At 44.0% G+C, this 57,671-nt stretch carries 48 protein-coding genes (2 of these 48 cut by a window edge); 39 read left to right on the top strand and 9 right to left on the bottom strand.

The window, feature by feature from the left end:
- The 9 genes from C5745_RS13505 to rfbA (C5745_RS13465) all read left to right on the top strand — a co-directional run.
- Positions 1 to 165, top strand: partial view of a YfhO family protein gene (locus tag C5745_RS13505; RefSeq protein WP_105717540.1) — the final stretch only. The gene continues 2,301 nt to the left of window position 1, outside the view; only the last 165 of its 2,466 coding nucleotides appear in the window; its start codon lies beyond the left edge, outside the window; its stop codon occupies positions 163 to 165.
- A gap of 42 nt (positions 166 to 207) precedes the next feature.
- Positions 208 to 1,488 (top strand): replication-associated recombination protein A, encoded by a 1,281-nt coding sequence (locus C5745_RS13500; RefSeq protein ID WP_105717539.1) that lies wholly within the window; start codon positions 208 to 210, stop codon positions 1,486 to 1,488.
- Between the two features lie 414 nt (positions 1,489 to 1,902).
- On the top strand, positions 1,903 to 2,451 hold the full coding sequence (locus tag C5745_RS13495; RefSeq protein ID WP_105717538.1) for an exonuclease domain-containing protein: 549 nt from the start codon (positions 1,903 to 1,905) through the stop codon (positions 2,449 to 2,451).
- Between the two features lie 3 nt (positions 2,452 to 2,454).
- A complete protein-coding gene (locus C5745_RS13490) occupies positions 2,455 to 3,447 on the top strand; it encodes a mannose-1-phosphate guanylyltransferase (protein ID WP_105717537.1) in 993 nt (330 codons plus the stop codon).
- A gap of 134 nt (positions 3,448 to 3,581) precedes the next feature.
- The gene (locus tag C5745_RS13485; RefSeq protein WP_105717536.1) at positions 3,582 to 4,361 is read left to right on the top strand and encodes a tyrosine-protein phosphatase; all 780 of its coding nucleotides are present in this window, start codon (positions 3,582 to 3,584) and stop codon (positions 4,359 to 4,361) included.
- Positions 4,362 to 4,732: 371 nt separating this feature from the next.
- Positions 4,733 to 5,785: a dTDP-glucose 4,6-dehydratase gene (gene rfbB / locus C5745_RS13480; RefSeq protein WP_105717535.1), complete on the top strand. Its 1,053-nt coding sequence runs from the start codon at positions 4,733 to 4,735 to the stop codon at positions 5,783 to 5,785.
- A gap of 19 nt (positions 5,786 to 5,804) precedes the next feature.
- Complete coding sequence (gene rfbC / locus C5745_RS13475; protein ID WP_105717534.1) at positions 5,805 to 6,341, top strand: dTDP-4-dehydrorhamnose 3,5-epimerase; 537 nt, start codon at positions 5,805 to 5,807, stop codon at positions 6,339 to 6,341.
- A 23-nt stretch (positions 6,342 to 6,364) separates the two neighbouring features.
- The gene (gene rfbD / locus C5745_RS13470; RefSeq protein ID WP_105717533.1) at positions 6,365 to 7,270 is read left to right on the top strand and encodes a dTDP-4-dehydrorhamnose reductase; all 906 of its coding nucleotides are present in this window, start codon (positions 6,365 to 6,367) and stop codon (positions 7,268 to 7,270) included.
- A gap of 27 nt (positions 7,271 to 7,297) precedes the next feature.
- The gene (rfbA, locus tag C5745_RS13465) at positions 7,298 to 8,158 is read left to right on the top strand and encodes a glucose-1-phosphate thymidylyltransferase RfbA (RefSeq protein WP_105717532.1); all 861 of its coding nucleotides are present in this window, start codon (positions 7,298 to 7,300) and stop codon (positions 8,156 to 8,158) included.
- 60 nt (positions 8,159 to 8,218) lie between these two features.
- On the opposite strand, the gene C5745_RS13460 is transcribed toward rfbA (C5745_RS13465), so the two are convergent.
- From C5745_RS13460 to C5745_RS13450, 3 genes are all read right to left on the bottom strand, one after another.
- The gene (locus tag C5745_RS13460; RefSeq protein ID WP_105717531.1) at positions 8,219 to 9,898 is read right to left on the bottom strand and encodes a RagB/SusD family nutrient uptake outer membrane protein; all 1,680 of its coding nucleotides are present in this window, start codon (positions 9,896 to 9,898) and stop codon (positions 8,219 to 8,221) included.
- Positions 9,899 to 9,907: 9 nt separating this feature from the next.
- Positions 9,908 to 13,255: a TonB-dependent receptor gene (locus C5745_RS13455; RefSeq protein ID WP_105717530.1), complete on the bottom strand. Its 3,348-nt coding sequence runs from the start codon at positions 13,253 to 13,255 to the stop codon at positions 9,908 to 9,910.
- Between the two features lie 66 nt (positions 13,256 to 13,321).
- A complete protein-coding gene (locus tag C5745_RS13450) occupies positions 13,322 to 14,545 on the bottom strand; it encodes a FecR family protein (protein WP_105717529.1) in 1,224 nt (407 codons plus the stop codon).
- A gap of 129 nt (positions 14,546 to 14,674) precedes the next feature.
- On the opposite strand from C5745_RS13450, the gene C5745_RS13445 reads away from it, so the two are divergent.
- Complete coding sequence (locus C5745_RS13445) at positions 14,675 to 15,124, top strand: hypothetical protein (RefSeq protein ID WP_105717528.1); 450 nt, start codon at positions 14,675 to 14,677, stop codon at positions 15,122 to 15,124.
- On the opposite strand, the gene C5745_RS13440 is transcribed toward C5745_RS13445, so the two are convergent.
- Positions 15,117 to 15,692: an RNA polymerase sigma factor gene (locus tag C5745_RS13440; protein ID WP_105717527.1), complete on the bottom strand. Its 576-nt coding sequence runs from the start codon at positions 15,690 to 15,692 to the stop codon at positions 15,117 to 15,119. The genes C5745_RS13445 and C5745_RS13440 overlap by 8 nt on opposite strands.
- 147 nt (positions 15,693 to 15,839) lie before the next feature.
- On the opposite strand from C5745_RS13440, the gene C5745_RS13435 reads away from it, so the two are divergent.
- From C5745_RS13435 to C5745_RS13320, 25 genes are all read left to right on the top strand, one after another.
- On the top strand, positions 15,840 to 17,729 hold the full coding sequence (locus tag C5745_RS13435; protein WP_105717526.1) for an acyltransferase family protein: 1,890 nt from the start codon (positions 15,840 to 15,842) through the stop codon (positions 17,727 to 17,729).
- A gap of 53 nt (positions 17,730 to 17,782) precedes the next feature.
- The gene (locus C5745_RS20260) at positions 17,783 to 17,959 is read left to right on the top strand and encodes a hypothetical protein (protein ID WP_165793095.1); all 177 of its coding nucleotides are present in this window, start codon (positions 17,783 to 17,785) and stop codon (positions 17,957 to 17,959) included.
- A gap of 568 nt (positions 17,960 to 18,527) precedes the next feature.
- The gene (locus tag C5745_RS13430; RefSeq protein ID WP_105717525.1) at positions 18,528 to 19,943 is read left to right on the top strand and encodes an exopolysaccharide biosynthesis polyprenyl glycosylphosphotransferase; all 1,416 of its coding nucleotides are present in this window, start codon (positions 18,528 to 18,530) and stop codon (positions 19,941 to 19,943) included.
- A gap of 53 nt (positions 19,944 to 19,996) precedes the next feature.
- Complete coding sequence (locus C5745_RS13425) at positions 19,997 to 20,734, top strand: hypothetical protein (protein WP_133166354.1); 738 nt, start codon at positions 19,997 to 19,999, stop codon at positions 20,732 to 20,734.
- 24 nt (positions 20,735 to 20,758) lie between these two features.
- A complete protein-coding gene (locus C5745_RS13420; protein ID WP_105717523.1) occupies positions 20,759 to 22,378 on the top strand; it encodes a hypothetical protein in 1,620 nt (539 codons plus the stop codon).
- A 136-nt stretch (positions 22,379 to 22,514) separates the two neighbouring features.
- The gene (locus C5745_RS13415) at positions 22,515 to 23,261 is read left to right on the top strand and encodes a tyrosine-protein phosphatase (protein WP_133166353.1); all 747 of its coding nucleotides are present in this window, start codon (positions 22,515 to 22,517) and stop codon (positions 23,259 to 23,261) included.
- A gap of 54 nt (positions 23,262 to 23,315) precedes the next feature.
- Positions 23,316 to 24,125: a polysaccharide biosynthesis/export family protein gene (locus C5745_RS13410; RefSeq protein ID WP_105717521.1), complete on the top strand. Its 810-nt coding sequence runs from the start codon at positions 23,316 to 23,318 to the stop codon at positions 24,123 to 24,125.
- 42 nt (positions 24,126 to 24,167) lie between these two features.
- Entirely contained in the window at positions 24,168 to 26,534 is a 2,367-nt protein-coding gene (locus C5745_RS13405; RefSeq protein ID WP_105717520.1) for a GumC family protein, read from the top strand.
- A gap of 93 nt (positions 26,535 to 26,627) precedes the next feature.
- Entirely contained in the window at positions 26,628 to 28,097 is a 1,470-nt protein-coding gene (locus tag C5745_RS13400) for a lipopolysaccharide biosynthesis protein (RefSeq protein WP_133166352.1), read from the top strand.
- A gap of 1 nt (position 28,098) precedes the next feature.
- On the top strand, positions 28,099 to 29,505 hold the full coding sequence (locus C5745_RS13395; protein WP_105717518.1) for a Coenzyme F420 hydrogenase/dehydrogenase, beta subunit C-terminal domain: 1,407 nt from the start codon (positions 28,099 to 28,101) through the stop codon (positions 29,503 to 29,505).
- Between the two features lies 1 nt (position 29,506).
- Positions 29,507 to 30,628, top strand: coding sequence for a polysaccharide pyruvyl transferase family protein (locus tag C5745_RS13390; RefSeq protein WP_105717517.1), 1,122 nt, complete (start codon positions 29,507 to 29,509; stop codon positions 30,626 to 30,628).
- A gap of 4 nt (positions 30,629 to 30,632) precedes the next feature.
- Complete coding sequence (locus tag C5745_RS13385) at positions 30,633 to 31,550, top strand: glycosyltransferase family 2 protein (protein ID WP_105717516.1); 918 nt, start codon at positions 30,633 to 30,635, stop codon at positions 31,548 to 31,550.
- Between the two features lie 2 nt (positions 31,551 to 31,552).
- Positions 31,553 to 32,860, top strand: coding sequence for an O-antigen ligase family protein (locus tag C5745_RS13380; protein ID WP_105717515.1), 1,308 nt, complete (start codon positions 31,553 to 31,555; stop codon positions 32,858 to 32,860).
- Complete coding sequence (locus C5745_RS13375; RefSeq protein ID WP_105717514.1) at positions 32,844 to 33,809, top strand: glycosyltransferase family 2 protein; 966 nt, start codon at positions 32,844 to 32,846, stop codon at positions 33,807 to 33,809. The genes C5745_RS13380 and C5745_RS13375 overlap by 17 nt, the downstream gene beginning before the upstream one ends.
- A 264-nt stretch (positions 33,810 to 34,073) precedes the next feature.
- Positions 34,074 to 35,024 carry an ATP-grasp fold amidoligase family protein gene (locus tag C5745_RS13370; protein WP_105717513.1) on the top strand — a complete coding sequence of 317 codons (951 nt, stop codon included), beginning with the start codon at positions 34,074 to 34,076 and terminating at the stop codon, positions 35,022 to 35,024.
- 11 nt (positions 35,025 to 35,035) lie between these two features.
- The gene (locus tag C5745_RS13365; protein WP_207795807.1) at positions 35,036 to 36,343 is read left to right on the top strand and encodes a glycosyltransferase family 4 protein; all 1,308 of its coding nucleotides are present in this window, start codon (positions 35,036 to 35,038) and stop codon (positions 36,341 to 36,343) included.
- 62 nt (positions 36,344 to 36,405) lie between these two features.
- Complete coding sequence (locus C5745_RS13360; protein WP_105717512.1) at positions 36,406 to 37,512, top strand: DUF1972 domain-containing protein; 1,107 nt, start codon at positions 36,406 to 36,408, stop codon at positions 37,510 to 37,512.
- An 8-nt stretch (positions 37,513 to 37,520) separates the two neighbouring features.
- Positions 37,521 to 38,573, top strand: a complete 1,053-nt coding sequence (gene rfbB, locus C5745_RS13355; RefSeq protein WP_105717511.1) for a dTDP-glucose 4,6-dehydratase — start codon at positions 37,521 to 37,523, stop codon at positions 38,571 to 38,573.
- A 9-nt stretch (positions 38,574 to 38,582) separates the two neighbouring features.
- On the top strand, positions 38,583 to 39,131 hold the full coding sequence (gene rfbC, locus C5745_RS13350) for a dTDP-4-dehydrorhamnose 3,5-epimerase (RefSeq protein WP_105717510.1): 549 nt from the start codon (positions 38,583 to 38,585) through the stop codon (positions 39,129 to 39,131).
- 11 nt (positions 39,132 to 39,142) lie between these two features.
- Complete coding sequence (gene rfbD, locus C5745_RS13345; protein WP_105717509.1) at positions 39,143 to 39,997, top strand: dTDP-4-dehydrorhamnose reductase; 855 nt, start codon at positions 39,143 to 39,145, stop codon at positions 39,995 to 39,997.
- Between the two features lie 17 nt (positions 39,998 to 40,014).
- A complete protein-coding gene (gene rfbA, locus C5745_RS13340) occupies positions 40,015 to 40,872 on the top strand; it encodes a glucose-1-phosphate thymidylyltransferase RfbA (RefSeq protein WP_105717508.1) in 858 nt (285 codons plus the stop codon).
- A 20-nt stretch (positions 40,873 to 40,892) separates the two neighbouring features.
- On the top strand, positions 40,893 to 42,446 hold the full coding sequence (locus C5745_RS13335; RefSeq protein WP_105717507.1) for a capsule assembly Wzi family protein: 1,554 nt from the start codon (positions 40,893 to 40,895) through the stop codon (positions 42,444 to 42,446).
- A 50-nt stretch (positions 42,447 to 42,496) separates the two neighbouring features.
- The gene (locus C5745_RS13330; protein ID WP_105717506.1) at positions 42,497 to 43,879 is read left to right on the top strand and encodes a nucleotide sugar dehydrogenase; all 1,383 of its coding nucleotides are present in this window, start codon (positions 42,497 to 42,499) and stop codon (positions 43,877 to 43,879) included.
- A gap of 26 nt (positions 43,880 to 43,905) precedes the next feature.
- Entirely contained in the window at positions 43,906 to 44,934 is a 1,029-nt protein-coding gene (locus C5745_RS13325; protein ID WP_105717505.1) for an NAD-dependent epimerase, read from the top strand.
- Between the two features lie 27 nt (positions 44,935 to 44,961).
- The gene (locus tag C5745_RS13320; RefSeq protein ID WP_105717504.1) at positions 44,962 to 45,444 is read left to right on the top strand and encodes an adenylyltransferase/cytidyltransferase family protein; all 483 of its coding nucleotides are present in this window, start codon (positions 44,962 to 44,964) and stop codon (positions 45,442 to 45,444) included.
- A 39-nt stretch (positions 45,445 to 45,483) separates the two neighbouring features.
- Here the strand turns inward: C5745_RS13320 and C5745_RS13315 are convergent, their stop codons facing one another.
- From C5745_RS13315 to C5745_RS13295, 5 genes are all read right to left on the bottom strand, one after another.
- A complete protein-coding gene (locus C5745_RS13315) occupies positions 45,484 to 46,713 on the bottom strand; it encodes a DUF4374 domain-containing protein (RefSeq protein ID WP_105717503.1) in 1,230 nt (409 codons plus the stop codon).
- Positions 46,714 to 46,741: 28 nt separating this feature from the next.
- The gene (locus tag C5745_RS13310) at positions 46,742 to 48,916 is read right to left on the bottom strand and encodes a TonB-dependent receptor domain-containing protein (RefSeq protein ID WP_105717502.1); all 2,175 of its coding nucleotides are present in this window, start codon (positions 48,914 to 48,916) and stop codon (positions 46,742 to 46,744) included.
- Positions 48,917 to 49,126: 210 nt separating this feature from the next.
- Positions 49,127 to 50,755: a PepSY-associated TM helix domain-containing protein gene (locus tag C5745_RS13305; protein ID WP_105717501.1), complete on the bottom strand. Its 1,629-nt coding sequence runs from the start codon at positions 50,753 to 50,755 to the stop codon at positions 49,127 to 49,129.
- A gap of 2 nt (positions 50,756 to 50,757) precedes the next feature.
- Positions 50,758 to 51,039: a hypothetical protein gene (locus C5745_RS13300; RefSeq protein ID WP_105717500.1), complete on the bottom strand. Its 282-nt coding sequence runs from the start codon at positions 51,037 to 51,039 to the stop codon at positions 50,758 to 50,760.
- A gap of 10 nt (positions 51,040 to 51,049) precedes the next feature.
- Positions 51,050 to 51,382, bottom strand: a complete 333-nt coding sequence (locus tag C5745_RS13295) for a hypothetical protein (RefSeq protein WP_105717499.1) — start codon at positions 51,380 to 51,382, stop codon at positions 51,050 to 51,052.
- A 202-nt stretch (positions 51,383 to 51,584) separates the two neighbouring features.
- Between C5745_RS13295 and C5745_RS13290 the strand changes: the two genes are divergently transcribed.
- The 4 genes in view from C5745_RS13290 to C5745_RS13275 are tightly spaced (at most 46 nt apart) and all read left to right on the top strand, a layout consistent with a single transcriptional unit that may run on beyond the window.
- Positions 51,585 to 52,187 (top strand): RNA polymerase sigma factor, encoded by a 603-nt coding sequence (locus C5745_RS13290; protein ID WP_105717498.1) that lies wholly within the window; start codon positions 51,585 to 51,587, stop codon positions 52,185 to 52,187.
- Between the two features lie 46 nt (positions 52,188 to 52,233).
- Positions 52,234 to 53,337, top strand: a complete 1,104-nt coding sequence (locus C5745_RS13285; protein ID WP_105717497.1) for a FecR family protein — start codon at positions 52,234 to 52,236, stop codon at positions 53,335 to 53,337.
- 17 nt (positions 53,338 to 53,354) lie between these two features.
- Positions 53,355 to 56,456, top strand: coding sequence for a SusC/RagA family TonB-linked outer membrane protein (locus tag C5745_RS13280; RefSeq protein WP_105717496.1), 3,102 nt, complete (start codon positions 53,355 to 53,357; stop codon positions 56,454 to 56,456).
- An 18-nt stretch (positions 56,457 to 56,474) separates the two neighbouring features.
- Positions 56,475 to 57,671, top strand: partial view of a RagB/SusD family nutrient uptake outer membrane protein gene (locus tag C5745_RS13275; RefSeq protein WP_105717495.1) — the 5' portion only. Its footprint extends 372 nt past the window's final position; only the first 1,197 of its 1,569 coding nucleotides appear in the window; the start codon lies at positions 56,475 to 56,477; its stop codon lies off the right edge, out of view.

The following is a 57,671-nucleotide window of genomic DNA, read 5'->3' as shown; positions in this document are numbered from 1 at the left end:
CTCCGTGCATTACAGGTACCTGGAGGAAACCACACGGTCGAGTTTATTTTTGCTCCAAAAACAATGCAGATCAGTAATGTCGTTTCGTTAATTGCATCGATTTTATTGGTTTTAGGTCTTGGTTTCGCCATTTGGAGAGGGAATCGTAGCGGAGCGAGACATTAGTCATCTTTCACTGATTGCTAAAGGAATTAGTATATTTGTCTTATGGCAACATCGATACCCTTAGCAGAGCGAATGCGCCCAAAAGGTCTTGCAGATTATATTGGGCAACATCATATTATAGGAGAAGGCGCTGTTCTTCGTAACGCCGTAGAGCAAAAAAATATACCCTCGATGATCTTTTGGGGGCCGCCGGGTGTCGGCAAAACCAGCTTAGCATTGCTTATTGCTCGGGAGTTGGAGCGTCCTTTTTTTTCATTAAGTGCTATTCAGTCGGGCGTTAAAGATATTCGAGAGGTGATTGAAAAAGCAGATAAACTGTATCAGTTTAATCAAGAGCAGCCCATTCTATTTATCGATGAAATTCATCGTTTTTCCAAATCACAGCAAGATTCCCTTTTGGGAGCCGTAGAACGCGGACTGGTAACCCTTATCGGAGCCACCACCGAAAATCCTTCTTTTGAGGTGATCTCCGCTTTACTTTCCCGCTGCCAAGTGTATGTGCTTGAACATCTCTCCGAACAGGAGTTGACGGCTATTTTGGAGCAGGCTATCGAACGAGACAGTTACCTACAAGAACATCCTGTTCAAATAGAAGAATATGAAGCCTTGTTCCGGCTTTCCGGTGGAGATGCCCGCAAGCTGCTCAATGTATTCGAACTGGTCGTTCAAGCAGCCCATGCGCAAAAACAACCCATTACCAACGCGTTCGTGCTTAAACAGGTGCAACAGAATATGGCCTTGTATGATAAGACGGGCGAACAACATTACGACATTATTTCTGCCTTTATCAAGTCCATTCGCGGAAGCGATCCGAATGCTGCTTTATATTGGCTTGCGCGGATGGTGGAAGGCGGAGAAGATCCGTCTTTTATCGCCAGAAGGTTACTCATTCTTGCATCCGAAGACATAGGTAACGCCAATCCTAACGCCCTATTATTAGCAAACAATTGCTTTCAAGCTGTCAATGTCATCGGCTGGCCAGAATCCCGTATTATTTTATCCCAAGCAGTTACCTATCTCGCTTCTTCGGCAAAGAGCAACGCCTCTTATGAAGCCATCGGTAAGGCCCAAGCACTGGTCCGGAAAACAGGTGACCTGCCCGTGCCCTTACATCTGCGAAACGCACCGACCAAACTCATGAAAGAATTAGACTACGGCACAGCATACAAATATGCACATACCTATCCCGGTAATTTCGTAGAACAAGAATTCTTCCCCGATAAGCTAAGCGGTACGCTGCTTTACGATCCCGGAAACAACCCTTCTGAAAATAAGCTCCGAGAGTCCCTTCGTGCCAAATGGCGGGAGCGATATCGGTATTAATTTTCTTTTATGTACTTTTTTCCCGTAAAAAAGTACGCAAAAACCTCGTCGCTTCAGATATTTGAGATAATGGTTGGTACTAAGGATGAATTTCTGCAGACCTCAAATATCTGGATGCGACCCCAAAAGTTAAGGAAGGGATTGTGCAATGCGTAAGTAAAACTGATCAATAAAAAATCAGCGATTACGCGAACTAAAAACGACCTTATATTGTTCTGCGGCCATTTTTATGAAGGCTATTCCGTATAGAACAGCATGTTGTTTGAACGAAGTGAGTTCATGCTGTTCAGGAATAGTCGAATAAGAATAGCCGAACAATATTCAGTCTTGATTTTTTTGCTTCGTTTTTTCATCAAGGAAAAAATGAAGAAGATGTGGTATCTTTGTAAAGTTTTAAAAAATAGTTAATATATAATGACCTTTACGGCAATAGATTTTGAACTCGCTACCGCAGCTTATACCAGTGTGTGTGCCGTGGGCATTGTAAAGGTGAAAGACGGCGAAGTTGTAGATCAATTTCATAGTCTGGTCCGTCCGCCAAAAAACCAATACATGTGGCAAACAACCCGGGTGCATGGTATTAAACCGAAAGATACATTAGCAGCACCTACGTTTTTGGAGTTGTTCCCAACGATCGAAAGCTACCTCAAAGGAAGTAGAATGGTGGCACATAACGAAAAGTTTGATAGAGAGGTCCTCATAAAAACGATGGGGCTATATAATTTGAACTACAGTATGTTGCAGCTGTCACCCACTTGGGAGTGTACTAGCGAAATATACCGGTCCAAGGGGTTTAAGAGAACGAAGCTAAGTATCTGTTGTCGTATTATGGAGATCGAACTAAACCACCATGATCCGCTGTCAGACGCCATGGCCAGTGCCCAGCTTTACCTTAAGCGGGATCAGATTACGACCGCGCTAATAGAACAACACTTTCAAACGCAAAAACAAACCGATATTTAAATTATGGGAAAGACAATAAATGTCATATTATCAGGTGGGGTAGGCTCAAGATTATGGCCCTTATCCCGTAAATCAAAACCAAAGCAGTATCTGCCTATTTTCAACGAAAAATCGTTATTTGAGCTGACTATCGAGCGAAACAAATCCGTATGTGAACATGTGGTCTTGGTGGGCTCAGTACAGAATATCGACTTGGCAAAAGAGAATTTAAAAGTTCTTTCACACGATATTATTGTGGAGACCGTCCCCCGGAATACGGCGGCAGCTATAGCCTTCGCAGCATTATCGCGAGACCCCGACGATATCTTGATCGTTACCCCCTCAGATCACCTAATCGAAGGCGAGGAGCAATATTTACAGGCTATCAAACGTGGGATAGAGTTTGCAAAAGATGGTAGCCTTGTCACGTTCGGAATAAATCCTGCACGGCCAGAAACGGGCTATGGTTATATTGAATCTGAAGGAAATGATGTCCTTTCCTTCCGGGAGAAGCCCAACTATGAAACAGCGAAAGACTTCTTGAAGAGCGGTAACTTCTTGTGGAATTCGGGGATATTCTGTTTTAAAGCGTCGACCTATCTACAAGAGCTCGAGCGCTTCGATCCGAAGGTATACACCGCATCAAAATGCGCTTTTGAAGCAGCGAAAGAAGGAGTTTTAGACGAAGAGCTTTCCCGTAAGATACCGTCAAAGAGCGTCGATTACGCTATTATGGAGCGTAGCGATAGCATCAAAGTCGTGCCTTCGTTCTTCCACTGGTCGGATATGGGATCATTTGATTCATTATACGATTACCTTATATCCAAAGGGCACCCGAAAGATGAGTCCGGCAATATTGTCATTGGCGAAAACCATAGACACACCGTATTCCTGGGTTTACAAAACTGCGTGGTGGTCAATACAGCCGATGCCGTTTTGGTTATGAATAAAGCCTCCGCGCAGGATGTAAAACATATTTATGAACTTTTAGAAAAAGAAAATTCTCCGTTAATTTAACAATTATTTAATTAATAGTAGCATTTTAATCGTAATCCTCGTTTTATTTTTATAATATTGGCTGTATTATTGTTGCGTTATACTTTATAATGGGGAGCCTGGAATAGGGAATAGCTAAGTAAAAATTATTAATAATGTCTTTTTGGAAAAATTTATTTACAAGTAATACAAAGAAAAATGAGGCTGTCGGAAAATTAGCATGGATTGGGGTAGATATGCACAACCACGTATTACCCGGTATCGATGATGGCAGCCCAGACATAGACCAGTCCCTGACGCTCGTACAAGGATTAAAAGAATTAGGAATTCATAGATGTATATCGACACCGCACGTGATGCATGGTGTGCACGACAATACACCAACTACTATCCAAGACGCTCACGCAAAACTAAAAAAAGCGATTACTGATCGGGGAATTAAGTTCGACCTTCAATATTCTGCGGAATATATGGTTGATGATCAACTAGAAACCTTGATTCAGAGCAAAAACCTCTGTCCGTTACCGAATAGACATATACTTATCGAAATGTCCTATTTAGCAGAATCACGAGCACTTTTCCAGACCATAAAAGATATTCAAGAGAAAGGCTATCAACCCATCTTGGCACATCCAGAACGTTACAATTACTATCACCAGAACTTTAAAGTATACAAAGAAATTAAAGATGCAGGCTGCTTACTGCAACTAAATCTCCTAGCCGTATCCCGATATTATGGAGAGCATGTTAAATCAATAGCACTCACATTAATAAAATCAGGGATGTATGATTTAGTCGGAACAGACATGCATCACGAAAAACACCTTCGCGCGCTTAAAATGGTAGCAACTAAATACGATACTTTTGATTTGTTGAAAGACAACCCCATAAAAAATGCCACTATATTTGAGGATAGTCAGAAATTAGCGATATAATTTTTCTTTTTTTCCCTCAAAAAAAGAAACAAAAAAAATCGTCGCTTAAAAATTTTGATGGGCTGGATAATGCAAAAATATTGTTTCTACATATCTCAAAATTTTTGATGCGACATTATCTGTTAATTTGGGGATCGTGCATGGCGTATCTAAAAGTTTAATATAATTATGTGTTTACGCGTATTTTAAACGACCTTATATTGTTCTGCGGCCATTTTCATAAAGGCTATTCCGTCAAAAACAAAATTCTGTCTGAACGAAGTGAGTTTATTTTGTTTAGGAATAGACAAAGGAAAATCGCAGAACCATATTCAGTCTTGATTTTTGTCCCTTTTTATCAAGAAAAAGCGGAAAAGAAGTAACTTTGAATTATGAACAAAACGATTTTCATTACAGGCGGAGCGGGCTTTATCGGATCGCATGTGGTTCGCGAATTTGTAAACAAATATTCCGATTACCATATTGTGAATATCGATTCCCTGACCTACGCCGGTAATCTGGAAAACCTAAAAGATATAGAGCGAAAACCGAATTACACCTTTATCAAACAAGATATCCGCGATGCAGCGGGCATATTGGCGTTATTCAAGGATCATCAGCCTGATGGTGTCATCCATTTAGCGGCGGAATCTCATGTGGATCGGTCTATTTCGACGCCAACTGATTTCGTGATGACGAATGTGGTGGGCACGGTGAACCTTTTGAATGCGGCACGTGAAACGTGGAAAGACAATTTCCAAGGCAAGCGCTTCCATCATGTATCAACTGACGAGGTCTACGGTACTTTAGGAGAAACCGGGCTGTTTACGGAGGATACCCCGTATGATCCGCATTCGCCATACTCAGCGTCAAAAGCCTCTTCCGACCATTTTGTACGCGCTTATCAAGACACATACGGATTACCGGTCGTTATCACGAACTGTTCTAATAACTACGGGCCGAATCACTTTCCCGAAAAACTGATACCCCTCTGTATTCTTAATATACTGAACAACAAACCGCTTCCTATATACGGCGATGGGAAATATACCCGCGACTGGCTGTTTGTGGTAGATCACGCTAAAGCCATTGATCTAGTTTTTCACCAAGGGGAAAACGGCAGATCGTACAATATTGGCGGCTTCAATGAATGGAAAAATATTGATCTGGTTAAAGAGCTTTGCAAACAGATGGACGAGAAGCTCGGCAGGTCTTCGGGAACGTCAGAAAAATTGATTACCTATGTAAAAGATCGACCGGGCCATGATTTGCGTTACGCTATTGATGCCACCCGAGTCAGTACCGAATTAGGATATACGCCGTCGGTTACATTTGAAGAAGGACTTTCCCTGACTATCGATTGGTTCCTAAACAATAGGGAGTGGTTAGAGAACGTCACCTCGGGAAATTATCAGCAGTATTATGAGGAGCAATATGGTAAATAAGGAGGCAAAAAAACAATAGATGAAGAAAATAGAAACGAAACTCAAAGGATGCTTTATTTTAGAACCCCTAAAACTGGGCGATAATCGAGGCTATTTCTTTGAGAGTTTTAACGAAAAAACCTTCCAGGAGCTAAGCGGCACGGAAACACGTTTTGTACAAGACAACCAGTCATTTTCCACCAAAGGTGTGCTCCGTGGTCTGCACGCCCAAGGAGGCGAACACGCGCAAGCGAAACTGGTGCGCGTATTGCAGGGACGCGTGTTAGACATCATGGTAGATGCACGCCCTGATTCAGCTACCTTCGGGCAATACGAAGCAGTCGAACTCTCCGATGAAAACAATCTGCAAGTATTTATTCCGCGAGGCTTTTTACACGGTTTCGTCGTGCTCTCCGATGCTGCTACATTTTTTTATAAATGTGATAATTTCTACAATAAGGCTTCTGAATGGGGCATACGCTACAACGATCCGACATTGGCAATCGATTGGCGATTGCCAGAAGACGAGTTAGTTATCTCCGACAAAGATCAGGTTCTACCTTTCTGGGAGAAGTAATCTAGCACATTTAATAAAAGCCAATGCAAGACAATCAACAATCTACGGATACGGCGTCACGAACCCCAGGCCGTGCCCCACGAATCCTCATAACAGGATCTAATGGACAGGTAGGCTCCGAGCTAAAAGCACTGTTCGGAAAAGAAGAAGCTTTCGAGACATTCTTTTTGGATAGAAAGCAACTTCCACTAGAACAAACGCTTATTATCCAAGATATACTAGGGATGTATGAACCCGATATCATTATCCACGCAGCAGCATACACAGCCGTGGATAAAGCGGAAAGTGAACCGGAACTCGCAGATGCCGTTAATCATTTGGCTACAGAGGAAATAGCACAATATTGCCGCCTGCATGGAGCAAAACTGCTTGCAATTTCCACCGATTACGTTTTTGACGGCCATTCCAGCGAACCCCTAAAAGAAGACGCGCCCACCGCACCGCTGAATTGCTACGGGCTGACGAAGTGGAAAGGTGAGCAAGCTATACAAAAATGGGCTCCCGAGAGCATTATTATACGTACTTCCTGGGTCTATTCAGCGTATGGCAATAACTTTGTCAAAACCATGGTTCGCCTGCTGCATGAACGAGAAGAATTGTCCGTCGTTCACGATCAGATCGGTTCTCCAACCCACGCAAGAGACCTCGCGCAAGCGATTATTGCTATCATAAAAACCGATAAATGGCACCCCGGTATTTATCATTATTCCAACGAGGGCCAGCTTTCATGGTATGATTTTGCAGTCAAGATCCAGGAGTTGATTGGCACCACATGCCGAGTAACCCCCATTCCTACATCCCAATACCCCACGCCAGCCAAGCGTCCAGCCTATTCTCTATTGGATAAAAGTAAGATAAAACGTACTTTTAACGTTCGAGTTCCGTTTTGGTTAGATAGCCTAACGGAGATGATTGCGTTAGAACACTAAAAGTTTCTACCGGTAAAAAGCGAAAAAATGAAAGGTATTATATTAGCCGGAGGTTCCGGCACGCGTTTACACCCATTAACACTGGCCGTATCCAAGCAGCTTATGCCGGTGTACGACAAGCCGATGATATACTACCCACTATCTACCCTGATGTTGGCCGGTATCCACGAGATTCTCATCATATCGACTCCCCAAGACTTACCAAATTTTCAAAAACTACTGGGAGATGGTTCTCAAATCGGCTGTCAGATTTCTTATAAAGAACAACCCAGTCCAGACGGACTTGCACAAGCGTTTCTCTTAGGCGAAGAATTTATCGGTAGCGATAAAGTAGCGCTCATTTTGGGCGACAACATCTTCTATGGATCGGGAATGTCCAAATTGCTGCAAGGTTGTGCCGATCCGGACGGCGGGGTGGTATTCGCCTATCCCGTGCACGACCCCGAACGGTACGGTGTCGTCGCGTTTGACGCGGAGAAAAACGTGGTATCCATAGAGGAGAAGCCAGCCGTACCCAAATCAAACTATGCCGTGCCGGGGCTCTATTTTTATGATAACGACGTGATTGGAATCGCTAAAAACATAAAGCCCTCCGCGCGCGGAGAATTGGAAATCACCGACATCAACAAAGAATATCTCCTTCGGGGCAAACTTAAAGTAGGCGTGTTCGACCGCGGAACCGCTTGGCTGGATACCGGAACCATCACATCACTGATGCAAGCCGGTCAGTTTATCCAGGTTATTGAGGAGCGGCAGGGGATGAAGATCGGCGCTATCGAAGAAGTCGCTTACCGGATGGGCTATATTGACAAAGAGCAACTGCTACAACTCGCCGAACCTCTGATAAAGTCCGGATACGGAGAATATTTAAAGCGTATCGCAAAGTAAAATAACCAAAAAGCGGTACCTAAAAAGATACCGCTTTTGTATTGACGGGAAAATAGTATACTACTCCCAACCCGGATTTTGTCCCAGTGCCGGATTTCGCTCCCTTTGTACCTGTGGAACGGGCCACAGATAATTCTTCGGAGATTCAAATCTCCTGTTCCATTGCACGACCAAATAGCCCTCCGCGTTTTTTCGGTAAGCATCTGAGCTTAATGCCGGAAACCACGAAGCTTTTACACCTTCGATATCTCGGCCAAGACGTTCCCCTTCTTTCCACCTTCTCACGTCAAAATAGCGATGGCCTTCGAGCGCTAATTCGACACGACGTTCTCTGCGGATCTCTTCACGGACATCCATGCCGTGCTGCGCCAAGAAAGCGAGGTCCATTCTGCTCATGCCCACCCGGTCACGAAGCAAGTTGATGGAGATATCGAGATCAGCTTGCGTCAGCTTACCCTGTTCGAAACGCGCCTCTGCATAGGTAAGCAACGCCTCTGCGTAGCGGATATGATGGATATCATTGTCATCTCGGTTGTAATTAGGGACGGCGCTTGGTTCCACGTATTTTTTATAATAGTAACCTGTTGTCGTTACCGAACCACGGCCATCTTGGCTGAATTTAGGTACCATGAAGATGGTCGGGTCAGGATTGTCCGCTACGGGTCTACCGTCATAACGTCCCCCCCAGCTATCGCCCGGTACGAGGATGGTTTGCGTCATGCGCGGATCTCTGTTTTTGAACACATCCGCATAGGTATCGTCTTTATAAAGGGGCGATTTATCAATCGGCAACCCGTCGCTACATAAATACGATTCTACAAGCGAACGTGTAGGCACAAAGCGGGCAAATTGATCCGGCACCTGGATTTCCCGGCTTAAGTTATGCATGATGATATCCATCTTGTGCATACGTGCAAAGATCGTTTCTTTATTACGTCCTTCTGCGAGTTTACCATTTCGTGTAAACAGATCATAGTACGACGTTTCCGGATCACCGGTGCTGTACAGCGAATAAATACCCATGTCCATCACCGCCTTTGCCGCCTGTTCGGCCACCTCAAAGCGTCCATATGTCAAGGCGATTCTCGCCTTTAAGGCCAACGCCGTAGCCTTATTTACCCTACCCAGATTATCACCCGTCGGAATCTCCTCCGAAAGATGCTCCGCAGCCAGATCAAGTTCATTCAACAAGAAGTCTACCACTTGTTCTTGGGGATCTCTCTCTCCATACACTTCAGGATCATCCGGATCAAGCGTACTGGTGATAATGGGCACATCACCAAAAAATGAGGTCATAAAGCTATAATTCAGTACACGGATTACGCGCACTTCCGCAGCAAGTCTTTCCGTTGCACCTGGATCTGTTTCTTCTGCCCCCTCATAGTTTTCTAAAAAAGCATTACATTCCCGTACATCCCGGAACATATTCCGCCATTCGTCGTTCACGGTAGGTTGCGTTACGGGGAACACGCCCGATCCAATATCTTTGTACTGATTCGTTTGTGGCCACATGGTATTTTCCCCCATATTTTCCATATCCACGAAGTTTTTGGCCTTCACGCGTGAGTAGATGGCCGTTGCAGCCATTTCCAGTTGCTCCTGCGTTTTCCAGAACGTCTCATCGACAATCTCGTCCTGCGGATACCGATCCAAAAAATCACTACAGCTGCTCATAGTTCCTAAACCCAGCAGCAATACCGCTAATTTAAAGTTGTGTATATATTTTTTGCGAAGAATCATAGCTAACGATTATTTAAGATTTAAGTTAAGACCAACCGTAAACGTTTTCACCTGCGGATAGTATCCACCCGTATTACCCACCGGCACTTCCGGGTCATACCCATAGAAGAAATCCGTTTTGGTAAAAAGGTTTTCTCCCGATACATACAGCCTTAATTTGCTTACGCGCATTTTCTCCATCCATGGAGCCGGGAACGTATACCCCAGTTGCACATTTTTCAACCTCAAGTACGAGGCGTCCTCGATCCATTTGGACGACATGCGCGTGTTATGTGTCCGTAAGTATACAAAACGCGGATACGAGGCATCGGTGTTATCCGGCGTCCAGCGATCCAAATGCACTTCTTGCGGCATCGCACTGTTGTTAATGAAGGGATGTCTGGCAGAACCCGCGAGATAACCGTCTGCTTTTCCAACACCCTGCAAGAAGAAACTGAAATCGAATCCTTTATATGCTAGGTCGCCTCGGAAGCCGTACGTATATCGAGGGATATCGCTGCCCAGAATATGCCTGTCATTTTGTACCGTGATTGCCGTCGCATCCGGATCCGTCGGTTTGTAGATCAAGTCGCCCGGGCCAACCAAGTCCCCACTTTGAAACGGAAACTTAGGCACATACTGCCCGTCGACTACATCGAAATCCGACACCTGGGCAATGCGGTCGGCGATGAAGCCATAAAAAGCATCCAATGGATGACCCACCAAACGTACCCGGTCGCCCAGCACTTCGCTACGGTCATCCAAATGCGTCACTTTGTTTCGCACGTCCGACAGGTTGAAGTTTGCACCATACCGCACCTCGCCAATACGGTCTTGCCAACCCAGGACCACTTCCCAGCCCCGATTTTCTACCGATCCCGCATTATACGACATATAATTTGTTCCCACGCCGATAACATCCGGAAGTAGCCGTGGAAGCAATATGTTATTCGTGTTATTGACGAAATAATCCCCAGTTACACTCAATCTGTTCGAAAAGAAAGCTAAATCCAGACCAATATTAGTCTTTTCGGATGACTCCCAAGACAATAGGGGGTTGGGAATATAGTTTTGCCGGAAGCCCACGCGTTGCTGATCGCCGATAGGATTGTTGGACGTAACGCCAACCGGCGCTAAGGTTGCCAGATACGGAAAGTCGCGAACCGAGTTGTTGTTCGGATCCATAACCCTGTCATTCCCTTGGGTACCATAAGAGAACCGTACCTTACCCAAATTCCAGAATCCCTTTAAATCCTCAAAGAAACCTTCTTCACTGAATACCCAGCCAGCCGAAAAGGAACCGAACCAGTTCCAGCGTACGTCTGGATGAAATCTCGACGAACCATCGTAGCGGAAGTTACCTTCCAACAAGTATTTGCTATTGTAGTCATAATTCACACGACCAAAGAAAGACATGAGTGCGTTTTGTTTACTAGCACTCCCGTTCAATTGATTTTCCGTACCCACTACCAACGAGGGCAAATCCTGTGTAGCAAGACTTTGGCGGGATGCCCAGAAATCATTCCCTACCGTCTCCTCCAATGAATACCCCAATAACCCCGTTATGTTATGATTCTCTTGAATCGTCTTGTTGTAATGGGCTGTTGCGATAAACGTCTGGTAGGTTTGGGCATAATGATCCATCCGCATACTATTCGGGTAGTTCGTGCGGTAGATCAATTCATTATCGTCTGGACTGAAATAATTGATAGTTTTAAGTAATGTATTCCGTTTGGAATTGTACTTTACCAAGCCATACTGTCCCTTTAGATCCAGACCCTCAAAAAGGTTGACCGTTGCCGCGATGTTGGCGGTGATTTCTTGCGATGTGAAGCTATTTGTCCCACCATCTTGTGCCCAAGCCACCGGATTGCTCTGTCCGCCATGATAACCCCAACTACCATTGGTAAAACGTACAGGAACTAATGGGCGGATCGATATCGCGGCCGAAAGCGGACTCGTTCCCGAAGCCGAACCATCATACCCGCGATCTACATATCCCAAGTTACCATCTAATTTAATGCGGTCAAAAACCTCCGTGTTTAACCGTAAACGCGCGTTGTGTCTTCCCGCTTTAAAATTGTCGCCAACGACGAGTCCACCTTCACCCAAATAACCATACGAAGCATAGTAACTCGTTTTGTCATGGCCTCCCTGTAGGCTTAGGTTATAATTTTGTTGCGGAGCACTCTTGCGGTATACTTCATCAATCCAATCGGTATTTGCAAAATAGTTTGGATCCGATCCATTACGTGCAATTTCAATCTGCTCCTCCGTATAGGTCGGATTTTGCCCAGCGTTAATATTTGCTTCGTTCTGCAGCATCATGTAGTCGGGCGAACCCAAGAACTTCGGTAGCGCCGTGGGCGTCTGCCAACCAAAGTAACTGCTCATGCTCAACGTTGGGCTGCCGGACGTACCTTTTTTGGTCGTCACCAAAATAACCCCATTTGCGCCCCGTACCCCATAAATAGAAGAGGAGGCAGCGTCTTTCAGTACCGAGATACTTTCGATATCGTCGGGATTCAGGATATTCATATTGCCACCGGGCACGCCGTCGATAACAATCAGCGGTTCGGCGTCACCCCAAGTACCCACGCCACGAATACGAATCTTAGGCGCTTGCGCACCAGGGGCGGTATTCTCTCCTCTCACTGTCAGCCCCGGTATCTGCCCTTGTAATCCGCGTCCCACATTGGTAATCGGCCTGCTTTCCAAATCTTCGCCCGAAATCGAGCCTACAGCGCCCGTCAAATTTATTTTCTTCTGCGTACCATAACCTACCACGACTACTTCATCCAAATCACCGGCAGTGGCATTAAGTGTAATGGATAGTTGTGTTTGCCCATCGTATACCAGTTCGCCCGGTGAATGGCCGATATAAGACACTACCAAAACGTCCCCCTTCTCTACGCCCGTTAATTGGAATGCCCCATTTACGTCCGTTTGTGTCTGCAAGCTTTTTCCCCGAACCACCACGGTAGCACCAATCAAGGCCTCTCCCAGGTCGTTGACTACAGTACCCGCTACCTGTTGCTGTATGATAGGAGCAGCTACAGCGGAAACTTTCTTTAGTACAATATTTTTACCAACGATATTGTATACAATATTCGTCCCCTGCAATATCTCGTTCAATGCTTTAGTAAGCGGTACATTTTTCAGTTGAACCCGGTCTATTGATATCCCCTTTATTTCGGCCTCGCGATATACAAAATAATAATCGACTTGGTTTTCCAGATTTTTGAGCACATTACCTAGCGGGGTATGGTTTGTCTTTAAGGTAATATTTTGTTGGCCGTAACTACTCGCCGTAGCGGTAGAAAGCGTAAAAAGCAATAGCATAGCTACTAGTTTCATCACTTTTTTAAAATACATCATTTTTTAGATCTAGCGTTTTTCGTTTTTAACTTGTCTTTCATAATGCGGTTATTTCTCAATTGGCAATTACATTTTAATTGTTTTTTCATAGGCATGTTCGTTTTGTATCATGATCAATTTATTATCTTTTAACTTCGATTCTATTCCTAAATAGTGTAGCATTTTCATGACTTCGGAAAGCTTGACGTCTCTGGTTATCTTTCCCGTAATCCGTTGGACGGCCAAACCGTCGCCCAACTGCACCTGAATATTATACCAGCGGCCTAACTGTCGGCCCACATCGGCGAGTGTCGTGTTCTCGAACAAAAACAAACCATTTTTCCAGGCGATGATATCCGCGATATGCCCGTGTTGAGATACCGAGATCCGCTGAGAGGCTGATGCAACACCTACTTGATTAGGTTTAAGGACAACCCGATCCGAGCTCGTTTTTATTGCCAAGCTTCCTTCAACCAGTGCCGTTTGCATAGATTTATCTTCTGGGTAGGCGCGTACATTGAACTTAGTGCCCAATACTTCGATTTCGCCCGACGTACTTTTTACCGTAAACCGTTTACCGTCCAATTTTGCTACCTCGAAGTATACCTCTCCCGTTACCGTTACCTCGCGATCTTTCACGCCCAAGTTAGATAGGAATGTAATACGTGAATCGGCGTTGAGCCACACCTTCGTACCATCGGGTAGTTTCATACTAATCTGTCCGCCTTTGGGTGTCTGTACGAAGTGCTGTGTTCCGGGGCCTTCAACCTGTGCTGGCTCATAAGAAAGCAAACCGTCGGTGTTTACCAACTTTATGTCACCCATCCGGATACTATCTCCAGCTTTGATATCGTGCAGGGATAACGTCTCTCCTCCTTCTAATGTAAGAATGGCCTCTTCTTGCGCAGGATCCACATCTTGTTCGATTTTCTGTGAGACGATGGATACAGCCTCTTGGGGAAACGACGTCTCTCGGTTCAAATGGATCCAGGCAAACGTCAACAGGGCCCCCACGGCACAGGCCGCTAGCGCATAGGCTGTCATGACCTTCCACTTCGTTTTTCGACGCGTCACCGGAACCTGCGTTATGATATCCCGAAGCACAGCATCGGCCTCTTCGTTGGAAAATAAAGGATCGGTATTATCTGGTGATAGCGGTGTATTGTTCCAAATAAGGTCAAAAGCCGCCTTGATGTCGTCTTCGTCGCTCTCTTCCAATAGGGTGTGGAGTAGCGATAACTCCGCTGTTGAGATATCATCATCTAAATATTTCTGTAGAAAATACGAGATACGATGTATGTTGTTGTCCATGTCGGCGCTAGCTTTACCTATAAAGATGCCGGTCTATGTATAAAAGGGGGTATTCGATCTAACTTTTTGCAGAAATAAAAACATTTAGCCAGCATAGCAGTTCTTTTACTATAGCATAAATACAGCAATATGGAAGATACAAATAAGAAAGACAATGCACCCAGTGTACCATTGGACGATACAGATAAGCAGGAGACCCAAGAGCCAACGGGAGAGGATTTAGAATTTAACGAAGCAGAAGACAGCTTTGAGTTAGATCCCGAAACCGGCGATAATGCGTATGATCACCCATTGCCCTACGATACCGCGGCTCCGCAAGGTGAGGATAATAACTCTACCTACGATGAGGAAAACCCGTACACACAAAACGAATATCAAGATAAGAAGGAACCACTTGAGGGCGAAATCGACAATTTCGATGATGTCTTAGTAGACGATTCCGTACAACTAGATGAAATGGATGAAGACCTGTCCGTCCAACCGGCACAACAAGACCCCGATGTAGAGGACGACGGCTATCCAGATAAGGAGGAGAATACCGGGCTGAATCCAGAAGGCCCAGAAGACAGTCTTAGCTAATAAAAAACGAGAGAAGTAAAGAAATAACGGCGTCTTTATGTTTTTTGATGTACGATTGGATAGATTGGTTGGCTAGCTGTAAATACTTCTTAACAGTTTCTTTGGAAATATTTAGTTCGTCGGCGATCTCCGCGTATTTTTTCCGGCTGTGCCGGCTCAGCAAGTAGACCTTTTGTTGTTGCGGAGGCAAGTCGTCTATGGCACGATCTAATAGTTCATATACTGGGTCCGTATGCTCGTCCGGCGTGGAATGCATGTACGTCTGCTCTTCTTTCCAAACTTCTACTTTCCCCTGTTCCCGGATACGCGCACGGATAGAAGCTAGGCAGCTATTTTTGGTTGCTATATAAAGATAAGCATCCAAGTCGACGATGGTTAGAAATACGCTGTGCTTCTTCCAAAGGCTCAAGAACACATCCTGCACAATTTCCCTTGTCTGTTCCCGGTCCTTCAATATACGAAAAGCATGTTTCGCAACGGTATCTTGATACTGATAATAGAACCTAGCGAAAGCTCTTTCATCGCCCCTCGCTATTTGCCGTCGTAAATCATCTTCGCTTATTTTCATGTTCTCCTACCGATTGCAAGCCACAAAGTTAAGAAATACAACATAGTCTTACCTCCTTCGGTCTATTAACTTTATATGAACAAATAAAACAACAATAGTTTTTATATTTGCAGTGAAGAAATAAACTTATCCATAACAACCCGCGAAATGCCTGCCAGAAAAATAGATTTCCGATACGATATAGCGTTTCTGCGCGCGATTGCTATCGTATCTGTTGTCCTATTTCATTTGGGGTTACCTTATTTTAATGATGGCTATATGGGAGTCGATATATTCTTTGTGTTATCGGGCTATCTCATGACCAAGATGATTTTAGGACGGATGGATCAAGGTACCTTCCGTTTGGTCGACTTCTATCAACGCCGGTTAACGCGTATATTACCCGCACTACTGGTGCTAATTATCTTCTTTTATATCCTCCTATATTTTGTATTAGGCATAAAACTATATGACTTTAGTCGATTTGCGCTGTCCAGTAGCCTCTTCGTTTCCAATATCTATTATTACCTGTCTTCCGGCTATTTTCAGCCCGCGTCTCAGCTAAATTTCCTGCTCCATACCTGGTCACTATCCATCGAATGGCAATTTTACGTTCTATATCCATTAGTGTTGATGGGGCTTAGACGGCTGACGGGTAATCGGTCCCAGTACGATCGTTATTTTCTTTACGTACTAGGCGCAATGTCGGCATGTTGCATGCTATACTACGCCCCGAGAAACCAGTCGTTTACCTTTTATATGTTCCATACCCGGGCATGGGAGTTATTGGTAGGAGGGATTGTGTTCTTGCACGAAAAATCTTTTCGGCAGTTGCTTAGCTCGCGTATACGGAATACGATAGCGATAGCATGTACAGTAATCTTACTGCTATCGGTCAGCGGTCTCTTGGAGATGCGGTCGTCCGGTTGGCCCTCCGTATTCACCCTGATCCCTGTCATTGCAACAGGATTACTTATTTCCGTACGAAGCGACTTTAAACTATACCGGCTTTCCGCGGTAAGATTTGTTGCCGCCAGTTCCTATTCTTGGTATTTGTGGCATTGGCCACTGATCGTGTTGGGGACTTATTTTTCATTCTCACGGCAATGGTATTACCTTTTAGCCGTTTTCGTACTTTCCTTCGTGTTAGGCGCCCTATCTTACCGCTTTGTGGAAATACGGAGCTTTTTGCGCGCACCTAAATGGTTATTGGCTACAGCACTCGTCGTTATCACGACCACCTTCCTCGGGACACAATTTCCCCTTCACAAACTGTTCGCAAATCCACAGGAGGCCAACCTTATTGCCTTTCATCATCAATACCCGAGAGAGCGCGCCGCTGCGCAATACGGATTTGGGGGTGCCCATTTGCTATCGCGCGCTCGGTTTGAAGATTTCGATACAACACGGCTATTTCAGTTTTCCGAAACCCAGCCAAACTATCTCCTGTTAGGCGATTGCCATGCAGGCATGTTCGCCCATACCTTACAGCAGCTGGCAAACGAAAACAACGTCAACCTGTTACAGGCAACGGGCGACGATGTATTTCCTGCCCCCCATGTAAAACCCATTTTTGCCGGCCCCACGTCTCTGATGCATTATATCTATGGGCAGTATTTGCCGCAGCATTCCAACCGGATTGATAAAGTCATTCTATCCGCCAACTACGCTGGCTACAAAAAAAGCGAGGTAAACGACTATCTCGATTCCATAGAAGCGTATTTTGCCGAAAAGAATATTCCCGTGATCTATATCGGACAAACGGAAAGCTATACAGTAGAGTATCCCGCTATAGAAACACTGCATCTCAAATTTGGGATCGATCCGCAAAACTATCTACAAGCCTACCGGACCAGTGCCAATAATTATCTCAAGACATCGAAAATCGCCGATAAATATATAGACGTGTACCGCTCTCCGTTGCTAAAAAGTACAGATGGCGCCGAAAGCTATATGTACGATGCCGACCATTTCTCCACCTTTGGTACAGAACAATACAGATCGATTTTTAGCGAAAGAATATTCCCAAGCCAACCCCAGCACGATACCGAGGGCTAATAGCGCGCAAAACTTTTTAATATGCTGTTTGTTCTTATTGTAAAACAACTATTATGAAAAGATTTACACAGATATTATTATTCTCATCGGGTATATTCCTGTTTAGTAGCTGTAATGTTATCGAAGGAATTTTCAAAGCCGGCGTGTGGAGTGGCATTCTCCTCGTTGTGGCCATTATTGCCGTCATTATTTGGATCATTTCGAAAGTAACGGGCGGCAGAAAACGTTAAATCATAAGGAAAGTGCTGGGGGCGCAGTGTGCCCCCTCTTTGTACATGGGTTTATCCTAAATATCTACCCTCGGACGCTTAGGGGCGCAAAGAAACGTGTAATTGTCTCGGTTTATAGTAGCCTATAACACTGATTATAAAATACATCTGTGATAATTTAATACAAAATTAATCCGAAACCTATTCTTACTTTGTAAAAAATAATTACATTTGTGGACTACAATCTACAATCTATGTTCTTGAGGGGTGGCTTTGCCGCTCAAAACAAACAGTTTTTGATTATTAATCGAATAAATTGTGAAAACTGTTTGTGCTTAGGATGAAAAACAAAGGTATTAACTTAAACAAATTAAAAAAGAAGAAATTTAATCGGTAATTAACCAGTCGCGGTACGACCTATTCGTTTGTCGTAGTCAAATTTTTTGGAAGTGGTGTTAAATCGCCACAGTGAACTTTAGTGCCTTGTCCTATCGTTATAGGATAATAATGGATCTGGTATGTATCGATATAGTCTTTTTAGTTTAATAATTCTTTTAAATATTTTATATAAACACATAATTGAAAGATAATGTACAGATATGTTCAAAATCGCGTTTTAGCTTACCTAAAAATACTACTCGTTTTGACAGACACCATCTGTTTGAATGTATGTTTTGTCGTGGCGTTTTCATTGTTGACGGTCAATGGTATCGTGAGTCCGCAGGAGGTGCAATCCACGAATTATTATTCCCTCTGGACATTGTTTAATCTGGTCGCCATCGTTTCGGCGCTATATCTGCGGCTATATGCGGACGTTACAGTCGAAAGGCTGGAGAATGTATTCCGGCAGACATTGCGCACGGTCTTATTGCTGTTAGCAGTCTTCACCGGATGTGCCTTAATTGGGCACCGGTTTATAGGCTTCTTCTACTTTTTGACTGGTGTCACAATCATGGTATTGCTATATGCGGCCTTGTCGAGATTTGCCCTTACCTATGTCTATACTGTGCTATCCAAGCGTTTTCGATGGAGCAAAACCGTGGCGCTAATTGGGCATCATCACTATTTAGCGTCGGTAGAGGAAAGCTTCGGACAAAATCACGCTTTTTACCATGTCAATACCATTAAATACTATGATGAAGTGGAACAGCGGAGCAAAGCCGAGAAAGTTGCGCAGTTTCGCCGGTATTTTGAAGAGGTCTCTAAACTTGGCATTCACGATGTATTTCTTATTAATTCCCCGGATATCTCCGACTGTAGCCAAGAGCTTATTATGGCGGCGGACTATCAATGTGTGCAGTTAAACTTTGTGACTACGGGTGCGAGTATGCCTTATCGCGGAACTGGCAGTAATTCGCTGCAGATGGAACTTCCCGTGTTGCGATCGCACGAGGAGTCCTTGTCCACCATGGAAAACCGAATAAAGAAACGCATCGTCGATATCTTCATCTCGAGTGTTGTTATTATCTTTATATTAAGCTGGTTAGTGCCTATTGTCGGTCTACTTATCAAAATTCAAAGCCCTGGTCCGATATTTTTTAAGCAGCCCCGGTCAGGAAGGAATAATCAAACATTTGGCTGTTATAAATTTCGGAGTATGGTGGTAAACCGCGATTCGGACAAAGCGCAAGCTACAAAAGAAGATAAACGCATTACGCCCATCGGTAAGTTTCTGCGTAAGACCAATTTAGATGAATTTCCGCAATTTATCAACGTATTCTTAGGGCAAATGAGCGTGGTCGGACCGCGGCCTCATATGTTATCGCACACAGAACATTATAGCAAACTGATCCAGCATTATATGGTACGACACTTCGTAAAACCTGGTATTACGGGGTGGGCACAAGTAAACGGCTATCGCGGCGAGACAAAAGATCCCGGACTGATGGCCAAGCGCGTAGAGTACGATCTGGAATATATGAGTAACTGGTCGGCCATGCTCGATTTTAAGATCGTATGCATGACCGCGCTGAACATGATACGTGGTGAAAAGAATGCATATTAACAACGGCGATTTTATAAGCAAAATAAGTAATAAAAATAGAACAAATAAAAATTATGAAGAACAGGTTTTTCAAACATGTTATGATGCTCGTCAGCTTCTTAACGTTAGGTGTGTATGCACAGGCCCGAGCTATCGAGCAACGCGACAGCATCCCTGAGTCCGCTTATTCCAACGGCTACCCCTACCCGTTTGCGTTAGGTGTCCACTTGGGAACCACGGGTGTGGGTTTGCACCTTTATCAGCCGCTCGGACCAAAGTTCGGATTGCGGGTCGGCGCCAGTTATATGCCTTTCAATACGCATATTGCAGGCACCTACAATAATTATGCTACCCGTAGCGGCGTAAAAGCGAAATCGGGCAATGTATCGCTTGCTTTCGGTTGGACGCCTTTTGTGCAACGGGGTGGATTTTTTCGAAGCTTCAATCTTCAATTGGGCGGGGCGTACTTCTATCAGCTCGATGGCGAGCTGTCGACGCGCTTGCGTGACCCTTATAGGTTTGGCGAAATTGACGTACATCCCGATCGTGTAGGTACGATCACGACCCAAGTTGAATGGAAAAAAACAGTCAGTCCCTACGCCGGTATCGGCTGGAGCAACATTGTGATCGATAGCCGCTTCTCCATGCACATCGACCTGGGCTGCTACTACCTTTCTAAGCCTAGTGTATCCATGGAGGCAACAGGGCTACTGGAAGAGAATGTCAACAATGCCGCAATTATCGAACGTAATATGGAGAACTATCGCTATCTGCCGCGTGTAGAAGTCGGTTTCAGTTATCGGTTTTGGTAGGGTAATAAGTAAAACGTAATCAAGATGAAAAGATTTAAGAAAATAGCAATATATACGTGGATGGCGGCGCTTTTAGGTGTCTCTTCCTGCGAAAGCCCATTAAAAGATTTTAACCTACAGATCAGTACGGAAGTTATCGAACACTACGTTACGTTACGGGTTGTGGATTCCGACGGGAACAATGTCAACGGTGTCTCCGTGGCGCTTGTATCGGGTGATACGCATGATATCTACAACATGAACGGACACAAAGATTTCAAGCTAACCGATAACCTCATCACGTTAGGTGTTGATCCGAAACGTACACCAACTGCGAATGACCCGATTCGATTTCGCGTGCAGTTTACAGCAAGTGGCTACAATACCCAAATTGTACCGGTAGCGATTACCGATGCATCAGCAGGTATACAGACAGTTGTCCTTACCCAGCCTAGCGAGATACCCGATGGAGTAGAGCAAGTAATCGAGAATGTAGAACTAGGTGCCAACGGTTCCACAACCACCGAAGCAATCGTGGAACTACCTTCTGCAAGTGGAGCGGGCGATATGACTTTGACGATTCCAAGCGGCACACAATTTAGAGACGAAAGCGGCACGGTCATTACCGGCACCAATGTCCAAATTGTGGTCACCAGTATCGATGCCGACAACGAAGAGGCGGTGGTGCTGTTGCCCGGAGGCGACTTACGCAGTGATCAGGTTGTTTTGGAGGACGGCAGTACAGCTGCCGGAACATTCAGCCCAGCAGCTGTCGCCGACATTAAAATGTTTGTCAACGGCACGCAGGTAAGGCAGTTTAGCCAACCTTTGGTAGTGAGTATGCCGGTCCCTGCAAACTATGTCAGCCCTATTACGGGGCAGGCTTTAGCTGCTGGAGCGACATTCCAAATATTCAGTAACAGCGGAGATGGTGCTTGGCGCTTTGAGCAGAGCAGTACCGTTACCGGTTCAGCATCCACGGGTTACCGCGTAAGCTTTCCCATAACCCACTTAACATTCTACATGGCGGCTGAATTTGGAGTGGCCTGTACATCCGCGCGGGTAGTCAATTTCTCGGGCGATTGGATGACCAACGGCACAACCGCACCGATTCAGGTAGAAGCGCTATGGGGCGGAAAAGTGATCTTCAGCGGAGACTACTCAATAAATAATACGAACAACAGCATCAGCCTTATGGGCGTTCCGGCTACTGGCGCCATGATCGTCGTACGCAACCAAGCAGGCAGTATTTTGGAACAAGGCGCGTTGGCAGCCTGTGGTCAGGTTACCGCTATGCAGTTGCCAAACCCTGGCGATGCGACCGGTACAACCTCGACATTACAATTGTATGTACGTTGTCCAGACAAAACAAACGTCATTACACTATTGCCTACTTTCCAAATGTTCTACCGCGAGTCCGGAACGGCAGAATTCAAATACCTGGGTGCTGTAGACAATGGCTTCTTGCGCACGAGCTTACTAAAAACCGACGGTACGGAATACGACTTCAAGGCGATTTGGGGTCAACGCGTGAAAATCGTGAATAACCATGCCGTGCGTGAAGATAATACTTCTACGGTGGGTATACAACCAGGCGACATCATCGGTGCGAAAGCCGGCGCAACCAACTTGGCAATACTAACGGAAGAATGTAATAAATTATAAAAATATATAAAGATGTTGAAGAGCTCAAGTGTAGACTTGTGATTGTAGGGAAATACTCCGGCCGGGCGAGCTGGCCGGGTATTTCTATTTTTCACAAATAAAACGAAAGCATCCCATACATCGCAGACAGACAATCATGTGGACTATCTTTAATCGAAAGCGTCAATATCCCGACTTGCAATGGATGCATCTTGATATGCACTCGCATATCCTGCCCGGCATTGATGATGGTTGCGAAAACGTGGAGGAGAGCGTCGAACTGTTGCAACGTCTAGAGGCGCTCGGTTTAAAGAAGTTCTATTTTACACCGCATATCTTTCAGGATATGTACCCCAATAATGCGGAAACAATTGGCAACACATTTCATGGCCTGCCCCAAGAAGAGGTGGGACAGTTAGCTGTAGGATACGCAGCCGAATACATGGTGGATACGGCCTTCGATCAGCAATTTGCAAACAATCCGCGTAATTTACTGACTCTACCCGGTGAACATGTACTAATCGAGATTTCCTATATCGAGGAGAGTAAACTGGTTGAGAAAGTCGTGTTCGACCTGCAGATGGAAGGATACATTCCCATTTTAGCGCATCCAGAGCGGTATATATATTATCACCGCGATCCCAAAAAAATTGAACGCTTTCAGGATATCGGTTGTATGTTGCAACTCAACCTGCTATCGCTGATGGGGTATTATGGACGCAACGAACGCCGTGTGGCAAAATATCTGTTGGAACAGGGTATGATTGATCTTGTCGGTACCGACGTTCATCATGAACGGCATGTGCGCGCTTTGGAGATCGGCGTCCAACGAGAAGATATCCGCGCTTACTTTAAGAATTGCGAGATAATGAATGAAGAGCTCTTCAGTGGAGTTGCCACTTAAAAAAATGAATACCATAACAACACAACTACAATCTACAATCAACAAGTTTAAACAATGAAAAAATTCACCCTGCAGCACGTAGTCTTCCGATGGGAATTCCTTGTGCTACTGCTGACACTGCTCATAAGCAGCTGTTCGGTCAAAAAGATTGTCTATTTTAACGATCTTCCAGCCGATACTACCCGCATCCTCAAACAAGCGGCCGCATTTACCGAGCCGATCATCCAAACAGATGATATATTAAGTATTACGATTCAGACCTTGGATCCGACAACGGCTGCAGTGGCTAATCAAGCTATTGCAGTACAAGCTATCGGAGCCAGTTCGGCGGGCGGAAATGTGGGAAATCAGGTGATTTCGGGTTTTCTAGTAGATAAGGACGGCTATGTGCACATGGCTTTAATTGGTAAAATAGAAGTGAAAGGTTTGACGACCTACGAAGCTCGGGAACGCATAACGGCTCTTGCAAGCCATTATTACAAAGATCCGACAGTACAAGTACGTTTTGCCAATTTTAAAATCACCGTGCTGGGTGAAGTCACGCGGCCGGCAACATATACCGTGCCCAACGAAAAGGTAACAGTGTTTGACGCGCTGGGTTTAGCCGGGGATATGACGATTTATGGTAAGCGGGAGAATATACTTCTCGTGCGGGATCAGGGGAAAGAGAAAGAATTGGTACGGTTGAATTTAAATGATAGCGATGTATTTCAATCCCCTTATTTCTACTTGCGACAAAATGACGTCATTTATGTGGAGCCGGGCAAAGCTAAAGCAGCGGCTAATAATGCAGCACGGACGCAGGCGTTTGCCATTGTTGGGTCAATTCTCTCGGTATTAATTGTTGCAATTTCTCGCTTATAAAATGTCATGCACTTAAAAAATTACGAATAACTGTAAGGAAAAATGAGCAAAAGAAATATAGATTGGAACGACGAGCTTGACTTCGAAGAAAAGAAATCTGATAACAAAGAATTGCTACGTTTTGTGGGTCGCATCATCTCCAACTGGTATTGGTTTGTTTTGTGTGGTGCCATCGGTTTAACGCTCGCTTTTATTTATTTGCGCTATACCGTTCCATCATACAAAATCTACGCAAAGTTATTGGTCTCCGATGATAAGAAAGGTGGAGGGATGTTGGGTTCATCCGCTTTGGGCGATTTGTCCAGCCTTATGGGGACGAAAAATTCCGTAGATAATGAGGTGGAGGTGCTGAAAACAGCCGACCTCATGCGGGAGATGATTCTAGAGGAAAAAGCGTATATCGGCTATTTCAATAAGGGGCGGGTACACAACGTGCCTGTTTTGTCGGCACCTTTTGAGGTAGAACTGCTTAGCAACCCAGATTCCATTGTAGCTGTTTATGCATTCGAGGCGCAGAAAAGGAAGGACGGTAAGATCGAACTATCCAACGCCGATACGCTTTTTAATGTTGACTTTGGCAAAACCTTCGCTTTGTCGGGGGTTGGTCTGCTGCGTATTGTCGATTTGCGGACGCCGCCTTCAACAGATAGCTACGGTTTTCGAATAGCACCCTTACGCTCCATGGCAGCGGCTTACAGCACACAGCTTTCTGTCGCAGTAACCAACAAGAATGTTTCGACCATTGATTTGACCTTCGAACATCAGCTACCGAAGCGGGGCGAGCAACTATTGGAAACGCTCATCGATAAGTATGTCGAGCTGAACCTCCACGATAAAAACGTCATTGCGGACTCAACCTTAGCGTTTATTAATGCGAGGCTAAGCACCATTACCGGCGAACTGGCCGGAGTAGAAGACCGTATTTCGGGATATAAGAGACAAAATCAATTAGCTGATATCTCGCAACAGGGTAGGGTCCTAATCGAGAGTTCTGCTGATTATACACAGAAGTTGGCAGAGGTTGAAACACAGCTTGCTGCAGTTGATGCGGTAGCTAGTTATTTAAAAGATACGCAACATCCCCGTGTTGTACCTTCAGCGGTTATTCCGCAAGATATAGGCTTTAATGCACTCATCCAACAGTATAACGAATTGGTACTACAGCGGGAACGCTTATTGCTAGCCAATACGCAAGATAATCCACTTGTGCAAAACATTACTTCCCAAATCGCCGGTGTACGGCAGGACATGATCGCGAACGTCGCTTCGACGAGAAGGCAATTGGAGCTGGCTAGGCAGAGCCAACAGGAGTTAGCTAATAGTGTATCTTCTCAAATCAACCAGGTACCGACGATCGAGCGCGGCTACATCGATCTGGCCCGCTTGCAACAAATTAAGCAGGCACAATATATCTTTTTGCAAGAAAAATGGGAAGAGACAGCTATTGGCCGTACGGCAAACGTGTCAAACTCCAAGGTTATTGATACGCCAAAGGCCGCTAGAGAACCTTTCTCTCCGAAGCGGAATATGACCTATGCTTTGGGTTTGGTATTGGGTTTGGTTTTTCCTTTAGGAATCCTTTATCTCAAGGATTTACTAAATGTGCGTGTCCAATCTGTAGAAGATCTTGATAGCCGTAACAGTTTGCCAATCCTGGGAATGATTGCCCATTCCGACGAAAAGGATCAGGTGGTGGTTTCCAAAACCTCCCGTTCTCCGATTGCCGAGCAATTTCGGGCGATGCGGACAAACTTAGAATTCGCGCTGAATGGCGGCAAAAGAATACTCTTTACCTCGTCTATGTCGGGCGAAGGTAAATCGTATGTGGCATTGAACCTAGCTGTTTCCCTCGCATTGTTGGATAAAAAGGTGCTGTTGATGGAGCTGGATTTGCGGAAGCCCTCCGTGACGGCGAAGCTTGGGTTACCAGCGGGGAAGGGTTTCTCTCATTATATTGTGCGTTCGGAGATGCAGGTAGAAGAGATTTTGATGCCGTCGGGAGTACACGAGCTTGTAGATTTAGTGCAGGCGGGAGCTATTCCTCCCAATCCAGCAGAGTTGTTGATTCATCCTCGTGCTGCCGAACTGATGGAAGTTTTGGCGCAACGTTATGACTATATCCTGATGGATGCCCCCCCGGTCGGGATGGTGACCGATGCACAACTCTTGTCGCGTTATGCCGATTGTTGTCTATATCTCGTCCGGCAAAGCTATACATACAAAGAGCAGATTCGTCTTCCCAATGATTTGGTCGCAACAGATAAAATTAAGCCAATTCAGTTGATTATCAACGATATAAAAGCAAGAGGGGGGTATTATAGTAATTATGGCTATGGTTATGGATACGGTTACGGGGAATATGGTAAAACCACCCATAAGAAATGGTGGCACATAGGCAATAAGAAATAGGTCTGTTTATTTACAAAATAAGGGTTGACATTGACTACAAACAATAAAAGAATCGCAAAGAACACGCTGTTTTTATATTTCAGAATGCTGTTGATGATGGCAGTATCTCTGTACACGGTAAGGATAGTGCTGGATACCCTTGGTGTTATTGATTATGGTCTCTATAATGTTGTGGGCGGCGTTGTTATAATGTTTTCTTTTCTGAGTGGCACTATGTCTTCTGCATCGCAACGCTTTTTTTCTCTTGAATTAGGACGAAAGAATTTCGTGGCTTTAAGGAGGGTATTTAGCATGACTATGATTATTTATGGAATTCTTTCATTGTTTATTCTAATACTTGCAGAGACCGTAGGTCTCTGGTTTTTGAACAACAAAATGGTCATACCACCAAACAGATTAGAAGCGGCCCACTGGGTCTATCAATGTTCGATTTTGACATTTATGGTTTCTATGTTCACTATCCCTTATAATGCCATGATTGTTGCACGTGAGAGGATGGGAATATATGCGTATGTCAGCATTCTGGAAGCAATACTAAAGTTGTTCATTGTTTATGCGCTTCTGTTATCTTCCTTCGATAAACTGAAGTTGTACGCAGTATTACTGTTGGTCGTTACGGCAGTGATAACGTTAATATACAGGATATATTCATTGCGCAATTTTAAAGAATGTCGTTTTTCTTTTTATTGGAATAATGCACTCTTTAAAGAAATTACTGCGTATTCCGGCTGGAACTTATTTGGTTCCTTTGCAGCAATTCTTCGAACACAGGGTGTTAATATCCTTTTGAACCTTTTTTTTGCTGCTACGATCAATGCGGCTTGGGGAATCGCAGCACAAGTAAATTCTGCAATAACACAGTTTGTGAGTAATTTCACAAAAGCTGTTAACCCTCAAATCACCAAATACTATGCATCAGGAGAAGTGGATAAAATGTCAAAATTAGTGTTCCAAAGCTCGAAATTTTCCTACTTGTTGCTTTTAATATTATCGATGCCTCTGTTGCTCGAAACAGAATTTATCTTATCTATTTGGTTGACGGAAGTGCCGCCATATGTTGTTGTATTTACACGTCTCGTCATTATAAATGCTTTAGTAGAGTCGTTTTCGCCTTCACTGATTACGGCGGCACTATCAACAGGACGCGTTCGAAGATATCAATTAATTATAGGTAGTACGGTCATGCTCACACTACCGATTTCCTATTTGTTTCTGAAACTCGGACACGCACCACAGGTTACTTTTTACGTTACTATCTTACTTTCTTTAGTGAATTTATTTGCAAGACTGAAGATGTTGAACGTCATGATCAATTTTCCTTCAGTAACATTTCTATACGAAGTAATAGGAATCTCAGCTATAGTCACTGCTTGTGCCTATTTAGTTCCTTGTATGATTATCATGTTTGATATCGACTCAGGATTGCTTAGGACGATTATCACTTGTGGTTCGGGGTTCTTAACAGCTCTCTTTTTTATATATACTGTGGGTTTGTCTAAAGAAGAAAGGCAATTCCTTAATAGCGTTCTATTAAATAAAATTAGCTTAATAAAGACAAAATAAGATGTACAAATCTAATGAAGCTCAACAATTATTGGATACAGTTATAAACGGCGGGTATTGTATCGGATGCGGAGCATGCGCGGTTGTTGATGGCTCGCCTTTTGAAATGAAACTGGATGAATATGGACTTTATAAGCCTGTTTTAAATCAAAATAAAGTCGTAGATCCTAATGTAAAGTTACTGAGTGTCTGTCCCTTTTCAGATAGGTCATTAGACGAAAATGAAATTGGCAATATAATATATCCAGATAATATTCATAATGCACACGTAGGGAATTATATAAAATGTTTTGCGGGGTATGTTAACGAAGGAGGATTTCGAGAAAAAGGTAGTTCAGGTGGTTTAGGTAAGTGGCTTGGTTACACCCTCTTAAAAGAAGGATTGATAGATTGTTTCATTCAATTAGCCCCTAATACAGAGAATACGAGTGAGAAAGCTCTATTTGAATACAAGGTGTATACTAAGTGTAGTGACGTTATCCAGGGGTCCAAGTCCAGCTATTACCCGTCAACGCTTGTAGAAGTTCTTTCATATGTCGAGCAGAATGAGGGCAGGTATGCGATAACAGGGGTGCCCTGTTTCATTAAAACACTGCGTTTGATGTCTCAGGACAGCGCAGTATTGAAAGAACGGATAACGTTTACTATTGGGATTGTGTGTGGAGGTATGAAAAGTGCCAACCAGGCTAAAATGATTGGATGGCAACTTGGTGTCCATCCTGATCATTTGAAGGCAATAGACTTTAGACGGAAACACAAAGATAGACCGGCCAATTTTAAGATTTATCAAGTTTGGTCAACCAGGGATGACGTTGATCGCTTTAAGGATGATCGAGAGATTATCGGGACAGATTACGGAGCTGGTTTTTTTAAACCGAAGGCTTGCGACTTCTGTGATGACGTGGTTGGAGAAACGGCAGATATCTCCATTGGTGATGCGTGGCTGCCAGACTATGTAAATGATCCAAAAGGAAACTGCATCACAGTAATACGGAATAAGGTTTTGTTAGATTTGGTGATACGACATACGAATATGATGAACCTAGCTTTAACTGAAGTTTCTGCGGAAGACGTAATTCAGTCTCAGCAAGGTGGCTTTCGGCATAGAAGGGAAGGCCTATCATATAGAATGCAAAAGAAAGTGAGAGAGAATAAATGGCTTCCCAAAAAGCGTGTGCAACCTGGCGAGTTTAAATTGGATGTACAGAGAAAAAAGATTTATGATTTTCGGGAAAAAATTTCTGAAAAAAGCCATATCCTCTTTTTGGAAGCTTTAAAAACCAACAATTTAGCTGTCTTTACAATGGAAATAGAAGTGTTGATGCAGAAGTATCGAAGACTGAATAGGGGAAGTATCACTCAACGAATTGAAAGAAAAGTTCTAAAAATTTTAAAATCCCTTTTTTAATATGAAGATTGGAATTATAACGTTTCATCGCGCTGTAAATTATGGGGCTGTACTTCAGGCTTTTGCATTAAAGAAGTATTTGGAAACGTGTGGACACACAGTTGAATTTGTTGATTATTGGCCAGCTTATAGAGCCGAAATGTATGACTTGTATCGCTCGCACGAATTTAAAGAGAATGTGAGTATGCTAAGAAAAGCGTATCGCCTGGCTAAACTTCTCCTTGTCCTCCCACAAAAACGTATTCGCTACGACAGGTTTAATAGATTTATAGATAGGGAATTAGGTGTAAAAGGCGGTCAAGGCTTGGCAGACGTAAGCCAGTTGGAGCAAGGTTATGATTGTTTGGTATACGGGAGTGATCAAATCTGGAGAAGACATAGGTTAAAAAGTTTTACCGGTTATGATAGCTTTTATTGGGGAGAGTTCTTTACCACGAGAGCAATAAAGAAAGTTGCCTATGCTGCAAGTATGGGAGTTCTCGATATCGATCGATCAGAAGAAGCGCAAATAGATGGCTGGCTTCAAAACTTTGATCATATTTCGATAAGAGAAAGAGCTCTCTTCAACAAATTGAAAGCAATAAACACAAGCAAAATGGACCTCGTATTAGACCCGGTTTTTTTATTAGGTTCAACAGCGTGGCTGGAGATAGCGTCTTCCGACCAAATCGTAACCGAAGATTTCATTCTTTTCTATCATTTGTTGTATTCACCGGAGGCAGTGGATCTCGTTAAGACATTAGCCCAAAAATATAAGCTGAAAGTTATAGAAATAAACGGAGGAGTTAAACCGCTTAAAAGCCCTAATCGATATTACCAAACGGCCGGGCCTCGTGAGTTTATTACATTAGTCTCAAAAGCTAAATACGTAGTTAGCACTTCGTTTCATGGTATCGTATTCTCATTAGTTTTTAAAAAGAGGTTTTTTGCACTTTCTATGGGGAACAACGCAGATCGTGTAAAAGATTTGTTAGCGATTCTTAAGTTGTCGGATAGATATTTATTGAATATACACGACCATGAGACGATAAACGATATAGATTATGGCGAGGTACAAAAGTTGCTAGATGCTGAGATTCAGAAATCGAAAGGTTTTTTAGAGACGGCATTAGAAAGGAATTAGTCAGATGAAAACAACTAAGATTGATTATTCAATAGTTATTCCTCATCATAATATTCCGGTATTATTACAGCGATGTTTGGATAGTATTCCAGACATTGACACCATAGAAGTTATTATTGTTGACGATAACAGTGATAGAAGTATTGTAGATTTTAATAATTTTCCCGGTATTAACCGGAATAATACAAAAGTAGTTTTCTCTAAGGAAGGGAAAGGTGGTGGACATGCAAGAAATGTGGGCTTAAATATCGCCTCAGGAAAATGGGTTTTATTTGCCGATGCGGACGATTTTTTTACTGAGGATTTCGAGGAAATTCTTGGAAAGCACGTGGATGACGATAATGACATCCTTTATTTTAATATCGTCAGTGTATATTCTGATGATATATCAAAGCTAGGGGCTCGACATTTAGGAATAAGCAAGCTATTCGATAATTATAGACGACATGAGAGCTTTCTAGATACATTCAGGGTTAGATACCCTGAGCCTTGGGGAAAGATAATTAAACGAAGGTTGATTGTCGACCACAAAGTCGAATTTGATGAGACGAAAGTATCGAACGATTATTTTTTTTCTGTTCAAGTAGGGTGTCTTTCTAAAAAGATTAAAATTGTTGATCGGATACTATATATAGTGACAGTTCGCCCTGGGTCAGTAAGTTATAATTTTGCAGAAAATATAGATGTATTGACGACTAGATTGGATGTAGCAATTAAAGTACAAAGTTATATTCAAAAATTCGGCTATTCTTTATCCCCCATGCCCGTGCGAGGATTGCTGGTTTTGTTATTGAAGACGAATCGAAAACTATTTTTAAAGTATCTATACAAGATCTATATGAGTGAAATTCCTCTTAGCAAGGTTCTCGTAGAGTTGTTCTCGCCAAGATATTTTAATAAGGGTATACGATCAAAGATATAACTATGGTTTTTTTAATTATTGGTGCCATGCTGATTGTTTATTCAAGGTTTGACTTTAAGAAATCCTTCCTTATTTTCTTGACCTATAAGTTTTTTTTGGTCACCAATATTACGGTCATCTCTGTACCAGGTATTCCCTTATTGACATTGGATCTCTTCCTGACCCTATATTACGTAGTTGTTTTTCTTTACAAGAAGCAGAACAAGATGAGATTATTGCAGAAGTTTCCCTATCGCATACCTTTCATTGCTTTAGCGATATCTTGGTTCCTTTCCACAATTTTTTCTATCTCAGGATTTTCTTCAGCTGTAAGTGAATTTGTAAAAGAACTGTTTACCCAATTGCTACTAATATGGGTGATGTGGGAAATCGTTAGAAGGAAGAGCGACTGGGTGTTTCTCTTTAATAGTATAACAGTCTGTATATTTATAACCTGTTTATATGGTTATTACGAAAAGGTAACTCAAAGCAACCCGTTGGTTGCGTATGAGATGACATTAGTCGATGATTCAAGTCGAGCTATTGATTTCACCTATGATGAGGAAATAGGTAGAGGGTTTCGTGCACAGTCGGTGTTTGAACACGCCATCGGCGCCGGGATTAACTGGGCATTATACGTTCTTTTTGTTTTTACGCTTTATTTTAGATATAGACTCAACCTAGTTAACTGGTTCTCACTTCTGGTAGCCGTCATGTGCATACCCTGCATTCTATTTACAAATAGTAGGGCACCACTCGTCTTTTTAGGGATAGGATCTTTAGCTTATATCAACTTTAAGAATAAAAAATTTATTATCTCTGTTTTTGTGATAATGATCGGTTTAGCAGTTGGCTCATCGTTATTTGAAGAATACTCGGCCAATATTTTAAGCATTTTCGACTCGAGTTATCAAAAAGAGGTTGGCGGAAGTAATTCGGACATGCGGTTAGAGCAATTAGCAGCTGCGCTTGCCGTGATGGAGCGTTCGCCGATCTTGGGACTCGGGTATAAATTTTCGAGACTATTGGAAAATGATATCCACGTGTCCGCCTTATTAGGTCTTGAAAGTATTTGGTTTAAAGTTTTAACGCAATTTGGTATAGTTGGCATTCTGTCTTATACAATATATGCTGCGTATTCTATGGTAATTATCCCAAAACGGTATAATTCATTCCCTGTTTTTATTATTTCACTTGCTTATTGGATAACAGCATCACTTACCTCAACGCCAGGGATGCTTTTTCATTTTTTCTTCATCGTCATACTGTTTTTTATACGATTTAGTATATCTCAGTCAAAAAAAGGATTAATCTATGTTTCCCAAGCCTAAAGTATCGATTGTAATTGTGTCTATGAATAATGTCAAGCAATTGTTCCCTTGTTTAGACAGCATCGCTAGACATACCTCTTTAAAGATAGAAGTACTAGTGGTGGCCTATTTGTTTAGCAAAGAGAATTTGGTTCTTCTAAGGGAGAGCTATCCTTGGATCAGAATTATAGAAAGCAATGAGATCCGCGGTTTTTCGGAAAACAACAATTTAGCTTTGAGGGAATCAACGGGAGAGTACTGTTTTGTTTTAAATGACGATACAGAGTTCCGGATGTCAGTACTTGAGAAACTTGTTGAAAGTATTGAGAGTCTGAAAGAAGATGTGGCAATTATGAGTCCTGTAACTGTATTTCCCAATGGAAAGATTCAAACATGTGGCCGCCCACCAATAGATTTTAAAACTTATATTTCGTTGGTATTGAGATTGTGCAATGAAAAGTCGGGACCATATGTTAATCAATCTGGGATATTTAAGTCATATAATATTCTAGGGGCAGCATTTTTAATAAAGAGAGAAATATTTGCGAAGGTCGGCTGGTTTGATGAGCGATTTTTCTTTTGTCCCGAAGACATTGCACTATCTACTAAATTAAATAAATTGGGGTACTCCTGTTATGTAGATTCAAGCGTGGAAGTAGTGCACTATGAAGGAATGAGTGGAAAATCCACTTCACTAGTTCAAACCGCTACAAAGCCCGCAGCATGCATAGGCAATATAATTTTTCATTCCGAGGATAATAAGTTTAAGGAATTGTTTTTACGTATGCTCTTGTTTAACATAAGCATCTTGAAATTCATAATGCACAGTTGTAAATCTTTGGGAAAATCGAAAACAGACGTCAACTATATTTTATCTTTAGGAGACCTTAATTGCGCTTCCGCTTGTCTGTCGAGGTTGTCACCAAAGCAACTATTTGTCAAATATTATAATACAATTAAGAAGCGTTAATTACACGATTGCTGTAAAGCTTTCGGTGCTCTGACGAGTCTAATATATTTTGCAAATTCCATTGTCACTGGAAAATAGATAGTTAATAAATTAGAAATAAGATTATTATGCAGGATGACTATAAATATATAATAAATAATTCACCAAAGGGTGCCTCAATTTATGCTGGATATAGAAATCATCGAGGGGAACCCCGTGAGGTGGTTTTCGTAAGCATATTTTTTTCTGGGTCGCAATTCTTCAACATATCTCTCCATAAAAACAATGGGCAACACTAAGTTATTCAAACGGTTGAAAGACATTCCTTTCGTCTATCATAGTTATCTAAATCTAAAAAATAGTATAAATAATGCGTTGTATACCGATTATGCTTTTTGCCGAAAGACTTACAAAAAGACACACGGAGAATATCCTAATATAGATTTACCACAGACTTTTAGTGAGAAGCTCCTTTGGTCTATGTTTAACCATCGCGACCAGGTTTATATACAATGCGCAGACAAGTTTGAAGTTAGAGATTATGTCAAACGAAAGATCGGGGAAGAATATTTGATTAATTCTTTCGGTGTTTTTGATCATGTTGATAGTATCGATTTTCGAAGTCTACCAAATCAATTCGTAATTAAGGCCACTCATGGGTCCGGGTGGAATATAATTGTTGAGGATAAAGACAGAGAGAATATTTCAAATATACGAAAGCGAATTAGATATTGGCTTAAAACTAACTATTTTGAATTCAATAGGGAATGGCCTTATAAATATATGAAAAAGCGGGTGATCTGCGAGGAGTTTATTGGAGAAGAGCGAGGCACGCCTCCAGAGGATTATAAGTTTTTTTGCTTTAATGGGGAACCAAAACTAATTCAATTAGACATCGGACGTTTTACTTCACACAAGCGAAATGTTTACGACACAGAGTGGAGTCGTATAGGCGGTGTAGAAATAGCACATGAACAAGACGAGAATAATATATACCCTAAGCCGAAGAATTTAAAAGAGATGATAGACGTCGCAAGGAAATTATCGGAAGACTTTAACCATGTACGGATAGATTTATACAATGTTCAAGGAAAGGTTTATTTCGGAGAAATGACCTTTTTTCATGGGGCTGGTTCAGCCGAATACTTTCGGCCAAAAGAGTTCCATCTACAGTTGGGAGAGTGGTTTGATCTTCCGTCAGAAAATATAAATTCTTGGATGCGAAATGATGGTTGAGTCAGTATATTATGAAAAGTGAAAAGGCTAGCGGAAATGAAAAAAAAATGAAAATAGTAATTGTTAATTATCGATACTTTGTTTCTGGAGGTCCGGAAAGATATTTATTTAATATAAAGCAAGTATTGGAAAGCAAAGGGCATGAAGTTATACCATTTAGCATTCAGCACTCTAGAAATGTTCATTCGGAATTTAGTAACGATTTTCTGTCATCAATAGGCACCGGCGATGAAGTCTACTTTAGTCAGTATAACACGAGATCATTAAAAGATAGTGTTAAGGGGTTTGCGAGAATGACATACTCGGTTGAAGCGAAAAGAAGATTTAGTAAGTTTTTGAAGAAGACTAGACCCGATATTGTGTATATACTATATTACCAAAACAAAATATCCTGCAGTATAGTAGACGCTGCGCATAAGTTGAATATTCCAATTGTTCATCGGATATCTGATTATTCATTGGTAAGCCCATGTAACAGTTTATTTAGATATGATAAGAATGAAATATGTGAGAAGTGTTTACATGGTTCCAAAGTTAACGCTGTTAAATATAAATGCGTATATAATTCTGCGATCTACTCGTTAGTAAAGGCGTTGGCTCTAAAGATCCAAGATTTAGTGGATATTAAATCAAAGACAGACGCATTTATTTTTCCATCTAATTTTACGTTAACGAAGTTTCTCGAGGGGGGATTCCCAGCGAGAAAACTGCATTATATACCTACTTTATTTAATCACAACATTCTGAGAGGTGATATTAAAATATCCTATCAAAATTTTGCTTTGTATGTCGGCAGATTAGATCAAGATAAGGGGATTTTGACGATGTTGAAAGCGTTTGTAAACACAAGCTATAACTTAAAAATTATAGGATTCTCAAGTAGTGGTTATATGAGTACTATCGAGGATTTTTTAAAAGACAAAAATCATAACATAGAATTTTTGGGTAAGATGGATTTTAAAGAAATGCAAACCTACTTATCCGGTTGTCTTTTTACAATTATACCATCAGAATGGTACGATAATTTACCTAATACATTACTCGAAAGTTTCGCTTTTAGTAAATGTGTTATAGCTTCAGATCTTGGCAGTTTAGCAGAAAATATCGAAAATAATATTACTGGACTTTTGTTTGAAAACAAGAATGTTAACTCGTTAAAAGAAAAGGTGGATTTTCTATTTCAAAATTCGTCGGAGGCCAAAAGAATAGGAAAAAATTGTGGTTTAAAGATAAGAGAAAAATACTCGGCTGAGGATCACTATAATGAATTGATGTCTGTTTTTGAGAAAGTGAAAGAAGACAGAAGAGTTAGTAGCTGATTGTTGTTTGATAATTATACATATAGCTTTAATTTAAGGAAATTGATGTTAATCGTTCATATATGAAAATAGCAATAGTTGGAACACGGGGAATCCCGAATTATTATGGTGGATTTGAACAGTTTGCTGAGTATCTTTCTTTAGGGCTAACTGAGAGGGGACATCAGATAACTGTTTATAACTCTCACGTACATCCCTTTCAGGAGAATGAGTGGAGAGGTGTTGAAATAATTCATTGCTACGATCCAGAAGATAAAATAGGGACAGCTGGGCAGTTTATTTATGACTTGAATTGTATTCGAGATCTGCGTAAAAGAAAATTTGATATAGTACTTCAATTAGGGTACACAAGCAGTTCGGTTTGGGGTTGGTTATTGCCTAAGGATACTGTAGTCACCACAAACATGGATGGGCTAGAATGGAAGCGGACAAAATATTCCTCTAGAGTACAGAAATTTTTAATGTGGGCGGAAGGACTAGGTGTTAAATATAGCGACCATCTAATTTCTGATTCGATTGGGATACAAGATTATCTAACTGAAAAATACGGACGACCTTCAACTTTTATCCCTTATGGAGCTCACGCTTTTGAAAGCCCTCAACAAGGAGTATTAAATGAATATAATCTAGAACCTTATAATTATGACCTTTTAATTGCGCGACTGGAACCGGAAAATAGTATTGAAGTTATCTTAGATGGTGTAGCGAGAGCAGATATAGGCCGGAAGTTTTTAGTAATCGGAAAGAATGAAACAGCTTATGGCGAGTATTTGAAAGAGAAGTATAAGAGTAGAACCACGATACTTTTTTTAGGAGGAATCTACAATATAGAAAAGTTAGATTCTATACGCTATTTCTCTAACCTATATTTTCATGGTCATACCGTTGGTGGCACAAACCCTTCCTTGCTTGAGGCGATGGCTTCTGAAAGTTTGATTTGTGCTAACCGAAACCCGTTTAACCAATATATTTTGGGAGAAGATGCGCTTTATTTTTCTACTCCCAAGGATGTCAGTGATGTTTTATCAAAAATCCAGAAGCATGATGAACTTTTTCAAAGAATGGTAAGAAACAATATAGCTAAGATCAAAGACACGTACGCATGGGAAAAAATCATAGATCAGTATGAATCTCATTTCAATACTGTATTTAATAAAATAAACCGTTAACGAGGACTATGAAGAAAACTGTTTTAATCACCGGCGGTGCCGGTTTCATCGGCTCACACGTCGTGCGTGAGTTTGTGACCACACATCCCGACTATCAAATTATCAATCTGGATGCGCTAACCTATGCCGGTAACCTTGAAAACCTGCGGGACGTTGAATATGTGCCCAACTATACCTTTATAAAGGCAGATATCACCGATGCGGCGCATATACGGGATATCTTCAGCGAATGCAGGCCGGACGGCGTTGTCCATCTCGCCGCGGAATCGCACGTAGACCGTTCGATCACCGATCCATCCGCGTTTGTGATGACCAACGTGATCGGCACAGTAAATTTACTGAACGCCGCGAAGGAAATCTGGAAGGACAGCTATGAAGGTAAACGCTTTCACCATGTATCTACCGATGAAGTATACGGTGCGCTGGGCGAAACAGGCCTGTTTACCGAGGAGACAAAGTACGATCCACACTCGCCCTATTCGGCATCCAAAGCTTCTTCCGACCATTTTGTACGGGCTTACCACGATACCTACAGTCTGCCGATAGTACTGACAAACTGCTCGAACAACTATGGTCCAAACCACTTTCCGGAAAAGCTGATCCCTCTGTGTATCCACAATATACTGAACAGCAAGCCGCTTCCAATCTATGGTGACGGCAAATATACCCGTGATTGGCTTTACGTGATCGACCATGCAAAGGCCATTGATTTGGTGTTTCATAAAGGAATAAATGGTGAAGCTTATAATGTAGGAGGTTTTAACGAATGGCAGAATATTGACTTGGTGAAAGAACTGTGCAGGCAGATGGATGAAAAGCTAGGACGCCCGGAAGGTACATCTGCAGAGCTGATCACGTTCGTGAAAGATAGGCCAGGGCATGATGTCCGCTATGCCATCGATGCGACAAAGATCAATCAAGAGCTGGGCTATCAGCCTTCAGTGACCTTTGAAGAGGGATTGTCCAAGACCATAGATTGGTTTTTGGGTAATCAGGAGTGGCTGGATCGGGTAACCTCAGGCGATTATCAACAATATTATGAAAAACAATACAGTAAGTAAATAAGCGAAATGAAAATAACGGAAACAGCACTGAAAGACTGCTATATATTCGAGCCTGCTGTATTTGGAGATAGCAGAGGTTATTTCGTTGAAAGTTTCAATGCACGCATCTTCAACCAGCTTACCGATACGCAAACAGTATTTGTTCAGGATAATCAGTCATACTCAACGAAAGGTGTCCTGAGAGGGCTACATGCGCAGGCAGGAGAAAATGCACAGGCTAAGCTGGTCAGAGTACTGCAAGGAACAGTACTGGATGTGGCGGTTGACACTCGTCCGGAATCACCGACTTTCGGACAGCATGTAGCCGTGGAACTTTCGGCAGAAAATAAACGGCAGCTATTTGTGCCAAGGGGATTTCTACATGGGTTTGTGGTACTGAGCGAAACGGCAACCTTTTTTTATAAGTGCGACAACTTTTATAACAAGGAATCGGAATGTGGGGTAAAGTTTGACGACCCTGCACTGGGCATTGACTGGGGGCTTCCACACGATGAGCTGCTGATCTCCGACAAGGATCAGGTATTACCCAGTTTCAAGGACATATTTGGCGGTTAAACAGAAGAAAGATGAAGATATTGGTAACAGGTGCATTCGGTCAACTCGGTTCGGAAATCCGGGACCAACACCAGAAGTATACCGCAGACACCTTTGTGTTTGTAGACATACAAGAGATGCCCTTAGACGATACCCAACGGGTGACTGAGGTATTGGATGAAATACGGCCCGATGTTATCATCAGTGCGGGAGCGCACACGGCCGTAGACAAAGCGGAATCGGAGCCGGAACTAGTGAACAGGATCAACCACCTAGCGGTTGCCGCTATGACAGATTGGGCAAAAGAGAACGGAAAGAGGTTGGTACATGTATCGACCGACTATGTCTTTCAAGGCAACAGCAGCATGCCTCTAAAGGAGGATGAACCGACCGATCCGATCAATGTATACGGTTTAACGAAGGAAAAAGGTGAACAGGCGATTATTCGCTCAGGAGCCGATGCGGTGATTATCCGCACGGCGTGGGTTTATTCCAGTTATGGGGCAAACTTCGTGAAAACGATGATTCGCCTGATGAAAGAAAGGGATTCGATCGGGGTTATTGCAGATCAAATCGGTTCACCGACCTATGCAAAAGATCTGGCTACCGCGATCCTGACTATTGTGCACGGAGACAAATGGAAAAGGGGTATCTACCACTTCTCGAATGAGGGTGAAATCTCTTGGTACGACTTCGCCGTCGCTATCCGGGAGCTCGAAGGACTGGACTGCGAAATAAATGGAATTACTACCGACCAGTACCCAACAGCGGCCAGGAGACCGAAATATTCGTTGCTGGATAAAAGCAAGATCAAGGAGCAGTTTGGATTGTCTGTCCCATTCTGGAAGGACAGCCTCGAAGAGATGTTGCACAAGTTGAATGCCTAAAAATAAAAAATAAACAGATGAAAGGAATTATACTTGCCGGCGGATCCGGCACACGTTTACACCCTTTGACACTAGCAGTTTCGAAGCAATTGATGCCAGTGTATGACAAGCCCATGATCTATTATCCCCTGTCAACATTAATGTTGGCAGGAATTAATGAAATATTGATCATTTCCACACCACAGGACCTGCCCAATTTTCAGAAGCTGCTCGGCGATGGTTCACAGATCGGCTGTAGGTTTTCCTACAAGGTGCAGCCCTCGCCGGATGGGCTGGCACAGGCCTTTGTCCTAGGTGAGGAGTTCGTCGGTGATGATAAGGTCGCCTTGATCTTGGGGGATAATATTTTTTACGGATCGGGCATGTCAAAACTCTTGCAATCCTGCGCCGATCCAGATGGGGGTTGTGTTTTCGCCTATCAGGTGCAAGATCCGGAACGTTATGGCGTGGTAGAATTTGATGGAGAAAATAAAGTGGTGTCTATCGAGGAAAAGCCAACAGAGCCTAAATCAAACTATGCAGTACCCGGGCTTTATTTCTACGATAATGATGTGGTGGAAATTGCAAAAAATATACAGCCTTCGCCGCGTGGTGAACTGGAGATCACGGATGTAAATAAAGAATACTTGAAACGTGGGAAGCTGAAGGTGGGGGTTTTCGACCGGGGTACCGCTTGGCTGGATACAGGAACCATAGAGTCTTTGATGCAGGCCGCACAGTTTGTTCAGGTTATTGAAGAACGACAGGGGATGAAGATTGCCGCTATTGAAGAGGTAGCGTATCGCATGGGCTGGATTAATGAAGCGCAATTGAGGAATGTGGCGAGTCCGTTGGTGAAAAGTGGTTATGGGAATTATTTGATGAAGTTGTTTTAACAGCAAATAAGATACCTAAAATGAAGTATGTAAGTCAAATTATTGTACCCTCCTTATTCGTTTTCCTGTTCGGGGTAGGGTTTGGTACTAAATCATATGCACAATCAGACACGGCCCGGCAATATGTAGAGGTCAGCTTACTGTCGGGTTACACCGGTAACGATGTAGTGCCGTTTTGGATGCGATCCAACCAATATGGTTCTATCCCATTGGATGGCGCTTCGGGGGGATTAGTGGTGCGCGCGGCAAAAAATTACGGCATACAAGGTGAGTGGAGCGAACGTGCAGATAAGACCGCCTCGGTGCGGGATTGGGGTTATGGCGTGGAAGCGCGCACTAATGTTGGCTCTACAACACAGGTCCAGCTGATTGATGCCCATGTTAAAGCGCGGTACGCGATGTTCGAGGCAAAGCTGGGTCGTACGAAAGACGTTATGGGGTTAAATGGTGATACCGTATTAAGTTCTGGAAACTTTGCAGTGTCAGGAAATGCGTTGGGCATGCCCATGTTAGACATCCGCATTCCGGAATATTATCGCTTGCCTTGGTTTGGTGGACTTTTTTCATTTAAGGGAAATTTTGCGAATGGATATGTGGGTAAAATGTGGATAGATACAGGAACCTTTACTCATCATAAACCTGAATCCTTGCCAACTTTTTTACATCAGAAGTCGCTATATGGTCGGTTAGGAAAGGGAAATTGGCGGCTCAACTTGTATGGGGGGATTAACCATCAGGTACAGTGGGGGAGCGAAAAGGAGGTATATGGAAATTATTATACCCTAAATGGTATAGAGACATTTTGGCATGTGGTGTGGGGGAAGTCGTACGGCGCGTTCAACGTTCCCCGATCGAAACTTGGCAATCAACTGGGATCTATTGACCTCGGATTTTCCTACGATTGGGATCAAATAGAGCTCATGGCTTATCGACAGAATATCTATGACGTTGGCGCGATATCCAAATTAGCGAACATCGCGGATGGACTCAACGGTATTACCATAACAAATAAGCGATACAATACTACCAATAAGAACTGGGATTGGCATAAACTGCTCTTCGAATTTTTCTATTCGAAAGACCAGGCGGGTTATCCTTGGTCGAAGCGGACAGCGTCTGGAGACGAAGACTATTACAACAACTATTATTACACAGAGGGGTGGTCGTATAAAAAGCAAGGTGTAGGAACGCCTCTGATTGCGCCAGCTCATACGGTTAAAGAGGGGCAAGCACATGATCCAATAGACTACTTTATCAGTAATCGTGTTGTAGCGGGCCACATCGGCACTCGTGGTCGTATTTGCCAATGGGAGGTATTGGGCAAAATGACTTTTGCCAAACATTATGGAACCTTTGCAACGAGTATCCATGGTAAATCAACTGGAAGCATTCGACATGTTCCGTACCCTGAAACGTTTGAACCTGTCTTGCAGTTCTCTGCCTATCTTCAGGGAGAACGTAAACTACGAAACAACTTTTTTCTCGGCGTTCGAGTTGCTTTAGACCAAGGTCAATTATTGGACAATAGCACCGGTGGGCAGGTATCATTGCGAAAGTTTTTCGGAAAAAAGTAGAAAAGGAATACTGGCGTAACCGGTCGTTTCGACAATTTAAAAATAGAATTATGAAGCAAATAAAAAAGATTACCTGTATCGGAGCAGGCTATGTTGGAGGACCAACAATGGCCGTTATTGCGCAAAAGAACGTGAATGTAGAAGTTACGGTAGTGGATCTAAACCACTCCCGTATTGCCGCCTGGAACGACGCCGATCTAAATAACCTGCCGGTATACGAGCCTGGCCTGGACGCAGTAGTCAGCGAAGCCCGCGGCCGTAACCTGTTTTTCTCCACCGACGTCGATAAGGCGATCGATGAGGCCGATATGATTTTCATTTCGGTGAACACACCGACGAAAACGTATGGAAAGGGAAAAGGACAAGCCGCGGACTTGAAATTTATCGAGCTCTGTGCCCGCCAGATTGCAGCGGTGGCTAAAGATGATAAAATCGTGGTAGAGAAGTCTACCCTTCCAGTGCGTACGGCAGAGGCACTAAAAAGTATATTGGATAATACAGGCAACGGGGTGAACTTCCACATCCTTTCCAATCCTGAATTTTTGGCGGAAGGAACAGCCGTCACGGATCTTCATCATCCCGACCGGGTATTGATTGGCGGCGAGGACGAACAGGCCATCGAAGCATTAGTGCAAGTTTACGAAGCGTGGGTACCTCGTGAACGTATTCTGACGACGAATCTGTGGTCATCTGAGCTATCTAAATTAGTAGCAAACGCTTTCCTAGCACAACGTGTATCTTCCATCAATGCTATATCAGAACTATGTGAGGTTACGGGAGCAAATGTGGACGAGGTGGCACGGGCCATCGGACTGGACTCGCGTATCGGGCCAAAATTCCTCAAGGCGTCGGTGGGCTTCGGCGGATCCTGTTTCCAGAAGGATATCTTGAACCTGGTATACATCGCCAGAACATATAATCTGCAGGCAGTAGCGGACTATTGGGAACAGGTCATACTGATGAACGACCATCAGAAGACGCGCTTTGCCGAGAAGATTATCCAGACGATGTACAACACCGTGAACGGCAAGCATATTGCGTTTCTAGGTTGGGCCTTTAAGAAAGATACCAACGATACACGTGAATCCGCGGCCATTTATGTTGCTGACCACTTGACGGACGAAGAAGCCCAGGTAGTGGTGTATGATCCAAAGGTATCCGCAGAACAGATATATAAAGATCTGGATTACCTAGGTACGCGTTCACCAGAGGACAACCGTCGCTTGGTTAGGGTTGTCGACAATCCGTACGAAGCTTTAGACGGAGCGCATGCAGTTGCGGTGCTGACGGAGTGGGATGAGTTTAAAGATTATGATTGGGCGAAGATCAAGGAAGGCATGAAAAGACCATCTTTTGTATTTGACGGCCGCAAACTATTGAACAGAAGAGAACTGAATAAGTTGGGATTTGCATATTATGCCATCGGGGAATAAGCATATTCACATATAAACGAAAACGTATGAAATACAAAAAGATACTCGTTACGGGAGCAGCTGGGTTTGTTGGTTTCCATTTAAGCAAGACACTGCTTGATCAAGGAGTGGATGTTGTAGGCTTGGATAATATAAATGACTATTACGACGTCGATCTCAAATATGCGAGACTTGCGGAACTCGGGACGGAACGGGAGGAATCTGAAAGCTGGAACCACGAAGCGAGTTCTAGCAAATACCCGAATTTTCGGTTTGTGCGGTTGAACTTAGAAGACCGGGATGCGTTGCCGAAGCTTTTTGAAAGAGAAAAATTCGATGCGGTAGTCAACTTAGCTGCACAGGCAGGTGTACGCTATAGTCTGGAGAACCCGATGGCCTATGTAGATAGCAACGTGGTGGGCTTTGTGAATATTTTAGAATGTTGTCGACATCATCAGATAGGACATTTGGTGTACGCTTCCAGCTCGTCGGTATATGGAGAGAATGGAAAAGTGCCTTTCTCGGAAGACGATCGGGTAGATTTTCCGGCGAGCCTCTACGCTGCGACCAAGAAAGCGAACGAGCTGATGGCACACACCTATAGCCATTTGTATAAAATTCCTACATCGGGCCTGCGTTTCTTTACGGTATATGGCCCCTGGGGGCGTCCGGATATGGCGCCAATCTTGTTTGCGTCGGCGATTACAGAAGACCGACCGATAAAAGTATTTAATAACGGTGAGATGAGCCGTGATTTCACCTATATCGATGATATTGTACAGGGTATTATCATTACGTTGAACAATCCGCCGGCACAGGAAAAAGAGCAGCCGATGTACCAGGTGTTTAATATCGGAAACGGCTCTCCGGTTTCGTTGATGGAATTCATCGAAACACTAGAGCAGAACCTGGGTAAAGTTGCCGAAAAAAACATGTTACCTATGCAACCGGGTGATGTGCCACGTACATGGGCGGATACAGAGCATTTGAATGCATTGGGTTACAACAGTAAAACGCCGATTCAGGAGGGCGTGAAGCGGTTTGTAACGTGGTTTAAGGGATATGATCACAAATAACGGAAACAACAACTTAACAATAAAATTATGAAAAACAAACCAGCTAAAAAGAAAGAAGATTACAATCCCGGCCCTCGCGTCGGTATTACCTTTTCGACGTTTGACCTATTACACGCCGGGCACATCATGATGCTGGCAGAAGCAAAGCGACAATGCGATTATCTTATCTGCGGTTTGCAAATGGATCCTACGTTGGATCGACCGGAGAAAAATGCACCTACCCAAACGGTCGTAGAACGTTACATTCAATTACGTGGCTGCCAATATGTTGATGAAATTGTTCCGTATTCAACAGAGCAAGATCTGGAAGATGTCCTTCGTTCCTTTAAGTTGGACGTGCGCATCGTAGGTGATGAGTATGCCAATAAGGATTTCACGGGTAGAAAATATTGCGAAGAAAAAGGTATTGAGTTGTACTTCAATAGTCGAGATCATCGTTTCTCCAGTTCGGGACTACGCAAGATCGTATATGAAAAAGAGAACGAAAAAAACGGAAAAAGAACGGGCTAGCAAAGCCCATTCTTATTTATTGCGATCGACTGAAAAGCTTTAATTCAAACGACTGATGGCCGTGATCGTTCCGCCTTCCACCTTTAGCCCTTGGGTAGCCGTCGCCGTTTCTGCATTGATATTGTATACATAACTGATACCACTTTTTAAGGTAACGCCGATAGCTACCGTCTTACCGTCTAGCGGTGTATAGTTATTGGTCGTCACGTTTGCAATGTTGCTAGCTTCCGGAAAGCCCGTTACAAATTTTACCGTTTTCGCATCGAAGTCAATGATACCGATGTGTGCACCTACACTATAAACGCCCTTTTCTGCTTTCGTTGTGAAATGGCCAACCGCTTTACCGTTTCCGATATAGGTCCAGTTGGTGATATTGTATCCGCTCGTTGCCGCTTCCAAATCAAAGTAGTAGTCATCGAACGCCGTCGTACCCGCTTTAATACGTGTAATGGCAGATGGTTTTGTCGAAATGAAGACATTATCCTTGCCATTGTTTATAGCAATAGCGGGAGAAAATGCATAAACATCGCCGTTTTCCACTTTCGCCAAGCCATCTACAAAATACCGACCAATATAGCTGGTCCGATCATCCTTGATGACTTTTTCCAATTGCATTTCAGGGTAGGAGTATACCGCTATCCACGCATTGTCCGGATAATCGGTGCCCCATCCAGCCTCTTCGGTCGCTTTGATGCTGAAGAAAGGAGCGAATACCTTATTTCCTACTTGTTTTATCCACGAGAAATGGGCGATTTCACTATTTCCGGTGAGTTCCTCGTGCGTGTTTATCTTACCACTTCGCACGATGTTGAGTGCATCGGTATCTACGCTGTACCATTGTGATTCCGAAGTCGTCAAGTTGCGCGCCACTTTCATGAGCAGGATATCGTTGTCAACCGGAGCGAAAGCGTGGACCGTCTCTGTCTGGAAATTGGTGACCTTACGTAACAAACCGTCCTGTAAGTCGTACGCGGTAACCGCACCCGGGTTTCCTTGTCCGTACAGCATGCTGTAAAATCTATTATTGTGCGCTAAATAGTAACGATAGGTTCCATCCTGTTCGGTCCCGTTACCCGCTGTACTTATCGTTCCACTTTCCAGTGTAGGAGCATTAATCAGGTAATCGGCCACGCCGGTCTGCGCAACCGGTGTAACGGCTACTACGAAATTGCCTCTGGTCTGTCTGTCGATGTCTTCATCTTTGTCGCATGAACTGAAGCCTAGTGCTAGAAGCCCCAGCCCCAACGCTACATTTTTAATTGCATTCATTGTATTTAAATTATAATATAAACGATTGTTATTGATTGTGTAAGAAATACCGGAATTTGATATAGAAACCACGACTTGGCTTCTGTAGACTGAAGTTATCATACAACAACGCGTCGGTCAGGTTTTTACACTCCAGCGCGATATTATATCGTCCGTTCTGCATGGTATACGTAATATTGGCGTCGTGCGCCAGCTGCTGCGGTACAAACTTTTTATCGCCACCCCGGCTCGGCCAGTACAGATAGAATTGATGGACATACAGTAGGTTGTATCCTATACTTAGCCGATTGCCTTTTCCGCCAAAATCTTTGAGAAACAACGAAGCATCGGCATTTCCAAAAGCATAAGGAAGGTTGGGCATGCGGTCTTGATAAACCGGGCTGATACTGGTATAGCCCGGCTCATACTTTTGTTCGTTCCGCACATTTTGATACGTAAAGTTGGCCCCGGCAATAAGAAGATCACGGAAGGAATAACGTACTTCAACGTCTCCACCCATATTGGAGACACCGTCTAGGTTGGCCGGAACATACTTTGATTGGTTGTTATTCAGAATCCGATAGATATAATCGGTAGAATAGCGGTAGATCGCGCTCCCCGAAAAGGAAAAATGGTGTGCATCGTGGAGCGAGACGAAATAAGATAATCCGAGATTAGCGTTGTGGCTCGATTCGGGTTTTAAACGGTAGTTGCCTTCCAAGTTTTCTACATCTCCGTATAACTCATCACTTTCGGGCAGGCGTATACTCTTTTCATAAGATCCTTTTAGTTGTAATTTGGGGTTCAAAAAGTAACTGGCCGCTGTTCCATAGCCGAAGTAGTTGTGACTTTTCCGGGCTTCTTGATAAAACTCTTGCTTGGTTGCAGGGTCTGTTCCCAAGGTGTCCGTGACCGCCGTCTGATGATAGAACTTACCAAAAACAGAAATATTCCATTTATCCGCGACATCATAAATATAGCCTGCGCCCAAGATGTTCTTGTTTGTCTTCTTGGGCACATTATAGCGTGCTTGGTTCGGATTCAGCTCGTTTTCACCTTTACGGTCAAACGTGTTGAAAACGTTGTTCAGCGTTACCTGTTGATTTTCGTTTATTCGATAATTCACGGTCGCGGTAGCCAGACCGTTGTTGTTCCGGTAGCGGTAAAGTCCGCCATCACGCTCACCACCCCCGCGACCCGTCTCGGTGGGTTCACCTATCCAATAATAACGCAGCGCAACGGTATCAATACTCCTTTCCTCTCCAAAATTATAGTTGGCGTTGAGGGTTACGTCCAGCCCTTCCAATAGCAGGTCTTTTTTCTGGTAGGTCAGCGATGGCATCAGGAGATTGCCCCTACGGTGCCAGTCTCCAAACACCGAAGCCATCCGTGCACCGGTTTGCATCTCCTTATAATTCTGGCCAACCGTCATTCCTAATAAGAGCCTATCCGCATAGGCTTTATTGACCACGCCTAGTTTCGCGACGAGGGTTTCGTTATGATACTGGTCATGAAACCGTCTCAACCGCTGATTGCGAAAGTATTGACCGGAGGCGTCGGAGGCCTCGTCTAGCGTTACCCAGTAGTTGTTGTCCGAATAATTCTGAAAGGCACTGAGCTGTAAAGTGAATCCCGTCTTGCTCGTCATGCCTGCATTAATGGCCGTCCGATGGGTATTGAACGAGCCATAGGAATAGGACACGTCCACGTAATTACCGATATTGCGGGATGAAACAATGTTTACCGCACCACCCAAAGCATCGGAACCCAGCCAGATAGGCACCACGCCTTTATAAACTTCTACGCGGTCGGCAAAATTGATCGGAATATTATTGATCTGGAAGGATGTTCCCATATTATCGATCGGTACGCCGTCCAGAAAGAACCGGACGTGATTGCCCGAAAATCCATTCAACGAGAAATTGATATTAGAACCTACACCGCCAGTCTCGCGGACACGAACACCGGACACCCGGTCCAGGGCATGGGAAAGATCAAGTGTCGTATTGTGTAGGGATTTTGCATCCAGCGCCGTCACATTATACGGCTGGCGGTTTACTTCCTGTACCTGCGTGCGCCCATGGACCACCACGCTGTCAATCAGCCGCCTGTCCTGTGGTATACCGGTGTCGCTCGTGTCACGCCGGACCGCCTGTGCTTTGAGGGAACCCACAGAAATCACCATAGCCCATAGCACGGCTGTATAAATTTTATTATATTGCATCACTTTAGTTTGACGATTAAAGTTTGGTAGACAACGTCTACCTTATGGAGGTCTGGTTGCCGCCAGGCCTCTTCTTGTTATATAACTTCCGAAACAGATTGCCGTCTATTATCGGAGAGCTGCATTTCCTTTATAATACTATTTAGATTAAATATAAACAACACGGCAAAGTTATCACTTGAGATCACAAATCCAAAAAGAAAATTTTTTTTAACGGTTGAACCCCTTCCGCTTAGCGCCATCTCGTTGTATCTTCAAAAACGCGATGATCGCAACAACCGAAATCGCTATCCATAGGAGGTCGAAGAATAAGATATCCGTTTCGCCGGTAGCAAAGGTCTTCCAAATCCAGTTACCACCATACAGCCCGTTCACCACGGGGATACACAGACCCAAAATAGCGCCCGATAGGAGCGTCTCCATATTTGTCGCCCGCAAGTTCCGTCTTATCACATAAAAAACAGACAAAGCAAGCCAGCTGTAAAAATAAACCGAATAAATAAACGCCTGGTTCACTTCCGGATAAACTTTGACAGCAATAAATGTCAGTGCCGTGACCGGAAGCATGGTCAAGCATATGGCTATAAATACATTGCTCGCCCAGAAGTTGAACACCCTTTTATGCTTAGGTACATTCTTTTTATCGCGGGCTACCAACCATATCAGAATACCCGATATAATAACCATGCAGCCCATAATGCCCAAAATAAAAAAAGTTATTTTCACGGGATAACCACCGAAATCCCCAAAATGGAGGTGATAGATAATGCTAGACACTTTATCTTTATAAGACGAAGCCGTATGCGGATCTTTTTCATAAACCAGCATATTGTCCTGAATCCGATAGACCGCTTTACCTTCACCAGAAAAATTCAGCTTGGGATTAGGCTTTGCATGCACAATGAGATGCATACTCTCATCGCCATAGTTCTTAATAAAGATACGGCTAAATTCGGCCCCTTCCCACTTTTGTTCCAATTCGGCGAGGTACGGCTGCATGCTGAAATCCTGATCAATAGGCTTGTAAAGGTATTCGTAGGTCGTACCATCCGAGAAACCCAAGTCCTGATAAAGTTCTTGCTGTTTGCCGTCATAGAGGTATTTGCTCAATGGTGTGACGAGCACCCAGTTCACGATCAAGATAATGCCCGTCAGGGCAAAAATAAACTGAAAAGGAAAGCCAATGACGCCCAATGCCGTATGCATATCCGTCCATACGGTTTTCCATTTGCTCCACGGCCGGAATACAAAGAAATTGGATACGATCTTATCCCAATGCAGCAGTAAGCCCGTAATTAGCGCGAAGAGAAACAAAAAAGAAACTAATCCAGCCAACGCATAACCAAATGGAGCGCCTATATTAATCGGGACCTGGTTCAGCTGGGCTAGAAAGTGCAATCGGTAAAGAAATTCGCCCATATCATAGCTCTCAGCATAGGTACTGGCTTTTTCCTGATGGAAATCGTAATAGAAGAAAGTCGCATCGCCACCCCGGCGGCCGGGTCTTTGCCCTTCTGGTGGCGCTTGTTGCGGTTTCGTAACGGTGGTATCTTTCGATACGCTCATGTTTACGGAAGCCCCCAGCGAATGAGGCTGTAGATAGAAGGTAATGTCCCTTCCCTTCAGATCATGTGTTTGGCGGAGTGAATCCAACAGGAAATCAAAATCTTTCTCAGCATCCTTATTCGCCTCATACGAGACACCATGTTGCCAAGCCCGTATCTCATGCTTGAAGAAAGAGAAGGAACCGGCAAAAAAGATTATATATAATAAGGCACAGATAATAATGCCGCTAATCGTATGCGTATTGAAATAGATATTGTAATTGCGTATGTTCATGGTTATACGTGTAAGAAATGAAATAGGAGATAAAAAACTACCGCCAGCACTGTGTAAATCAGCCATATCCACCAACCATTCTTTGCCAGAAAGGCGTACAGTAGGAGAACCGCCCATAGCACATAACCCGATAAATAGGCGGTGATCACCACATCCTTATCGTGGAATATACAGGTAAGCATTAGGTGGAAGCTCAGCATAACCAAATAACCTCCCACAAAGCCCCCCGTAATTTTCAGAAAACGCTGGAAGGGACTACTTAAATATTTCTTATTTGCAGGCATAATCGATAAACTAAAAGATGAAAGTTTCCATGAGGAGCGATAAAACGAAGAGACTCAGGAGCTGATTCCAGCGAATATACCTTAAGGGGTTGAGGAGCACGATGACACAGAGCATCGCCATGAAGTAACCACCAAATGCAAAGGTGCCCGAGCCAATACCCTGATCGATCACAATTACGGCCCACGATGCTATAAACAGCGCTGTAGCTATAGCCTTCGCCTGCTTCGTATTTTGCGCCACCTGTAGAAATGCGGCGGGCACTTTGCCCAACCTTGCTTTTTTGGAGGTAATGTACAGTAAGTAACAACCTATAAAGAGTACCAGAAAAAGTAAACTATACATCTGCTATTTAGATTTGATTTAAATAAAAGCAAATATAGACGTTTTTATTAAACCGGTGAAAAATATTTAGGATTCGAACGTATTTTTTGCAGAATTTGCGAGGTAATACTTAATAATTTGATAACACATATCCGGTGTTGCTGTGCTGTGTTTTTCAATAATTTTGTCCTGAGTTTCCCGTTTGCCGGGTTCAAAAGTTCGTATGGGACAGCTAAAAAATGAAGAATTAGACATCCAACGTCTGACAGCCGGTGATGTAACGGCTTTTAATCGATTATATGAACGCTATCACAAAGCCGTGCATGGCAATATCCTGAAATTGGTAAAAGCTCCGGAAACAGCTAAAGAGGTACTACAGGATGTTTTCTTGGCGTTGTGGCAGAACCGTTTCAAATTCGAAGGAAAAGATTCAGTTGCCGGCTGGCTATTCGTTGTCAGCTACAACAAATCTTTGAAAGTGCTGCGCCAAAAACTAAACGAGTCGGTAGCGTATGTCGCCGAATATGCCATCGAGCCTGTCGATGATAGCGACAACATCGCCGCAGATGAAGAGCGCTATCTGTTGCAGATGGATCTGCTTGATGAAGCGGTGGCCGTTCTTCCGGCGCGAAAAAAAGAAGTGTTTACGTTATGTCGCTATGAAGGCCGCTCAAAAGAAGACGTAGCCAAAATGCTCGGCATCAGCCCGCAGTCCGTAACCGATTACCTGAAGCAGTCCAATGCCGCAATAAAAGAATATGTGGGGCAACACTACCCGAAATATGCACACAGTATGTTGGGTTTTTTTTTCTTCATGATTTCTTAATCTAAAAAACCATCCCTTTTTTAAGTCAGCTGGGTATTTACAGCTGATGATGGAAGAACTTAGAAAGCGGATCACCGATTTTTGGAAAGGGCACCTGAGCAAAGAAGAGCAACACGATCTGCTCAGGGAGCTTCAGCAAAAAGAAGACGATCTAAAAACCACATTGGAGCAGGCGTTCGAAAAGAGCAATCCGCAGGAAAACGAGCTGCTATCCGATGTAGAATACCGGCAGGTATTGGAAGAGTTGCATAGGCGTATGCTGCCGACTGGTAGTAAAGTCCGTGACGTTACGCTATGGAGGCGCGGGCTGGTTGCTGCTGTCGTCCTGATTATAGGGATAGGTGCTTCCATCTTTGCCTGGCGGACGCAACACTTGTCGTATAGCCCGGATACCCCCACTTACACCCTTCAGGATACGTTACATTTATTTAATACGGAGAAAGTAGACAAGCAAGCCGTCTTGGCGGATGGCTCGATTGTCGTCCTTTCGCCCGGCAGCACGTTGTCTTATTCTTCGGATTATGGTGCGGACACGCGCGAGCTGCACTTGCGTGGACAGGGGCGTTTTAGGGTCGCGCGCGATACTGCGCGTCCATTCGTCGTATGGGCTAATGGCTATACCACGACCGCCCTAGGCACAGAATTTACCATCGACACGCGGGACGCCGATCAGCTGCATATTCAGCTATTATCAGGCAAAATAGTCGTAAAATCGACCCCGAGCGCCACGCAGCCGATGGCCCATCAATATCTATCTCCGGGCGATCAGCTCGAAATACAGACGAGGACAGGCACATTAGCATTGATCAAACAGAAAAAGGAAGCGAAACAACCAAAACCAGAAGATACTTCGGACAGCGTTATTGTTCCGGCTGTTGCGGTCATGAAGTTTGAAGATACCCCGCTGCAGACCGTGTTCGAAACAATTGCCCGTCACAAAGGTACGCCAATATCCATCGACGAAAATTTGCTGACCGGGCTCAGTTTTACGGGCGAATTTAGAGACGACGAACCCTTGCAGGCCATTGTTAGTGTCATCTGTCAGATGAATAATTTAACCTACACCGAAACCGATGAGCATATCCATATACAGCAAAAGCATAATAATACAATCCAAGAAGTCAAAAAGAGTGAAATACAAATCAAGTAAATAATCAAAATAGCGACATGAAGAAAAGAAACATTGTCAGAACCTTAAGATTGGCTATCGGTGGTCTTGCACTATTTGTAGCAGCCAATGCCTGGGCGCAGTCGGGGGGGCAGTTGCGCGGAACCATTATGGACGATACCGGCGCCACGATTCCGGGAGCCACTGTCCAACTTTTAGATGCTAGCGGAAAACCCGTAGCCCAGGTTTCTACCGATGCGAAAGGTATGTTTACGCTAGGTGGCATGCATACGGATGGGAAATACCGTATTAAAGTTAGCATGCTTGGCTACGAACCTTATGAGACGACAGCTAAGCAGGTAAAAGAAGGAGAAAGCAACTCGATGCTGATTCGTTTGAGCGAAGAGTCTTCCGAATTAAATGAAATAGTGGTAGTGGGTTATGGGCAGCAACGCCGTGGCGACCTGACCACAGCCGTCAGTTCGTTGCCCAATGTAGGCACACAAGTCAACCGCCCCGTGACCAACTTAGGCGATATGATGCAAGGTAACGTGGCTGGTGTAACGGTGATGTCAGCCGGAGGAGACCCATCCCAGAACCCCAAGGTATTGATCCGCGGTATGAACTCCTTACAAGATAACGAACCCCTGTATGTCGTGGACGGTATGCCCTACTACGGCGGGCCGATCAATCCCAATGATATCGAGTCGATGGATATTTTAAAAGACGCCGCTGCAGCAGCAATATATGGAGCCCAGGCTTCGTCCGGTGTAATCGTTATCACCACCAAAAAGGGGAAAGCGGGAGCGCCTAAGCTAGCTGCCGATATTTACCGCGGTTGGCAGACAGCCAGCAACTTGCCTTCTGCACTCACGGCCGAACAGTACGCCCAAACGTACAATACGGCTTATGCCAATGACGGGCTGAACCTCTTGCCGGCACACGATCCGGAACAGAATCCATGGGGACAGGTAACGCGAACGAACTGGATGGATGAGATTTTCCAAACCGGCGATATCTTGAATGCGAATGTACAGCTCTCGGGCGGTGGCGAAAAGTCGAGCTATAGCTCTTCCTTTGGTTACCATGATAAAGAAGGGTTATTGCTGAATACAGGTTATAAGCGTTTTGCTTACCGATTGAAATCCGAATTTAATCTCGCAGACCGCGTCACCGTAGGGCAGAACTTTTATCTGAACCATACCGCGGCGCTTGGAACAAACACCGAAAGCAGTTACAGTGGATCGATTATCAACGCCATCTACATGAACCCTGCAGCCCCGGTTTATGATGAACATGGCATGTTCCACGGGACCGTTCCATTCGACCTTTCCGGATTTTCGAGTGCCTATGGTGATACCTATAATCCTGTCGCACTGCTGTTGCGCCCCAGTGTCAACAATCCCACCATCGACGTTAACGGTAACGCTTTCGCATCCGTAAACATTCTAGAAGGTCTGACGTTCAAGTCCAACTTTGGCCTGAACTTGCGCCGATACTCTTATAAACGCTTTGATCCTAAAATTCCGGAAATCGGCCGTGCCAATGGAAACAACTACCTCACGCATGAGGATCAGCGTGAAAACCGTTGGATATGGGATCAGCAATTAAACTATACCCGTAACTTTGGCAGCCATAACCTCGATGCAGTCGCAGTTTACTCTGCGCAGAAGGCGCGTTACGAGCAGTTTTATATACAGGCCAGAGGTTTTGAACGCGAAGAAGGCTGGAACCAGTATATCGGCAATGCGGCTGAAATTCCGGAGTTACCTACCAGCGACGTTTGGGAAGATGCCTTGACCTCGGCCATAGCCCGGCTTAACTATAACTATGCCAATCGGTATTATGTTGGGGCAAGTATCCGCCATGATCGCAGCTCGCGCCTATCAGAAAAAAACCGTTCGGATGTATTTCCATCGGTTTCTGCCGCTTGGAAAATATCTTCCGAGCCGTTTTTCGACAGCTCCATTATAAACGACCTAAAACTTCGTGCTTCCTGGGGCCAGATTGGCAATATTCGTTCGGTACAAAAATATGCCTACAATATACCCTTAACTACGGGTGTATCTACACCCCTAGGTTCCGATAATACCTTGGTCCGGCATTACGCCAGAACAAAACAATTCAATCCCGACATCATCTGGGAACGTTCCGAGTCGTTTGATGTGGGGCTCGACCTGATGGTGTTCAATAAACTCAGCATCGCGGCTGATTATTATCGAAAAACGACCATCGGCATGATTCTAGAAAACGACGCTAATCCGCATATCGGGCTTGAGCGAGGACCGACGGCGAACGTTGGAGACGTGCGCAACGAAGGCTTCGAGGTCGGCGCCCGCTACAACGATCAGTTTGGAGACTGGCAGATCGGGTTTAACGCGAATATCGGCTTTAACAAAAATGAACTCTTGCATCTAGACGGTTATTACAATGATTTTATTGCACATTCTTCCCACGTGCGGGGTGTGCTCCTACCATACCGCTCTACAGCCGGCCAACCGCTTTATTCCTACTACATGATTCCTACAGCGGGTCTCTTCGGATCAGATGCCGAAGCCGAAGCATATACAAACGCGTCAGGCGAGCGGTTGCAGTCTCGTGCAAAGGGAGGCGACCTGAAGTTTGTCGATACGAACGGTGATGGCGTGATCAGTGACGCCGACCGGACCTACATGGGCAGCGCTATCCCCAAATTCACATACGGATTTTCCGCGAATGTGGCGTATAAGAACTTCGATCTAAGCATACTTACTTACGGCGTATCCGGCACAAAAATTTTTAACGGATATAAATATACAGCCTTCAACACAGGTTTGCAGGGCTATAACCTAGACAGCCGGGTACTCGATGCCTGGACGCCCGAAAACACCGATACCGATATACCACGGTTAACACGAAACGATCTTAACGGCAACTTCGGTACGGTGTCCGACTGGTATCTAGAGAACGGCGATTATTTCCGGATTAAAAACATCACCGTAGGGTACCGGATTCCGCCATTGTTGGGTAATTTACAGTCTAGGGTATATTTCTCGGCAGAGAATCCCTTTACGTTTACCTCCTACTCCGGCATTGACCCTGAAGTAGGCGATATTGGCCTGGATGTGGGCAGGTACCCCTTAGCTAAAACTTTTACCGTAGGACTTAACGTTAATTTCTAATATTTCAACAAAAGCAAGATGAATTTGAAATTCAATACATATATCGCACTTGCCATCATCGGTCTGGGAATAAGCACCCAGTCGTGCAACAAATCATTCACCGACCTGACACCGGAAGGTTCGACGACAGACGCCAACTATTGGAAAAGCGAAACGGATGCTATTTATGCCGCCAATGGTCTTTATGGACACTTCAGCGACGACAATATGTTCGGACGCGGTCTGTTCTGGTTTGTAAATGCCTCAGACGATATGGTGACCGGGCGTACAGACGCCGGATCAGCCGCCGTTCGGAATTTTACCGCTACCGGAAGTGAAAGCCGTATCAATAGCATGTACAAAAAATTCTATCAGATCATCCAGCGCGCCAATGCGATCCTGACCAAGGTGCCGTCCATGGAGATTGGCGAAGAAATCAAGAATCGTGTGCTCGGGGAGGCCCACTTTATGCGCGGTTATGCCTACTTCTATCTGGCCCAATACTACGGCGACCAGCGGGCCGGTATCCCGATCGTTACGGAAGAAAACATGGACGAGTTGTTCTTTGACAGGCCGGCACACGTGCAGGAAAATCTAGCGCAGATCCAGGCAGATTTATTACAGGCTGCCGATTTGCTGCCCTTGCTCACCACGTATAGCGAAACGGATTTAGGACGGGCGAATAAGGACGCGGCATACGCTTATCTGGCCAAAACCAACCTGCAGTGGGCGCGTTATGATGAAAGCAAATGGGCAGAAGTGGTTAAATATTGCGATATGGTAACCAATTCTGGTTCCGGCCGCGCCTTGATCGATACTGATAAGCCAGAAGTAGATTTTGAAAGCGTTTTCTACATTGAAAACAACTATTCCTCCGAGTATATCTTTTCCGTCGTGTCGAACAGGACACGCGGCTCCATATTGCCGGCAGTAATGTTTGAGAATACCGGCTATGGCCTATATAATGGGTGGGGGTATTTTCACCCCACAGTAGAGTTATACAACGCTTTTGAAGACGGGGATTACCGCCGCTCGGCGACGATTCTGGAATTTGGGGACACATATACCCTATTCGGGCAGGAACGGAAATACTATTCGGCCAACTCGCAGACCGGGTTTCAGTTCAATAAATACATGCATCCGTTCCGGTTTCCTGCCAGCGAGCATCTAAACCCGAATGGAGACTATCCGACTTCGGACCTGAATATTCCGCTGGTGCGCTACGCCGATATTTTG

Source organism: Sphingobacterium haloxyli (assembly GCF_002980525.1).
GTDB classification, from domain to species: domain Bacteria; phylum Bacteroidota; class Bacteroidia; order Sphingobacteriales; family Sphingobacteriaceae; genus Sphingobacterium; species Sphingobacterium haloxyli.
This window is presented reverse-complemented; position numbering and strand designations above follow the sequence as displayed.

Coding starts and splice junctions, on each gene's coding strand:
- C5745_RS13500 (WP_105717539.1), top strand. CDS start 208: ATGGCAACATCGATACCCTTAGCAGAGCGAATGCGCCCAAAAGGTCTT.
- C5745_RS13495 (WP_105717538.1), top strand. CDS start 1,903: ATGACCTTTACGGCAATAGATTTTGAACTCGCTACCGCAGCTTATACC.
- C5745_RS13490 (WP_105717537.1), top strand. CDS start 2,455: ATGGGAAAGACAATAAATGTCATATTATCAGGTGGGGTAGGCTCAAGA.
- C5745_RS13485 (WP_105717536.1), top strand. CDS start 3,582: ATGTCTTTTTGGAAAAATTTATTTACAAGTAATACAAAGAAAAATGAG.
- rfbB (WP_105717535.1), top strand. CDS start 4,733: ATGAACAAAACGATTTTCATTACAGGCGGAGCGGGCTTTATCGGATCG.
- rfbC (WP_105717534.1), top strand. CDS start 5,805: ATGAAGAAAATAGAAACGAAACTCAAAGGATGCTTTATTTTAGAACCC.
- rfbD (WP_105717533.1), top strand. CDS start 6,365: ATGCAAGACAATCAACAATCTACGGATACGGCGTCACGAACCCCAGGC.
- rfbA (WP_105717532.1), top strand. CDS start 7,298: ATGAAAGGTATTATATTAGCCGGAGGTTCCGGCACGCGTTTACACCCA.
- C5745_RS13460 (WP_105717531.1), bottom strand. CDS start 9,898: ATGATTCTTCGCAAAAAATATATACACAACTTTAAATTAGCGGTATTG.
- C5745_RS13455 (WP_105717530.1), bottom strand. CDS start 13,255: ATGATGTATTTTAAAAAAGTGATGAAACTAGTAGCTATGCTATTGCTT.
- C5745_RS13450 (WP_105717529.1), bottom strand. CDS start 14,545: ATGGACAACAACATACATCGTATCTCGTATTTTCTACAGAAATATTTA.
- C5745_RS13445 (WP_105717528.1), top strand. CDS start 14,675: ATGGAAGATACAAATAAGAAAGACAATGCACCCAGTGTACCATTGGAC.
- C5745_RS13440 (WP_105717527.1), bottom strand. CDS start 15,692: ATGAAAATAAGCGAAGATGATTTACGACGGCAAATAGCGAGGGGCGAT.
- C5745_RS13435 (WP_105717526.1), top strand. CDS start 15,840: ATGCCTGCCAGAAAAATAGATTTCCGATACGATATAGCGTTTCTGCGC.
- C5745_RS20260 (WP_165793095.1), top strand. CDS start 17,783: ATGAAAAGATTTACACAGATATTATTATTCTCATCGGGTATATTCCTG.
- C5745_RS13430 (WP_105717525.1), top strand. CDS start 18,528: ATGTACAGATATGTTCAAAATCGCGTTTTAGCTTACCTAAAAATACTA.
- C5745_RS13425 (WP_133166354.1), top strand. CDS start 19,997: ATGAAGAACAGGTTTTTCAAACATGTTATGATGCTCGTCAGCTTCTTA.
- C5745_RS13420 (WP_105717523.1), top strand. CDS start 20,759: ATGAAAAGATTTAAGAAAATAGCAATATATACGTGGATGGCGGCGCTT.
- C5745_RS13415 (WP_133166353.1), top strand. CDS start 22,515: ATGTGGACTATCTTTAATCGAAAGCGTCAATATCCCGACTTGCAATGG.
- C5745_RS13410 (WP_105717521.1), top strand. CDS start 23,316: ATGAAAAAATTCACCCTGCAGCACGTAGTCTTCCGATGGGAATTCCTT.
- C5745_RS13405 (WP_105717520.1), top strand. CDS start 24,168: ATGAGCAAAAGAAATATAGATTGGAACGACGAGCTTGACTTCGAAGAA.
- C5745_RS13400 (WP_133166352.1), top strand. CDS start 26,628: ATGATGGCAGTATCTCTGTACACGGTAAGGATAGTGCTGGATACCCTT.
- C5745_RS13395 (WP_105717518.1), top strand. CDS start 28,099: ATGTACAAATCTAATGAAGCTCAACAATTATTGGATACAGTTATAAAC.
- C5745_RS13390 (WP_105717517.1), top strand. CDS start 29,507: ATGAAGATTGGAATTATAACGTTTCATCGCGCTGTAAATTATGGGGCT.
- C5745_RS13385 (WP_105717516.1), top strand. CDS start 30,633: ATGAAAACAACTAAGATTGATTATTCAATAGTTATTCCTCATCATAAT.
- C5745_RS13380 (WP_105717515.1), top strand. CDS start 31,553: ATGGTTTTTTTAATTATTGGTGCCATGCTGATTGTTTATTCAAGGTTT.
- C5745_RS13375 (WP_105717514.1), top strand. CDS start 32,844: ATGTTTCCCAAGCCTAAAGTATCGATTGTAATTGTGTCTATGAATAAT.
- C5745_RS13370 (WP_105717513.1), top strand. CDS start 34,074: ATGGGCAACACTAAGTTATTCAAACGGTTGAAAGACATTCCTTTCGTC.
- C5745_RS13365 (WP_207795807.1), top strand. CDS start 35,036: ATGAAAAGTGAAAAGGCTAGCGGAAATGAAAAAAAAATGAAAATAGTA.
- C5745_RS13360 (WP_105717512.1), top strand. CDS start 36,406: ATGAAAATAGCAATAGTTGGAACACGGGGAATCCCGAATTATTATGGT.
- rfbB (WP_105717511.1), top strand. CDS start 37,521: ATGAAGAAAACTGTTTTAATCACCGGCGGTGCCGGTTTCATCGGCTCA.
- rfbC (WP_105717510.1), top strand. CDS start 38,583: ATGAAAATAACGGAAACAGCACTGAAAGACTGCTATATATTCGAGCCT.
- rfbD (WP_105717509.1), top strand. CDS start 39,143: ATGAAGATATTGGTAACAGGTGCATTCGGTCAACTCGGTTCGGAAATC.
- rfbA (WP_105717508.1), top strand. CDS start 40,015: ATGAAAGGAATTATACTTGCCGGCGGATCCGGCACACGTTTACACCCT.
- C5745_RS13335 (WP_105717507.1), top strand. CDS start 40,893: ATGAAGTATGTAAGTCAAATTATTGTACCCTCCTTATTCGTTTTCCTG.
- C5745_RS13330 (WP_105717506.1), top strand. CDS start 42,497: ATGAAGCAAATAAAAAAGATTACCTGTATCGGAGCAGGCTATGTTGGA.
- C5745_RS13325 (WP_105717505.1), top strand. CDS start 43,906: ATGAAATACAAAAAGATACTCGTTACGGGAGCAGCTGGGTTTGTTGGT.
- C5745_RS13320 (WP_105717504.1), top strand. CDS start 44,962: ATGAAAAACAAACCAGCTAAAAAGAAAGAAGATTACAATCCCGGCCCT.
- C5745_RS13315 (WP_105717503.1), bottom strand. CDS start 46,713: ATGAATGCAATTAAAAATGTAGCGTTGGGGCTGGGGCTTCTAGCACTA.
- C5745_RS13310 (WP_105717502.1), bottom strand. CDS start 48,916: ATGCAATATAATAAAATTTATACAGCCGTGCTATGGGCTATGGTGATT.
- C5745_RS13305 (WP_105717501.1), bottom strand. CDS start 50,755: ATGAACATACGCAATTACAATATCTATTTCAATACGCATACGATTAGC.
- C5745_RS13300 (WP_105717500.1), bottom strand. CDS start 51,039: ATGCCTGCAAATAAGAAATATTTAAGTAGTCCCTTCCAGCGTTTTCTG.
- C5745_RS13295 (WP_105717499.1), bottom strand. CDS start 51,382: ATGTATAGTTTACTTTTTCTGGTACTCTTTATAGGTTGTTACTTACTG.
- C5745_RS13290 (WP_105717498.1), top strand. CDS start 51,585: ATGGGACAGCTAAAAAATGAAGAATTAGACATCCAACGTCTGACAGCC.
- C5745_RS13285 (WP_105717497.1), top strand. CDS start 52,234: ATGATGGAAGAACTTAGAAAGCGGATCACCGATTTTTGGAAAGGGCAC.
- C5745_RS13280 (WP_105717496.1), top strand. CDS start 53,355: ATGAAGAAAAGAAACATTGTCAGAACCTTAAGATTGGCTATCGGTGGT.